Source organism: Saccharopolyspora taberi (assembly GCF_039534165.1).
Classification (GTDB): Bacteria; Actinomycetota; Actinomycetes; order Mycobacteriales; family Pseudonocardiaceae; genus Saccharopolyspora_D; species Saccharopolyspora_D taberi.
On the sequence record NZ_BAAAUX010000027.1, the window covers coordinates 1 to 55,037 of the forward strand.

The 55,037-nt window shown below is 71.4% G+C and carries 50 protein-coding genes; 32 read left to right on the plus strand and 18 right to left on the minus strand.

Annotated features, from left to right (window positions below):
• Together ABD691_RS28375 and ABD691_RS28380 are read left to right on the plus strand one after the other, a co-directional pair.
• A partial coding sequence (locus tag ABD691_RS28375; protein WP_344684911.1) for a transglycosylase domain-containing protein occupies window positions 1–2,485 on the plus strand: 2,485 nt, incomplete at its 5' end.
• Window positions 2,486–2,583: 98 nt separating this feature from the next.
• Complete coding sequence (locus ABD691_RS28380; RefSeq protein WP_344684913.1) at window positions 2,584–4,176, plus strand: glycosyltransferase family 87 protein; 1,593 nt, start codon at window positions 2,584–2,586, stop codon at window positions 4,174–4,176.
• On the opposite strand, the gene ABD691_RS28385 is transcribed toward ABD691_RS28380, so the two are convergent.
• Both ABD691_RS28385 and ABD691_RS28390 read right to left on the minus strand, forming a co-directional pair.
• Entirely contained in the window at window positions 4,142–5,431 is a 1,290-nt protein-coding gene (locus ABD691_RS28385) for a glycosyltransferase family 87 protein (RefSeq protein ID WP_344685005.1), read from the minus strand. The two genes, ABD691_RS28380 and ABD691_RS28385, sit on opposite strands and share 35 nt — an antisense overlap.
• Before the next feature lie 49 nt (window positions 5,432–5,480).
• Window positions 5,481–6,248, minus strand: coding sequence for a deoxyribonuclease IV (locus tag ABD691_RS28390; protein WP_344684914.1), 768 nt, complete (start codon window positions 6,246–6,248; stop codon window positions 5,481–5,483).
• A gap of 238 nt (window positions 6,249–6,486) precedes the next feature.
• Between ABD691_RS28390 and ABD691_RS28395 the strand changes: the two genes are divergently transcribed.
• The 6 genes from ABD691_RS28395 to dnaB all read left to right on the plus strand — a co-directional run bounded on the left by ABD691_RS28395 (window position 6,487) and on the right by dnaB (window position 11,130).
• Entirely contained in the window at window positions 6,487–7,413 is a 927-nt protein-coding gene (locus tag ABD691_RS28395) for a hypothetical protein (protein WP_344684915.1), read from the plus strand.
• A 132-nt stretch (window positions 7,414–7,545) separates the two neighbouring features.
• On the plus strand, window positions 7,546–7,902 hold the full coding sequence (gene rpsF / locus ABD691_RS28400) for a 30S ribosomal protein S6 (protein WP_344684917.1): 357 nt from the start codon (window positions 7,546–7,548) through the stop codon (window positions 7,900–7,902).
• 52 nt (window positions 7,903–7,954) lie between these two features.
• Complete coding sequence (locus ABD691_RS28405) at window positions 7,955–8,437, plus strand: single-stranded DNA-binding protein (protein ID WP_344684919.1); 483 nt, start codon at window positions 7,955–7,957, stop codon at window positions 8,435–8,437.
• A gap of 47 nt (window positions 8,438–8,484) precedes the next feature.
• Complete coding sequence (gene rpsR / locus ABD691_RS28410) at window positions 8,485–8,724, plus strand: 30S ribosomal protein S18 (RefSeq protein WP_009948341.1); 240 nt, start codon at window positions 8,485–8,487, stop codon at window positions 8,722–8,724.
• A gap of 17 nt (window positions 8,725–8,741) precedes the next feature.
• Window positions 8,742–9,197: a 50S ribosomal protein L9 gene (gene rplI / locus ABD691_RS28415; RefSeq protein WP_344684928.1), complete on the plus strand. Its 456-nt coding sequence runs from the start codon at window positions 8,742–8,744 to the stop codon at window positions 9,195–9,197.
• Window positions 9,198–9,735: 538 nt separating this feature from the next.
• Window positions 9,736–11,130, plus strand: a complete 1,395-nt coding sequence (dnaB, locus tag ABD691_RS28420) for a replicative DNA helicase (RefSeq protein WP_344684930.1) — start codon at window positions 9,736–9,738, stop codon at window positions 11,128–11,130.
• Between the two features lie 148 nt (window positions 11,131–11,278).
• Here the strand turns inward: dnaB and ABD691_RS28425 are convergent, their stop codons facing one another.
• Window positions 11,279–12,214, minus strand: coding sequence for a GlxA family transcriptional regulator (locus tag ABD691_RS28425; RefSeq protein WP_344684932.1), 936 nt, complete (start codon window positions 12,212–12,214; stop codon window positions 11,279–11,281).
• A gap of 140 nt (window positions 12,215–12,354) precedes the next feature.
• Here ABD691_RS28425 and ABD691_RS28430 point away from each other — a divergent pair, with 140 nt between their 5' ends.
• On the plus strand, window positions 12,355–13,251 hold the full coding sequence (locus tag ABD691_RS28430; RefSeq protein WP_344684934.1) for a dienelactone hydrolase family protein: 897 nt from the start codon (window positions 12,355–12,357) through the stop codon (window positions 13,249–13,251).
• Between the two features lie 141 nt (window positions 13,252–13,392).
• Window positions 13,393–13,998 carry a dihydrofolate reductase family protein gene (locus tag ABD691_RS28435; RefSeq protein WP_344684936.1) on the plus strand — a complete coding sequence of 202 codons (606 nt, stop codon included), beginning with the start codon at window positions 13,393–13,395 and terminating at the stop codon, window positions 13,996–13,998.
• 102 nt (window positions 13,999–14,100) lie between these two features.
• Here the strand turns inward: ABD691_RS28435 and ABD691_RS28440 are convergent, their stop codons facing one another.
• Entirely contained in the window at window positions 14,101–14,886 is a 786-nt protein-coding gene (locus tag ABD691_RS28440; protein WP_344684938.1) for an alpha/beta hydrolase family protein, read from the minus strand.
• 57 nt (window positions 14,887–14,943) lie between these two features.
• Window positions 14,944–16,179, minus strand: a complete 1,236-nt coding sequence (locus tag ABD691_RS28445; RefSeq protein ID WP_344684940.1) for a GNAT family N-acetyltransferase — start codon at window positions 16,177–16,179, stop codon at window positions 14,944–14,946.
• A 60-nt stretch (window positions 16,180–16,239) separates the two neighbouring features.
• On the opposite strand from ABD691_RS28445, the gene ABD691_RS28450 reads away from it, so the two are divergent.
• The 5 genes from ABD691_RS28450 (at window position 16,240) to ABD691_RS28470 (ending at window position 18,750) form a co-directional block, all read left to right on the plus strand.
• Window positions 16,240–16,830: a class I SAM-dependent methyltransferase gene (locus tag ABD691_RS28450; protein ID WP_344684942.1), complete on the plus strand. Its 591-nt coding sequence runs from the start codon at window positions 16,240–16,242 to the stop codon at window positions 16,828–16,830.
• A gap of 195 nt (window positions 16,831–17,025) precedes the next feature.
• Window positions 17,026–17,538 (plus strand): RNA polymerase sigma factor, encoded by a 513-nt coding sequence (locus tag ABD691_RS28455; protein WP_344684943.1) that lies wholly within the window; start codon window positions 17,026–17,028, stop codon window positions 17,536–17,538.
• Between the two features lie 175 nt (window positions 17,539–17,713).
• Window positions 17,714–18,022 carry a WhiB family transcriptional regulator gene (locus ABD691_RS28460; protein WP_344685006.1) on the plus strand — a complete coding sequence of 103 codons (309 nt, stop codon included), beginning with the start codon at window positions 17,714–17,716 and terminating at the stop codon, window positions 18,020–18,022.
• A 74-nt stretch (window positions 18,023–18,096) separates the two neighbouring features.
• On the plus strand, window positions 18,097–18,225 hold the full coding sequence (locus tag ABD691_RS28465; RefSeq protein WP_344684945.1) for a hypothetical protein: 129 nt from the start codon (window positions 18,097–18,099) through the stop codon (window positions 18,223–18,225).
• Window positions 18,226–18,552: 327 nt separating this feature from the next.
• Entirely contained in the window at window positions 18,553–18,750 is a 198-nt protein-coding gene (locus tag ABD691_RS28470) for a hypothetical protein (protein WP_344684947.1), read from the plus strand.
• Window positions 18,751–18,997: 247 nt separating this feature from the next.
• Here the strand turns inward: ABD691_RS28470 and ABD691_RS28475 are convergent, their stop codons facing one another.
• On the minus strand, window positions 18,998–20,059 hold the full coding sequence (locus ABD691_RS28475) for a TetR/AcrR family transcriptional regulator (protein ID WP_344684949.1): 1,062 nt from the start codon (window positions 20,057–20,059) through the stop codon (window positions 18,998–19,000).
• 85 nt (window positions 20,060–20,144) lie between these two features.
• On the opposite strand from ABD691_RS28475, the gene ABD691_RS28480 reads away from it, so the two are divergent.
• Window positions 20,145–21,305, plus strand: coding sequence for a cytochrome P450 family protein (locus ABD691_RS28480; protein ID WP_344684951.1), 1,161 nt, complete (start codon window positions 20,145–20,147; stop codon window positions 21,303–21,305).
• On the opposite strand, the gene ABD691_RS28485 is transcribed toward ABD691_RS28480, so the two are convergent.
• A complete protein-coding gene (locus ABD691_RS28485) occupies window positions 21,302–22,381 on the minus strand; it encodes an NAD(P)/FAD-dependent oxidoreductase (RefSeq protein WP_344684953.1) in 1,080 nt (359 codons plus the stop codon). The genes ABD691_RS28480 and ABD691_RS28485 overlap by 4 nt on opposite strands.
• 88 nt (window positions 22,382–22,469) lie before the next feature.
• On the opposite strand from ABD691_RS28485, the gene ABD691_RS28490 reads away from it, so the two are divergent.
• On the plus strand, window positions 22,470–22,868 hold the full coding sequence (locus tag ABD691_RS28490) for a MarR family winged helix-turn-helix transcriptional regulator (protein ID WP_344684955.1): 399 nt from the start codon (window positions 22,470–22,472) through the stop codon (window positions 22,866–22,868).
• A gap of 2 nt (window positions 22,869–22,870) precedes the next feature.
• Here ABD691_RS28490 and ABD691_RS28495 read toward each other — a convergent pair whose 3' ends face one another.
• Window positions 22,871–24,001: a winged helix DNA-binding domain-containing protein gene (locus ABD691_RS28495; protein ID WP_344684957.1), complete on the minus strand. Its 1,131-nt coding sequence runs from the start codon at window positions 23,999–24,001 to the stop codon at window positions 22,871–22,873.
• A gap of 113 nt (window positions 24,002–24,114) precedes the next feature.
• On the opposite strand from ABD691_RS28495, the gene ABD691_RS28500 reads away from it, so the two are divergent.
• The 6 genes from ABD691_RS28500 to ABD691_RS28525 all read left to right on the plus strand — a co-directional run bounded on the left by ABD691_RS28500 (window position 24,115) and on the right by ABD691_RS28525 (window position 30,996).
• Window positions 24,115–24,753, plus strand: a complete 639-nt coding sequence (locus ABD691_RS28500) for a Crp/Fnr family transcriptional regulator (protein ID WP_344684959.1) — start codon at window positions 24,115–24,117, stop codon at window positions 24,751–24,753.
• Between the two features lie 79 nt (window positions 24,754–24,832).
• Window positions 24,833–25,567: a hypothetical protein gene (locus ABD691_RS28505; protein WP_344684961.1), complete on the plus strand. Its 735-nt coding sequence runs from the start codon at window positions 24,833–24,835 to the stop codon at window positions 25,565–25,567.
• Window positions 25,564–27,528 (plus strand): hypothetical protein, encoded by a 1,965-nt coding sequence (locus ABD691_RS28510; RefSeq protein ID WP_344684963.1) that lies wholly within the window; start codon window positions 25,564–25,566, stop codon window positions 27,526–27,528. The genes ABD691_RS28505 and ABD691_RS28510 overlap by 4 nt, the downstream gene beginning before the upstream one ends.
• 21 nt (window positions 27,529–27,549) lie before the next feature.
• Window positions 27,550–28,509 carry a helix-turn-helix transcriptional regulator gene (locus ABD691_RS28515; RefSeq protein WP_344684965.1) on the plus strand — a complete coding sequence of 320 codons (960 nt, stop codon included), beginning with the start codon at window positions 27,550–27,552 and terminating at the stop codon, window positions 28,507–28,509.
• 114 nt (window positions 28,510–28,623) lie between these two features.
• Entirely contained in the window at window positions 28,624–29,727 is a 1,104-nt protein-coding gene (locus ABD691_RS28520) for a methyltransferase (protein ID WP_344684967.1), read from the plus strand.
• 174 nt (window positions 29,728–29,901) lie between these two features.
• Window positions 29,902–30,996 carry an NsdA family TPR-like regulatory protein gene (locus ABD691_RS28525; RefSeq protein WP_344684969.1) on the plus strand — a complete coding sequence of 365 codons (1,095 nt, stop codon included), beginning with the start codon at window positions 29,902–29,904 and terminating at the stop codon, window positions 30,994–30,996.
• On the opposite strand, the gene ABD691_RS28530 is transcribed toward ABD691_RS28525, so the two are convergent.
• Window positions 30,993–31,610 carry an HAD family hydrolase gene (locus ABD691_RS28530; protein WP_344684971.1) on the minus strand — a complete coding sequence of 206 codons (618 nt, stop codon included), beginning with the start codon at window positions 31,608–31,610 and terminating at the stop codon, window positions 30,993–30,995. The genes ABD691_RS28525 and ABD691_RS28530 overlap by 4 nt on opposite strands.
• 190 nt (window positions 31,611–31,800) lie before the next feature.
• Here ABD691_RS28530 and ABD691_RS28535 point away from each other — a divergent pair, with 190 nt between their 5' ends.
• On the plus strand, window positions 31,801–34,032 hold the full coding sequence (locus tag ABD691_RS28535) for a LuxR C-terminal-related transcriptional regulator (RefSeq protein WP_344684973.1): 2,232 nt from the start codon (window positions 31,801–31,803) through the stop codon (window positions 34,030–34,032).
• On the opposite strand, the gene ABD691_RS28540 is transcribed toward ABD691_RS28535, so the two are convergent.
• Window positions 34,029–34,415: a hypothetical protein gene (locus tag ABD691_RS28540; RefSeq protein WP_344684975.1), complete on the minus strand. Its 387-nt coding sequence runs from the start codon at window positions 34,413–34,415 to the stop codon at window positions 34,029–34,031. The two genes, ABD691_RS28535 and ABD691_RS28540, sit on opposite strands and share 4 nt — an antisense overlap.
• A 470-nt stretch (window positions 34,416–34,885) precedes the next feature.
• On the opposite strand from ABD691_RS28540, the gene ABD691_RS28545 reads away from it, so the two are divergent.
• From ABD691_RS28545 to ABD691_RS28555, 3 genes are all read left to right on the plus strand, one after another.
• A complete protein-coding gene (locus ABD691_RS28545; RefSeq protein WP_344684977.1) occupies window positions 34,886–36,673 on the plus strand; it encodes a hypothetical protein in 1,788 nt (595 codons plus the stop codon).
• A gap of 210 nt (window positions 36,674–36,883) precedes the next feature.
• A complete protein-coding gene (locus ABD691_RS28550; RefSeq protein WP_344684979.1) occupies window positions 36,884–38,107 on the plus strand; it encodes an MFS transporter in 1,224 nt (407 codons plus the stop codon).
• 196 nt (window positions 38,108–38,303) lie between these two features.
• Window positions 38,304–40,283 (plus strand): PhoX family protein, encoded by a 1,980-nt coding sequence (locus ABD691_RS28555; RefSeq protein ID WP_344684981.1) that lies wholly within the window; start codon window positions 38,304–38,306, stop codon window positions 40,281–40,283.
• A gap of 135 nt (window positions 40,284–40,418) precedes the next feature.
• On the opposite strand, the gene ABD691_RS28560 is transcribed toward ABD691_RS28555, so the two are convergent.
• From ABD691_RS28560 to erm, 4 genes are all read right to left on the minus strand, one after another.
• Window positions 40,419–40,886 (minus strand): GNAT family N-acetyltransferase, encoded by a 468-nt coding sequence (locus tag ABD691_RS28560; RefSeq protein ID WP_344684983.1) that lies wholly within the window; start codon window positions 40,884–40,886, stop codon window positions 40,419–40,421.
• A gap of 65 nt (window positions 40,887–40,951) precedes the next feature.
• Window positions 40,952–41,548 (minus strand): TetR/AcrR family transcriptional regulator, encoded by a 597-nt coding sequence (locus tag ABD691_RS28565; RefSeq protein ID WP_344684985.1) that lies wholly within the window; start codon window positions 41,546–41,548, stop codon window positions 40,952–40,954.
• 74 nt (window positions 41,549–41,622) lie between these two features.
• Complete coding sequence (locus tag ABD691_RS28570; protein ID WP_344684987.1) at window positions 41,623–42,960, minus strand: MDR family MFS transporter; 1,338 nt, start codon at window positions 42,958–42,960, stop codon at window positions 41,623–41,625.
• 73 nt (window positions 42,961–43,033) lie between these two features.
• Window positions 43,034–43,750 (minus strand): 23S ribosomal RNA methyltransferase Erm, encoded by a 717-nt coding sequence (gene erm / locus ABD691_RS28575; RefSeq protein WP_425565182.1) that lies wholly within the window; start codon window positions 43,748–43,750, stop codon window positions 43,034–43,036.
• A gap of 393 nt (window positions 43,751–44,143) precedes the next feature.
• On the opposite strand from erm, the gene ABD691_RS28580 reads away from it, so the two are divergent.
• Window positions 44,144–46,207: a PhoX family protein gene (locus ABD691_RS28580; RefSeq protein ID WP_344684989.1), complete on the plus strand. Its 2,064-nt coding sequence runs from the start codon at window positions 44,144–44,146 to the stop codon at window positions 46,205–46,207.
• A gap of 116 nt (window positions 46,208–46,323) precedes the next feature.
• The gene (locus tag ABD691_RS28585; protein ID WP_344684990.1) at window positions 46,324–46,683 is read left to right on the plus strand and encodes a cupin domain-containing protein; all 360 of its coding nucleotides are present in this window, start codon (window positions 46,324–46,326) and stop codon (window positions 46,681–46,683) included.
• 61 nt (window positions 46,684–46,744) lie between these two features.
• On the opposite strand, the gene ABD691_RS28590 is transcribed toward ABD691_RS28585, so the two are convergent.
• The 3 genes from ABD691_RS28590 to ABD691_RS28600 all read right to left on the minus strand — a co-directional run bounded on the left by ABD691_RS28590 (window position 46,745) and on the right by ABD691_RS28600 (window position 51,216).
• Window positions 46,745–48,823 carry a VanW family protein gene (locus tag ABD691_RS28590; protein ID WP_344684992.1) on the minus strand — a complete coding sequence of 693 codons (2,079 nt, stop codon included), beginning with the start codon at window positions 48,821–48,823 and terminating at the stop codon, window positions 46,745–46,747.
• Window positions 48,824–48,987: 164 nt separating this feature from the next.
• Complete coding sequence (locus tag ABD691_RS28595; RefSeq protein WP_009948370.1) at window positions 48,988–49,308, minus strand: GroES family chaperonin; 321 nt, start codon at window positions 49,306–49,308, stop codon at window positions 48,988–48,990.
• 48 nt (window positions 49,309–49,356) lie between these two features.
• Window positions 49,357–51,216, minus strand: a complete 1,860-nt coding sequence (locus tag ABD691_RS28600) for an NHL domain-containing thioredoxin family protein (protein ID WP_344684995.1) — start codon at window positions 51,214–51,216, stop codon at window positions 49,357–49,359.
• Between the two features lie 202 nt (window positions 51,217–51,418).
• On the opposite strand from ABD691_RS28600, the gene ABD691_RS28605 reads away from it, so the two are divergent.
• Both ABD691_RS28605 and ABD691_RS28610 read left to right on the plus strand, forming a co-directional pair.
• Window positions 51,419–51,772 carry a YciI family protein gene (locus ABD691_RS28605; protein WP_344684997.1) on the plus strand — a complete coding sequence of 118 codons (354 nt, stop codon included), beginning with the start codon at window positions 51,419–51,421 and terminating at the stop codon, window positions 51,770–51,772.
• Window positions 51,769–52,971 (plus strand): RNA polymerase sigma factor, encoded by a 1,203-nt coding sequence (locus ABD691_RS28610; protein ID WP_344684999.1) that lies wholly within the window; start codon window positions 51,769–51,771, stop codon window positions 52,969–52,971. The genes ABD691_RS28605 and ABD691_RS28610 overlap by 4 nt, the downstream gene beginning before the upstream one ends.
• A gap of 201 nt (window positions 52,972–53,172) precedes the next feature.
• Here ABD691_RS28610 and ABD691_RS28615 read toward each other — a convergent pair whose 3' ends face one another.
• Window positions 53,173–54,363 carry an AAA family ATPase gene (locus ABD691_RS28615; RefSeq protein ID WP_344685001.1) on the minus strand — a complete coding sequence of 397 codons (1,191 nt, stop codon included), beginning with the start codon at window positions 54,361–54,363 and terminating at the stop codon, window positions 53,173–53,175.
• A gap of 247 nt (window positions 54,364–54,610) precedes the next feature.
• Here ABD691_RS28615 and ABD691_RS28620 point away from each other — a divergent pair.
• On the plus strand, window positions 54,611–55,037 hold a 427-nt coding region (locus ABD691_RS28620), incomplete at its 3' end, for an SIMPL domain-containing protein (RefSeq protein ID WP_344685003.1).

The window sequence follows — 55,037 nt, forward strand, 5'->3', positions numbered from 1 at the left end:
CCGAGGACCCGCGGGCGCGGGTGCTGCGGGCGCAGCGGGCGCCGGTGCGGCAGGCGCTGCCGGTGCGGCAGGCGCCGCGGGTCGCGCGGCCGGATCCGCCGGAGCGGGCACGCCGGAGCCGAAGCTGCTCACGCACCAGGACTCCAGCGGCTACAACTACTACTCCGACGACTCCTCGGCCAACGACGCCTACGACTTCGACGACGACCCGTACTCCGCCGAAGCCCACGACAGCGGCTACGCCGACGACGACCCCCGGGACGGTGGGTATGCCGACGACGACCTCGCAGACCCGGACGAAGTGTTGAACGCCAAGAAGGCCCGCAAGCGCACGCTCTGGCGCCGGATCCGGCGGACCTGCTACGTCGCCGCGGCGCTGATGATCCTGATCCCGGCGGGCGTCTTCGCCTACGGCTACTTCGCCTGGCAGGTGCCCAACCCCGAGGAGCTGGCGGCCAAGACCCAGCAGACCATCACGCTGAACTACGCCGACGGCAAGCCGATGGCCAAGTACGTGCCCGACGGCGGTGCGCAGCGCACCATGATCCGGCACCTCGACGAGGTCTCGGTCGCGATGCAGAACGCCACGATCTCCGCCGAGGACGCGTCGTTCCGCACCAACCCCGGCTTCGACCTCATGGGCATCGTGCGGTCGATGTACTTCCTGGCCACCGGCAGCGGTGTCGGCGGTGGTTCGACCGTGACCCAGCAGTACATCAAGCTCGAACTGGAGCTGAACAAGAGCGACCCGGACTACGTCCGGAAGATCAAGGAGATCGTGCTCTCGTTCAAGATGACCAAGGAGCAGAGCAAGGACGACATCCTGATGGCGTACCTGAACACGGCCTACTACGGCCGGGGCGCCAACGGGATCCACGCCGCCGCCCAGGCGTACTTCGGCAAGGACCCCAAGGACCTCAACGAGAGCGAGGCCGCGCTGCTGGCAGGCATGGTCCAGCGGCCGACCGAGAACGACCCGCGGGTCAACGAGGAGCAGGGGCAGAAGCGCTGGGACTACGTCGCCGGGCAGATGGAGAAGAACGGGTTCGTCGACTCGTCCACCCGCGCCCGGATGGCCCTGCCGGAGACGCTCGAGCGCAACGAGTGGAAGACCAACTCCGCCATGACGCCGAGCCAGAGCTACGTCCTCAAGCAGGTGCTGGCCGAGCTGGGTGACAAGGGCTACGACGCCGGGGCGCTGTCCCGAGGCGGCTACACGATCACCACCACCATCGACTCGAAGGCGCAGCAGGCCGCGGAGAAGGCCGTCGAGAACGGGATGAAGGGCGAGCGGGACAACCTGCACCCGTCGCTGGTCGCCGTCGACCCCAAGACCGGTGGTGTCCGGGCCTACTACGGCGGCAACGAACTGCAGGGCTTCGACTGGGCGAACGCACCGCAGGAGCCGGGATCGTCGTTCAAGCCGTTCGTCGTCGCGGCCGGTCTGGAGAAGGACCGCGGTATCGGCGAGACCTACGACGGCAGCTCGCCGCGCACCATCTTCGGAGTCGAGTTCGCCAACTCCGGCGGGGTCCGCTGCGACGTTCCGACGCACTGCGGCATCCGCGAAGCGATGACCAAGTCGGTCAACACCGTCTTCGTCGATCTCGCCTCGCAGATCGGTGCGACCAACGTCGCCAAGGCGGCGCAGGAGGCCGGTATCCCGGACCAGTACGGCGGCAAGCCCTCGCTCGCCAACGCCGACGGCTCCGTCGACGGTGGTATCGCGCTCGGCGCGTATCCGGTCCGGACCATCGACATGGCCAGCGCCTACGGCACCTTCGCCAACGACGGGATGCGGATCAAGCCGCGGTTCGTGCAGAACATCTCCAACTCCGACGGGGTCCAGGACGTCCACACCAAGGACACCGCCCAGGTCGCGTTCGGCGATGACGAGGCCAAGAGCAAGAACATCGCCGCCAACGTCACCGAGACGATGCTGAAGGTGGCCGAGGCCGCCGACCTGAAGCTGAAGGGCAACCGCCCGGTCGCGTCGAAGACCGGTACCCACCAGTTCTTCGACACCGACGACAACTCCAAGGCGTGGATGGTCGGCTACACCCCGCAGATCTCGGCCGCCGTCTCCATCGGCGCCACCGACAAGGACGGCAGGCCGGCCCCGGTCAAGAACGCCAACGGAACCCCGATGTACGGCTCCAGCGTTCCGGGTGAGGTCTGGCGGGCGTTCATGGACGAGTACCTGACGGGCCAGCCGCAGCTGCCGTTCACCAAGGCCAAGGAGATCGGCCAGTACGTCGACGAACCGCTGCCGCCGCCTCCGCCGCCGTCGACCCCGCCGACCTCGGAGCCGCCGCCGACCTCGGCCCCGCCGTCGCAGCCCACGTCGGAGACCTCCGAGCCGTCGGAGACCGAGACGAGCCAGCCCGACGACAACTGCCACCCGCTGTGGGGCTGCAACGACAGCGGAGGCAACGACGGGGAAGAGCCGGGCAACGCCGTCCCGCCAACCCGCGAATACGGCTAGCCGAACCGAACCGCCGGTCACGTCGCAGAACGTGGCCGGCGGTTCGGCTTTCCGTCCGCTCCTACCCCGGCACCGCCCACGCCGTAGCATCCGGGGCCGTGCCCACCTCGTCCGAGCCAGCCAGCCCCGAGAAGACCGAGCCCACCGGCGCGGCGGTCGACGCCGACTCGCTCGGCCCGGCCGACCGGGTCGTGCCGACCTGGACCGAGCCGGTCGCGCGGCGGATCAGCCGCCTGGTCGGCGGGCCGCTCGGCAGGCACGCGCAGCTCGGCAGGCAGCCGTTCTGGACCCCGCTGCGGGTGGTCCTGCTGTTCGCGACGCTGATGCTGGCCGCGGGATTCCTGTTCAAGGCCCCGTGCCTGCAGACCTACGACACGACGCAGGGCCAGCAGCTGGACTGGCGCAACAGCCGCCAGTACACGGCCATGTGCTACACCGACATCATCCCGCGCTACGGCATGGGCGATCTCGCGCCGGACGGGGTGTTCCCGTACAAGACCGCGTGGCTGGAGAAGGCCGGAACTCCGCAGGAGAAGGTCCGGTACATGGAGTACCCGGTGCTGACCGGGCTGTTCCAGTGGATCAACGCCAAGATCGCGGACGGCTGGACGACGCTGGCGGGCACCGGCTGGCTCCCGGCCACGATGATCACGGTGCTGTACTTCGACATCAGCGCCTTCTGGCTGGCGGCGGCCTGGCTGACCACGGTGTGGGCGCTGTTCCTGCTGTGCCGCAGACGCGCCTGGGACGCGGCGCTGGCCGCCGTCAGCCCGCTGGTCTTCGTGCACGCCTTCACCAACTTCGACGCCCTGGCCACCGCGTTCGGCACCGCCGGCCTGCTGGCGTGGGCGCGCCGGAGACCGGTGCTGGCGGGCGTGCTGATCGGACTCGGCGGCGCGGCCAAGCTGTACCCGCTGTTCTTCCTCGGCCCGCTCCTGGTGCTGTGCCTGCGATCCGGCAGGTTGCACGACTGGCTGCGCACCGCGCTCGCCGCGGCAGGCGGCTGGCTGGTCGTCAACGTGCCGATCATGCTGCTGTACCCGACCGGCTGGCAGGAGTTCTTCCGGCTCAACGGCGAACGCCCGGCCGACCCGGACTCGCTCTACAACGTGCTGTCGTACTTCACCGGCTGGGCCGGGTTGGACGGCCAGCTGCAGAGCGGGCAGGTCCCGTCGGTGCTGAACACGGTCAGCATGGGCCTGTTCCTGCTGGCGTGCGCGGGAATCGGCTGGCTGGCGCTGGCCGCGCCGACGAGACCGCGGCTGGCCCAGCTGTGCTTCCTGGTGGTCGCGGTCTTCCTGCTGACCAACAAGGTCTGGAGCCCGCAGTACTCGCTCTGGCTGGTCCCGCTGGCGGTGCTGGCGATCCCGCGCTGGCGGCTGCTGCTGGTGTGGATGACCGTCGACGCCCTGGTGTGGGCGCCGCGCATGTACTACTACCTCGGCACGGGCAACAAGGGCCTGCCCGAAGGCTGGTTCCTCGGCGCGGTCGTGGTCCGCGACATCCTGGTCGTCGTGCTTTGCACGCTGGTCGTCCGGGAAATCCTCAACCCCGCCCTGGACCGCGTGCGCACCACGCTCGCGGTGCGCGGCGGTCGTGGCGAGCAGGTAGCCGACGACCCGTGCGGCGGTTTCCTCGACGGGACCCGGGACGTCTTCACGCTGCCCGGACTTCCCGCTCGTCGCGCGTAGCGTCCCCGGCGGACCGCGCGGCGAGGAACGCGAAGAACAACCCGACCAGCAGCGCCGCGCGTCCCCACACGCCGATCATCAGCGCCTGCGCGGTGAACCCGTCGTGGATCCCGCTGGACTCGCCGGTCATGTTCAGGTACAGCCAGCGGAAGATGCTGATGCCCATCGCGGCGTCCGCCACCAGGTACGCGGCGATCCACTCCCACCGCACCGACACGAGCACGAAGAACGGCAGCAGCCACAGCGTGTACTGCGGCGAATGCACCTTGTGCAGCAACAGGAATCCGCACAGCATCGCAGCCGACACCTGGATCCACGGGTAGTCGCCGGTGCGCCGGTACCGGCGCCAGCCCAGCGCGCACGCCACCGCGAACGACACCAGGACCGCCAGCGGCGACACCACGCCCATCGCGGACTGGAAGCCCTCGCCGTCGTCGAGCGACCGCAGTCCCCAGTACCAGACCGAGTTCGTGCTCAGGTCCACCTCTCGGTCCGACTGGAACTGGAACGACGCGAGCCAGCCCCGGTAACCGGCCAGCGCGAACGGCAGGTTCGCCACCACCACCGTCGCGACCGCGACCCCCACGACCTGCAACGCGCCCTTGACGTCGTAGCGCTTCGAACCGCTGGTCAGCACGTGCAGCGCCAGCGGCAGCACGAAGATCCCGGGGTAGATCTTGAAGGCGAACCCCAGCCCCAGCAGCAAGGACGCCAGCATCGCCCGTCGCCGCAGCGAAGCCGTTGTCCAGCACCGCATCACGAACACCGCGGCCACCGAGCAGGCCACCACCGGCAGGTCCCAGTTGTGGAACGCGTAGAGCACCAGCGGCGGGCTCAGCGCCCACAGCAACGCCCGCCACCCGCTCAACCGCCCGAGCCACCACGCGACCGCCAGCCCGAACGGCGCCATCAGCAACGCCGACGCGGCGAGGAAGCCGGCGTCGGTGTCGACGAACAGCGCGCCGAGCCAGATCACCAGCCCGGACAGCACCGGGTACTCGACCACCCCGCCGTAGAGCGACCCGTCCGGTTCGATCCCGCCGTGGACGTACGGGAACGTGTGCCGGTCGATGTCCCGGCCGATCCACAGGTTCTGGATGTCGGAGTAGCAGACGTCGCCGTAGGCCCGCTCCTGGTATGCGGGCTCGGACCGGCCCCACTCGTTGAACTCGGGACCGGTGCAGCGCGCCTTGTTGGCGTAGCCCAGGACCAGCGTCAGCGCCGTCAGCAGGCACAACGTCACCAGCCCTGCCATCGTCATCCGACGTGCGGTGATGGCGTACCTCCCGGGGTCGGTGCGGGGACTAGCCGATCCTCTCCCGCAGGAACGCGATGTCGTCGGCCTGGCCCTCGCCCGGCGTCTCCACGACCACCGGCGCCCCGGCGCTCGCGCAGACCGCGACCAGCAGCTCGGGGTCGATCTCCCCGGCACCGATGTTGGCGTGCCGGTCCCGCGAGGAACCGAAGGCGTCCCGGGAGTCGTTGAGGTGCACCAGGTCGATCCGGCCGGTGATCGCCTTGACCCGGTCGACGATGTCGAGCAGCTCCTCGCCCGCCGCGTGCGCGTGGCAGGTGTCGAGGCAGAACCCGGCGCCGAACTCGCCCACCGCGTCCCACAACCGCGCCAGCACGTCGAACCGGCGGGCCATGGCGTTGGCCCCGCCCGCGGTGTTCTCGATCAGGATCGGGACGTCGAAACCGCCGTCGGCCGCCTGCCGCTCGAACAGCTTGCGCCAGTTCGCGATGCCCTCGGCCGGATCGTCGTCCTTGGTCACGTGTCCACCGTGGACGACCAGCCCGCGCGCGCCCACCTCGGCAGCCGCCTTCGCCTGCTGCACGACCGCCTTGCGGGACGGGATCCGGATCCGGTTGTTCAGCGACGCCACGTTGATCGTGTACGGCGAGTGGATGAAGACCTCCAGCTCGCTGCCGCGCAGCTGCTCGGCCTGCGGGTGCGGCTGCGGAGCCTTCCAGCTCTGCGGGTCGGAGAGGAAGAACTGCACCACCTCGGCGCCGCGCTCGGCGGCGGCGGACAGAGGATCGTCGTCGCGGACGTGAGCACCGATGCGCATGCGGCCCAGCTTAGGACCTGCCCACCGGACCACCGACGGCGCTTCGGAGGAACGCGTCCCGGACTCCGGGACGGCCCGCCCGCGCTGCTCCGGCCGCCGAAACCGCTGGTGGACTGGGCGAAGTGGGTTGTTTCAGGGAAATTTCAGCGCAACCCATCACCTATGAGGGTGTTCACACGTTGTTCCCTCTGAGATGGTGAACAAGATTCACGGACTGGATAACGGGGGAGGGGCAGCCATGGGCGGAGCCGATCGGCGTTCCGGGGTCAACCCGCTGATCAGACGCGGTGCCGCCGCGGGACTCGTCGGCTTGGCGATGACCGCGAGCACCTTCCTCTGCACGGGCACCGCCGCCGCGGACACGCTCGTGGTCGACCGCTCGCTGGCGATCGTCGAAGCCACCCCTGGCCAGTCGATCGCGGTCTCCCCGAAGACCCTCGACTTCAAGGTGCGCGAGGCCGTCCTGCTGGCGATGCCGCTGAACTTCGGCGCCGCCGACAAGGCCAGCGACCGCTTCGCCGCGCTGTCCCCGATCCCGCTCGGCACCGCCGACGAGGGCCGCACGTTCTTCTCCGGCGGCGACATCGCGCGGGCGGCGAAGCCCAAGATCGCCGAGATCGGCCTGCCGGAGGACAAGGTCGATGCCGTGAGCTGGCACTTCGGCAACCTGGTCAGCATCGCCAACGCGCTCACGGTCAACGCCGAGGCCGCCGAGGAACCGCCGCCGCCCCCGAAGCCCTCGCCCCGGCCCGAGCCGCAGCCCGCACCGCAACCGGCTCCGCCCGCCCCGGCCCCGCCGGTGGAGTCCTCGGCCGCACCCCCGCCGCAGGCGGTGCTGCCGCCTCCGGAGTACCCGTCGGCGGGAGGCAGCACCCCGTACCGCGCGGTGCCCGGCGCCTACACCTACGTCCCCGGCTCGCTGCCGCCCTGGGCCCGCTACGGTCAGGTCCCCGGCTTCACCCCGGACGTCGGCACGCTGACCAAGCCGTGGGCCGAGCAGCAGAAGGAGCGCGAGCAGCAGGAGCAGGTCCGGGCCGTGGGCAACGCCGAGGCGCTGCCGACCGCGGGCGGCAAGCGGGTCGCCCTGCCCGTGCTGCTGGCCGCCGTCTCCATCGCGGCCCTGACCGCCGCGCTGGTTCGGAGCTGGGTCCTGCGCAGGCAGTGATCCCAGGTCGCGGGACCCCCAGGTCGCGGGTCTGCCGGGCGGGCTTGCTACCTTGGAACGGATCGTCGACGCGACGACCCTCCTGCCACGGAGAGCCCGTGGCCGTGAGTCCACAGGAGGTGAGTGGTCTTCATGCGTCATTACGAGCTCATGGTCATCCTCGACCCGAGCCTGGACGAGCGCACCGTCGCTCCGTCCCTCGAGAACTTCCTCAACGTCATCCGCAACGACGGTGGCAGCGTCGAGAAGGTCGATGTCTGGGGCCGCCGCCGGCTGGCCTACGAGATCGACAAGAACGCCGAGGGCATCTACGTCGTCCTGGACCTCAACAGCGAGCCGGCCTCCGTCAAGGAGCTCGACCGCCAGCTGAACCTCAACGAGACGGTGCTGCGGACCAAGGTCCTGCGCCGGATCGTGGAGCCGCGCAAGGCGGCCCGGGTGGCCCGCGCCGCGGCCAAGGCCAAGACCCGCGCCGAGGCGTCCGCCTGATCGCCGGCAACGGCAGGCGAACCCGCATCTAGGAGACTGGAGTCCCCAGGCGATGGCTGGTGAAACGGTAATCACGGTGGTCGGCAACCTGACCGCCGATCCGGAACTGCGCTTCACCCCGTCCGGCGCCGCGGTCGCGAACTTCACGGTCGCCTCCACGCCCCGGACCTTCGACCGCCAGAGCGGCGAGTGGAAGGACGGCGAAGCGCTGTTCCTGCGCTGCAACATCTGGCGGCAGGCAGCGGAGAACGTGGCGGAATCGCTCACCCGCGGCATGCGGGTGGTCGTGCAGGGCAGGCTGCGCCAGCGCTCCTTCGAGACGAAGGAGGGCGAGAAGCGCACCGTCGTCGAGCTGGAAGTCGACGAGATCGGGCCCTCGCTGCGGTACGCGACCGCGAAGGTGAACAAGGTCAGCCGCTCCGGCGGCGGCGGGTTCGGCGGCCCCGGTGGTGGCGCCCCGCCCGCGGACGACCCGTGGGGTTCCGCTCCCCCCGCCGGTTCCGGCGGCGGGTTCAGCGACGAGCCGCCGTTCTGACGGCGCGCACCCACTGACACAGAAGTTTTCGCTCAGGAGGAAGACCAATGGCCAAGGCGCCCGTGCGCAAGCCGAAGAAGAAGGTCTGCGTGTTCTGCAAGGACAAGGCCGCGCAGAGCATCGACTACAAGGACACGACGCTGCTGCGGAAGTACATCTCCGACCGCGGCAAGATCCGTGCCCGTCGCGTGACCGGCAACTGCAGCCAGCACCAGCGCGACGTCGCCATCGCGGTGAAGAACGCCCGCGAGATGGCGCTGCTGCCCTACACCTCGACCGCTCGCTGACCGAAGGGAGACACGTCGTGAAGATCATCCTCACCGCTGACGTGACCGGCCTCGGCGAGTCCGGCGACATCGTCGAGGTCAAGGACGGCTACGCCCGCAACCTGCTGCTGCCCCGCGGCCTGGCGATCGTCGCCACCAAGGGCGCGCAGAAGCAGGTCGAGACCATCCGCCGCACCCAGGAGGCGCGCCGGGTCCGCAACCTGGAGCACGCCCACGAGCTCAAGCAGCAGCTGCAGGGCCTCGGCGGGGTCACGCTGACCGCCAAGGTCTCCAAGCAGGGCAAGCTGTTCGGCTCGATCACCTCCGCCGACATCGTCGCGGCGGTGCGCAAGGCCGGTGGCCCGAACCTGGACAAGCGTTCGGTCGACCTGCGGGGCCACATCAAGTCCCTCGGCAGGCACGTCGTCGACGTGCGCCTGCACCCCGACGTGAAGGCGTCGGTCAGCGTTCAGGTCGCCGCTGCCGCGAACTGATCCACCGCGGTTCCGCGCGGAGTCGGCCTCGTCGGCTCCGCGCGGGATCCGGCACTCCCGGGCTCGGCGTCCGGTACGAACCTGCTTTCGCCCGTTCAGGTGTGGTGTGATCACGCCCTCACTCGGATGTCGCAGTCGTGATCACTGCTGCCACGGCGGGGACGGCTGACTCCGACACGCCGAAGAAGCACTTCGGCCGCGACACGCCGAGACATTTCCACGGATTCTTTCCACAGCTTGTACACAGGCGCTGACCTGCGGTTTCCAGTCGATCATGTCTGGTTATCCCCAGGTTATCCCCAGCTGGGTGGGAGAACTTCGTGGAGTTGTCCCCAGGCTTTCCCGACCTGTCCACATGCTGTCCCCGGGTTTGTCCACAGCTCGACTTGCCTGCTCCAAGCGGGCGATCTAGCTTCGCCGCGCGTGTGTCCGCGCAACCGCGCGTGATCTTGCGCGTTGGCGGCATAGGCTGCGACCGACGTCGTTGCGCCGCCCGCCGTGCGCGGTGGCGGGGCCTTCCAGGAGGTGACTGGTACCGGTGGCGTTGGCCGACGAACGGGGAGTCGAGCCCTCCCCCAACGGTGGTGGACCCGCGAACTACGACGGGTCCTTCGAACGGCAGCCCCCGCAGGACATCGCCGCGGAGCAGTCCGTCCTGGGCGGCATGATGCTGAGCAAGGACGCGATCGCCGACGTCGTCGAGGTGCTGCGCCCCAGCGACTTCTACCGGCCCGCGCACCAGGCGATCTACGACTGCGTCCTGGACCTCTACGGCCGCGGCGAACCCGCGGACGCGATCACCGTCTCCGCCGAGCTCGACCGCAGGCAGGAACTCCTGCGCGTCGGCGGCGCGCCGTACATGCACACGCTGATCGCGACCGTGCCCACGGCCGCCAACGCCGGCTACTACGCCGAGATCGTCGCGGAGAAGGCGCTGCTGCGCCGGCTCGTCGAGGCGGGCACCCGCATCGTGCAGCTGGGTTACCACGGCTCCGAGGGATCACCGATCGAAGAGGTCGTCGACCGCGCCCAGGCCGCGATCTACGACGTGACCGAACGCCGCACCAGCGAGGACTACGCGGCGCTCGAAGACCTGCTGCAACCCACGATGGACGAGATCGACGCGATCGCGTCCCGCGGCGGCGAGTCCCAGGGCATCCCGACCGGCTTCACCGACCTCGACGCCGTCACCAACGGCCTGCACGCGGGCCAGATGATCATCGTCGCGGCCCGTCCAGGTGTCGGAAAGTCGACGCTGGGCCTGGACTTCGCCCGGTCCTGCTCGATCAAGCACGGCATGGCCAGCGTCATCTTCTCGCTGGAGATGGGCAAGACCGAGATCGTGATGCGCATGCTGTCCGCCGAAGCGCGCATCCGCCTCGGGGACATGCGCGGTGGCCGGATGACCGATGACGACTGGACCCGGCTCGCGCGGCGGATGAGCGAGATCAGCGAGGCGCCGCTGTTCGTCGACGACTCGCCGAACCTGACGATGATGGAGATCCGCGCGAAGGCCCGCAGGCTCAAGCAGCGCAACGACATCCAGCTCATCGTCGTCGACTACATGCAGCTGATGACCTCGGGCAAGCGCGTCGAGTCCCGGCAGCAGGAGGTCTCGGAGTTCTCCCGGAACCTCAAGCTGCTGGCCAAGGAGCTCGAAGTCCCGGTCGTGGCGATCTCCCAGCTGAACCGAGGACCCGAGCAGCGCACCGACAAGAAGCCGCAGCTGTCCGACCTGCGCGAGTCCGGTTCGCTGGAGCAGGACGCCGACATGGTCATCCTGATCCACCGCCCCGACGCCTTCGAGCGCGACGACCCGCGCATGGGCGAAGCGGACCTGATACTGGCCAAGCACCGTGCGGGCCCGCAGGCCACCGTGACCGTCGCGCACCAGCTGCACTACAGCCGTTTCGTCGACATGGCCCAGGAATAGGGCAGGGTTGTAGGGTCTCCAAGCTGGCTTCATTTCCTCGGCAGCCACTTCATCTCCGCTTCATCTGTGAAGTAAAGATGAGACTGGGGCGTCCGGGTGGTGGTCGTGGGCACCTCGTATCCGAGCTGCTGCTGATCAGGTCGGTTGGTCAGGACGTTGGCTTGACGTTTGGCCTGAACGTGGCGCGGTATGTGCGCGGTCGGTGTCCGGTCAGCCTGGCGAAGACAGTGCTGAACGTTCCAGGGTCGTGGTATCCGACCTCGACGGCGATGCTGGCGACTGTCTTTTCCGTGGTCTCCAGGAGATGTTTCGCCTTGCGCACTCGCCTCGCCTGGAGGTAGTCGAGCGGGGTTTGGCCGGTCTCGCGGCGAAATCGCCGTAGCAGGGTTCGGGTGCTGACGTGGAACGTTGCGGCGAGCAGCCCGAGGTCGTAACGCTCGCGCATGTTCTGGTCGAGCCATCGTTTGACGCTGTGGGAGAACTCGCTGCCCGTCGCCGGCAACAGTGCCGCGTCGACATAGGGCGTCTGGCTCGATCGCGCGTCGTCGACGAGTGCGATGCGAGCGGTGGCGCGGGCAACGCTGTTGCCGTCGTGTTCGCGGATGAGGCCCAGGGCGAAGTCGTACATCGCGCTGAACGCGCCCGTTGTGGTGATCCCGCTGTCGGTGACCACGAGCTTTTCTGGCCGCACGTTCGTGCGTGGGCATCGGTCGGCAAGCCGGTCGGCGAACAGCCACGAGGTTGTTGACTGGCGCCCGTCGAGCAGGCCGGCGTCGGCCAGCAGGAACGCTCCGACGCAGATCGAAACCACAGCGACTCCCGATTGCGCGCCGGATCTGATGGTGTCGATTTCGGGGCCGAGGGAGCGCAGTGTCACGTCGAGGTCGAGTGCGGTGTGCAGCTCGAATCCCGGTACGACGAGGACGTCGAGGACGTCGACGTCACGTGTTGGGGCGACGGTGAGCACCGCGCCGCCGGAGGCGACCACGCGCCGCCGTGGCGAGAGGATGGAGACCTCGTACGAGGAACCACTGGCCGCGCTGCCGGCGGCGACGTGCGAGGCCATGGTGAGCAGATCGGGCACCCCGAACACCTCTGAAGCGAAGCACCCTGGATAGGCAAGCACGCCAACGCGAAGTGGGATCGCCATGGTGGCGAGATTACCCGGATATGTGGCGATCTCGCCTCTTGTCGGAGGCAGGGGCAACGCATGAGAGTGATGCGATGGCGATCACCGAGGGACGGGCGGACGACACACTCGCGGACTTTTCGGCGCGGCTTGTCGACGTTGAGGGTGTCAGCAAGACCGTCTGCGTGGCCGGGTCTGGACCGGGTGTTGTGCTGATGCCGGAAATGCCCGGCATCAGCCCAGATGTCATCCGTTTCGCGCGCTGGATACGGGACGCGGGATTCACGGTCTACCTTCCGTCGTTGTTCGGTGTCGACGGCGCCTTCCCCACCACCGCCGAGGGGGAGAAGGTCGTCCGACGCGCCTGCGTCAGCGCCGAGTTCCGGGCGTTCGCCGGTGGCGGTACGAGCCCCGTCACAGCCTGGCTGCGGGGGCTGGCGAGGACGGCGCTGGCGGAATGTGGCGGGCCGGGTGTAGGTGCGATCGGGCTCTGCTTCACCGGCAACTTCGCGCTCACCATGACACTCGAATCGGCCGTCATCGCGCCGGTGGTCAACCATCCTTCGCTGCCCCTGGACGACCCTGGCGGACTGGAAATCAGCGACGAGGACGCCGTCACGATCCGCGAGCGCATCGAGCGCGATGGGCTGACGGTGCTCGCCTACCGCTTCGACAACGACCGGTGGTGCACAGGGCAGCGGTTCGCCGCCTACCGGGCGCTGCTGGGCGACGCGTTCGACGACCGTGTCCTTCCGGGTGAGGCAGCCAATCCCAATCCGCCGCCGTTCTTCCGCGACATCGTTGGCTGCCCCCACAGCGTCGTCACCGCTCACCTCGTCGACCAGCAGGGACACCCCACGCTGCGCGCCAGAGACGAGATCCTTGCCTTTCTCGCCACGCGACTCGGCCACGACCAGCCGCCGAGGAAACGTCACGGATTTGAGACTGATCTTGATGACATCACGGTGAGACAACCGAAAAACCCCAGGTGACACAAGATCGACATGTCACGCACGGTGAGACCCTACAGCTGCAGGGGCTCGACGACACCATCCCGCGCTGCGCGGTGGCGGTGTCACACAGAGGTGAGAGGCTGCCGCACGAAGCGCGCCCAACCCGGAGGAGCTGACACCGTGAAGCTGACGACGATCACGAACATCTCCGTCGACGGAGTGATGCAGGGACTCGGCGGGCGGGACGAGGACCGCAGGGGCGGATTCGAGCGCGGCGGGTGGGCCTTGCCGCTGTTCGACGACGAGGCCGAGACGTTGCTCGGCGAGGTCTACCAGCGCGCCGACGCGTTCCTGTTCGGTCGGCGGACCTATGAGATCTTCGCCGGTTCCTGGGGTGCGATGGAAGATCCGAGCAGCAGTCCCATCGGAGCGGCGTTGAACGCGCGGCCCAAGTACGTCGCGTCGACCACGCTCACCGACCCGCAGTGGGCGGACACGACCGTCCTCTCCGGTGACGTCGCGGCCGCCGTCCGCGAGCTGAAGGCCAGGCCGGGTGGTGAGCTGCAGGTGCACGGCAGCGGCAGCCTGGTCCGGCGGCTGTTCGACGACCAGCTGGTCGACGAGATCACCCTGCTCATCTATCCCGTGGTCGTCGGCCAGGGCACGCGGCTGTTCCCCGACGCCGGCCCGGATGCGGCGCTTGACCTGGTCGACTCGCGGGTCACCGCGACGGGGATAACGATCCAGGTCTACCGGCCCAGCGGGCGCCCGCAGTACGCGACCTGAGGCACGTCAGTCGGGCACCGCGAGCTGTTCGACCATGCTGCGCTGGACCACGTTGCCGGACAGCTCGCGCGCTTCAACGCTGAGGCACCCTGACGCTGTGCCTCAGCGCAGCTCCAGATGGCGGCGGAACCACGTGGTCAGCCCGGTGTCCACCGCCCGCGCCTGCGGCAGCTGCGGAGCGGGCTCGATGCCGGGCTCGTCCGCGAGCGGGTGCGCCAACCCGGGAACCCGCAGCAGCTCGGCCCGTTCCCCCAGCGCGCCGACGAGGTCGGACGCGTCGGTGCGCAGGGCCGGGTGGTCCTGCTCGCCGCTGACGACCAGCAGCGGTGCGGTGATGGCGTCCGCCTTGGTGACGAAGTCCAGGCTGTCGGCGATCTTCCCGGACTCGGCGTCGTAGGCGTACTCGCCGGGGAACAGGTCGACGACGGAGCGGATCCGGATCGCCGCGTTCACGACGGCGCCTGCGAAGACCGGCGTCCCGGTCTCGGCGAGCACCCGCAGCGCGACAGCCCCGCCCAGCGAGCCCCCGAGCACGCCGATCGGGCCGTCGTCGACCGGCAACTGCGCGCGGATCGACGCCAGCGCGGCCGGGAACTCCTCGGTCGCCTGCCGGACGAACGGGTGCAGGAAGGACATCAACGGGTCGGTGCTGAACAGCTCCACGATGGCGTCCGTGCTGCCGTCGACCATGCGCGCTCCGCACATCGGCATGCCGAGGTGCACCCGCCACGCGGGCAGGTCGTGCATCGGCAGGGCGGCGGCGAACGCGGCGTCCGACCTCGGTGCGTCGAGCATGTGCCAGGTGACGATCAGCGGCGCGCTGCCGCCGTCGGCCGGTGGCAGTGCGGTGAACGGGACGTCGGCGGCAGTGCCCGTGATTGTGCGCATGCGGCCACAGTAGATCCGCCGACGCAGGCCGGGAATCCGTTATCGCTGCTGGTGAAATCAGTACAGCGGGAACGCCCAGCCGCCGGGGTAGAACGGTTCCCGGTCGCCTCGGAAGGCGGCCGAGGTCCGGGCCAGCGCACCCGGTCGCAGCTCCTCGACCAGACCCGCGGCCGCGAGCGACGTCAGCGTCGTGCCGCCCAGGAACGCCGCGCCGAGCTCCGCCACGTCCAGCCGCAGATCGGCGGATTCCTCGGTGCGCTCGCAGCTGACGGCATCGCCGTCCGCCCGCAGGCGGTAGCGGCCGGTGTTCCACGGGCAGAAGCTGTCGTCGACCTCCAGCACCACGTCGAGCGGCGCCGAGTACCGGCGCACTTCCAGCGCGCGGTCGACGTCGACCAGCCGGACCCACAATCTGTCTACTGTGGATGGACGCAGGGAACGCGGGTCCGTCAGCATGTGCTGCAGCGGTTCGTCCACGGCGCCCTCGTACTCGATCCACGGAGCCAGGTCGATTCCGACGAGATACCGCCAAAGCGCGGCGTATGCGGAACGGGTGAGCGCTGCCAGCTCCTCCACCACCACAGTGCCGACGTCGTTCCCGCGCGCTTCGCGATGGCGGTAGCTGACGTAGCCGGTGGTCCGGCCGTCCGGTTCCTGGTGCAGGGCGAACCGCAGCGAGGTCGCGCCGCCGCGCGCGTGCGGCTCGTCGAAGAAGCGGACCTTCCAGTGCTCTTCGCCCCGGTCCGGCCAGCCGACCGACGTCGTTCTGACCGCGTCGTAGACCTTCTCGATCTGCCGGAGCGCCTGGGCGCGGTTGACGAGCCGGATCGAACCGCCGCCGAAATCCGTGCCGGGGCGGAAGAACATCGCGCGCTTCTCGCACCGGAGCCGGCTCCCCCGCGTGGCGGGGCCGTAGCCGTACCTGCCGTAGATCGCCGCTTCCGCGGGGCGCAGCGCGGCGATCGGCTCCAAGCCCTGCTCGTGCAGGTCCGTGAGCTGGCGGCGCATCATCGAGGTGAGGATGCCGCGGCGCCGGTGCGTTGGCGTCACGCCGACCGTGGCGACGCCCGCGACGGGCGTGACCGCACCGGGCACGGTCAGCATCCGGGGGTACAGCGAAGCCCCTCCCACGGGCGTGTCCTGGTCGAACGCGGCGATGGTGCGCCGCAGGTCCGTGGCCGCCCGCTGGTTGGCGATCTCCTGGTGGGAGCGGTCCATTCCGTAGGTGTCGGCGATCATCCGCGCCCACGCCTCGAACTCGTCTTCGGTGATGGGACGAAGCGGATAGGCCATGGCACCTGTGTAGTACGCGGAGAACGCCGTTGCGACCGGTTTTTCCGTATGGTCGTGTGGATGGACCCGCTGCACTGGGACAAGATGTACCGCAGCCGCGACCAGGTTTTCAGCGGCGAACCCAACGGTGTGCTCGTCGCGGAGGTCACCGAACTGCCCGCGGGGCGAGCCCTCGACGTGGGGTGCGGTGAAGGCGCCGACGCGCTCTGGCTCGCCGGACGCGGCTGGCAGGTCACCGCGGTCGACATCTCCCCCGTCGCCCTGCAACGCGCCGCTGCCGCGGACACCACCGGCCGCGTGACGTGGACGAACGCCGACCTGATCAGCACGCCGCCCCCGGCGGGTGCGTTCGACCTGGTGTCCGTCCAGTACTTCCCGCTCGTGCGGCAGCCCGGCCACGCCGCGCTGCGCGGCCTGCTGGACGCCGTCGCACCCGGCGGCACCTTCCTCTTCGCCAGCCACGACCTCGCGGACCTGACCCCGCGTCCGGAAGAGGGCTTCGACCCCCGCGACTACTACCAGCCCAGCGAAGTCGCCGGGATCCTCGGCGACGACTGGACCGTGCTGGTCGACGAAACCCGCCCGCGCGCCACACCCGCCGGGACGCACCACACCCACGACACCGTCCTGCGAGCGCGCCGCTCGCGGTGATCCGGATTCGGGTTGGACACATCCGCCACCGCCAACGGCATAGGTGGTAGCGGATGACCGATTCGAACGAGGAGATGTCGTGCGGCATCAACGTGCGAGGCGCCCATGACCGCCACCAGCGCTTGTCCCCGCGCGGCATGCGCCTGCGCTCTGCGGGATTTGCGGTCGGGTAGCTGCCCGGCCCTGGAACCGGACGTGTCCGAAGGCGAACTGCTGGGCGCGGCCTTCACGGCGTTCCACGACGCGCACCGGGTGAACTTCCTGAAGTACGCGCGTGCTCGCGGACTTTCCTTCCACGACGCCGAAGACGTGGTCAACGACGCCTTCGTGCAGCTGTACCGGAACCGGGAACGCCTTGCGAACAGCGACAATCCGGCCGCGCTCGGCTTCAAGGTCGTCCGGGACGCCGTCGCCGACCACTGCCGCCGCCAGGACCGGCAACCGGTGCCGACAGCCGCCGTCGACGACCGCCCGGGGCCGGACGAGGTCACCGCTGTGGTCACCCGGGTCGACCTGGAACGGGCGATCGACCAGCTGCCGCAGCGCCGGGCGGACTGCATGCGGCTGCACGCGTTCCTGGACCAGGACGCCCGGGCCATCGCCGACTACCTGGAGATCAGCGTGTCGGCGGTCCGGACGCACCTGTACCTCGCGCGCCGGCACCTCGCCAAGAGGTTCACCAAGGAGGGGGGACGTCGTGGACTTTGAGGAAGCGATGGAGGACACCGCGCGGTTCCTGCGGTCCGAGTACTCCGACTACGACGTCGTGGCGGCCCGTCAGGCGCTGGAGGACCGGATCATCGCGCTGGAGATGCCTTCGGCTGTGCCCGTGCGGACCCCGGTCGGACATCCGCACCCGTCGATCGGTGCTGCCGCTCAGGAAATCACGCCGGACAGGCACGACTGGAGGCTCGACGCGGCGTGCCGCGGCGACGAGCCGGATCAGCTCTTCGTCCGCGGGGGGCAACAGCGCATGGCCAGGATGGTCTGCTTCGGGTGCCCGGTGCGCACCGAATGCCTCAGCGAGGCGCTGGACAACCGGATCGAGTTCGGTGTCTGGGGCGGCATGACCGAGCGGGAGCGGCGTGCGCTGCTGCGTCGTCGGCCCGACGTCCGGTCGTGGAAGGAACTGCTGGAGATGGCCAGGACCGATTCGGAGATCCAGCAGATCATCGAAAGCCGAGGGGCCTGATCACGCAGACCCCGGGCGAGGTCTTCGCCCGCGGCCCCTGCGCTCGCAGGGGAAACCAGTTCCAGGAGGTGACGATGGACGAGCAGTGCCCGGTGTGCCGACGCGGGTGCCCGAAGCGTTCCGTGCCCTGGCAGGCGATCGGAGCGCTCGTGACGCTGGTGGTCCAGGTTTGGAACGTCGTGGCGGGCATCCTGTCCAACTGACCACGGGGCCGGGTTCGGCGGCCGTCGAACCCGGCCCCGGCGATGTCCGGATGTGACAGGGAATCGTCTCGGTCGACAGCCGCACGCCCGCCGACGTGCGGACCTCACCGGCGACCGGCCCCGCGAGCCGGACCTCCTAGCGGGCGCGGCCCGTGGTCTCCCGGTTGGCCAGCGCGAAGACCTCCGCCGGGCCGGTCACGTCGAGGAGGTCGACGTCGGGGAAGACCGAGATGACGACGCGGTGCGGAACGGGCATGCACCCATACTCACCACCGCACGTCATGGCCTCAATAAGGACCTCGTGCTGGCCGGGTTCATGACGCACATGTGCGTCAGCTTCACCCCCAGGGCGCCTTCAACCTCGGCTACCGGCCAACCGTGGTCGCCGAGGCCACCGCGACCCGGCCGCTCACCGCGCCGGACGGCGGCGAGGTGCCCGCGACCGCGCTCCAGTCCGCGGCGCTGACGACCATCACCGACCTGTTCGGACTGGTCGTCCCGACCGCCGACGACCTCGGTTGCTGAGCGAGGTGACGATCGGCAGTAGGCGCTTGCCGGTCAAGGCCGTGAACGCGATGGACGCCCGGCCGGGCGCCGCAACCTCGTCACCGCAGGCGCCACCGACGACGTCTGCACCGCCCACCCGACGCTGACCGCCGCTGCGGGAGGGCCGCAATGTCCCGCTCGCAGCGGTCGCAGCGGGCTGACCACCGACGGCGAGGTCCCAGTACGCAGGACGTCGAGCGCGCCTTCCACCGCCACGCCGACGACCTCAGCGCCTGACCTTCTCCTCCACCGCGAGCGCCGCGGCTGCGGCGGGACCCTCGGCGCGAGCGGTGATCCGCCCGGACCGGATGCGGACAGCGGTCTCGGTCGCGTCGCTCACGGCGGGCACGCCCGCCGCGGCGGCCAGCGCGCCCGTCTCGTCGCAGACGACCTGGAGGTCCGGCCAGGCCGGCTCGGGGAACGCCTGCCGGAGGCAGCCGCCGAGCTCGGCGAGGGTGAGCCGCGCCAGCGGCCCGAGCTCGGCCGGATCGCCGGTGACCAGGACCGCCGTAACCGGCGAGCCGGGCGGAGCGAGGCGCGCGGCTTCCTCGGCGGCCGTCAGCCGGTGCAGGCCGAGGACGACGAGCACGCCGTCGCCGTCGAGCCGCGCGGGCCGCTCCCGCACCAGGTCGATCGCGTTCGGTGGTGACCAGGGCTCGTCGGCGGGGTGCGCGGGCGGCACCGCGGCCGGGGGTGCCCAGTAGTCGTTGAGCGCGAGCCCGGCGAGCCGTTCGCACGCGCTGATGACGTCGAAGGGCTCGACGAAACCGGGTGCGGCGTCGGCGAGCCTGCTCGCGCCGTGCAGCGTGATGAGCACCGTCTCGGCCATCCGGACCAGCCGCGCGGGCGGAGCACCGGGCGCGGGTTCGGGTGGGCTGAGCCGTTCCAGCGCCAGCGAGAGCAGCAGCGCGTCGAGCTTCAGCAGCTGGGTGAACGGGGTGCGGATGCGTTCGTCGGCGCGGACTTCCGACATCAGGTCGGCGCCGGGAGCCGGGAGCCGGGCGACCCACGCGCGGGCGAACGCGCCCAGGGCTTCCTCCGCGTTTCGGCCCGTCTGCGGCTGCGGAGCTCGCTCCGCGTTCTCGGCGAGATCGGCCAGGACGGCGAAGTAGAGGGCCCGCTTGCCGGGGAAGTTCGAGTAGACCGCGCCTCGGGTGAGCTCGGCGCGTTCGGCGATGGTGTCGATCCGGGCGTCGCGGAAACCGCGTTCGGCGAACTCGTCCCGCGCGGCGGCCAGCACCCTGGCGCGGTTGCGCTGCTGCGTCTGCGCCCTGCTGAGCCGGGCCATCGTCCTCCTTGCGGTCGCCTCCGCCAGCAAGATACGTTCACCATCCAGATGATGACATCATCTGCATTGAACATCTGGAGGAGCCGTGACCGTTGTCGACCTCGATCTGACCGACCCCGAAGTGCTGCGCGATCCGACCGCCGCCTACGGCCGCGCGCGGGAGCTCTCGCCGCTGGCGCGGATGTCGGTCCCCGGCATGGCCCCGATGTGGGCGGTGACCCGGTACGAGGAGGCCAGGGCGATGCTGGCCGACCCGCGCTTCGAGCTGAGCGAGGAAAGCTTCGCCTTCCGGCCGGAAGTGCCCGAGCACTGCAAGGCGTACCTGCGGACGATGCAGGAGATGAACGGCCGCGAGCACACCCGGCTGCGCAGGCGGGTGGCCCCCGCGTTCACCCCGCGCCGGGCCCACCAGTTCCGGCCGCGGATCGAGCGGGCCGTGCGGCGGCTGCTCGACGCCCTGCCCGGCGAGCCGGTGGAACTGGTCGAGCACTTCGCGCGGCCGTTGCCGATGGACGTGATCTGCGAGCTGGTCGGCATCCCGGAGTCCGACCGCCCGCAGTGGCGGAGCCACGGCGCCGCGGTCGCGGCCGGGCACGGGCAGAAGCTCACCGAGGCCGTGCCCGCCATCATCGCCGGGGCCGAGGCGGCGGTGGCCGCCCGCCGCGCCGAGCCCGCCGACGACCTGGTCACGGACCTGCTGCGCGCGGAGGACCAGCTCGACGACACCGAGATCGTCACCCTGATCTGGAACGTCGTCCTCGCGGGCCAGGTGCCGACCAACCTCATCGCCAACGCCGTCGCCGCCCTGCTCGACCACCCCGACCAGCTCGCGGCGCTGCGCGCCGACCCCGGGCTGATGCCCTCGGCAGTGGAGGAGCTGATGCGCTGGTGCGGCCCGCAGCTGCTGACCGTGCCGCGCTTCGCGCGCGAGGACGTCGAGATCGGCGGGATCCCGGTGCCCGAGGGCGCGATGGTGACGGCGGTGATGGCGTCGGCCAACCGCGACCCGCGCGTGTTCGACGATCCGGAACGGCTCGACCTGCGCCGTGACGCCGCGCGGCACCTCGGCTTCGCCCACGGACCGCACTTCTGCCTCGGCGCGTCGCTGGCCCGGGTCGAGACGGAGGTCGCGTTGGCCGGGCTGCTCCGGCGCTTCCCCGGCCTGGCCGCGGCCGGGGAAGCGCAGCGCTCGCCGGACCCGGGCACCGCGCGGCTGACCGCGCTGTCCGTGACCGGCCTCGGCTAGGCCAGGCCGAAGGTCTCGGCGAACCGGCCGATCGCCAGGTCCTGGCCCTTGATCTGCGAGGTCTGCTCGGCGCCGAGCAGACCGGTCTCGGGCGTGTAGGTCACGCCGCCCGCCGGGCCGAGCGGGAGCGCGATGCCCGGTGCGGCGGGCTCGTAGGTGGCCAGCTCGCCCTCGCCCGCGATCAGCGCCCGGATGTTGCCCGCCACCACCGCGGCGTGGTCCCCGGCCGCCCGCGCGAGCTTGCCCTCGGGCAGCGCGGTCAGGTCGCCGACGGCGAAAACCCGTTCCTGGCCGGGAATCCGCAGCTGCGGGGTCACCTCGACGTGCCCGTCCGGCCTGCGGGCGGCGGCGAGATCGCCGTTCAGGTAGCCGCTGACCGGCGTGACGCCGAAGCAGCGGAACCAGATGTCGGCGGTGATCTCCCTGCCCGCCCGCGTGGTCGCGGTGAACGTCTTGAGCTCGCCCGGCTGCGACGGCGGGGTGTCGCCCAGGGCGTCGCCCAGCACCAGCTCGACGCCCAGCTCGTCGAGCTGGCGCCGCAGCTCGGTGCGGACCTCGGCGGGGAACTCGGCCAGGACCTCGGTCGCCGGGTCGACGATCGTCACCGGCTTGCCCGGCCACACCGCCTTGATCTCCCCGGCGAGTTCGAGGCCGGCGGGACCGGCGCCGAGCAGCAGCACGTCGTTCGCGCCGAGCAGCGCCTCGCGGGCGGTGCGCAGCCTCGCCTTGGCCTCGGCGCTGTCGTCGACCTCGGTCTTGGCCGGGAACGGGTAGCCCGATCCGGTCGCCAGCACCAGGTAGTCGGCGTCGATCCGCTGCCCGGAGCCGACGGTCACGCCGGTCGCGTCGGCGTGCACGACCCGGTCGTGCACCAGCCTGCCGCGCTCCAGCAGCCGGTCGTAGGGGAAGAAGATCCGGTCGGTCCACTCCGGATCGACGAGCCCGCGCAGCGCGGCGACGTTGTGGACGAACAGGTCCCGGGGCTCGACCAGGACGACGTCGGCCACGTCGTCGAGGGCCTTGGCGACGGCGGTGCCGCCGTATCCGCCACCGACGACGACCACGGTCGTGCGCATGAAACCACTCCTAGTTCGTAATACATACAGTTGGGATTACGAACTAGATTAGTTCGTGCTGCGTACCTCCGTCAACTACAATCGAACGATGACCGATCTCCCGACCGCGATGGTGCGGATGGCGCACCTGGTGAACCACGTGTTCGCCGAGGTCAGCCGGGACCACGACCTGACCCCGCAGCAGGCCCAGCTGATGTGCCAGCTGATCGCCGGGCCGGTCGGGATGGGCGAGCTGACCCGGTTGATGCGGCTGGAGAAGTCGAGCATGTCCGGCCTGGTCGACCGGGTTGAGCGCCGAGGTCTGGTCGAGCGCGTGCGCGACACGTGCGACCGGCGCGCGTACCGGATCGAGCTCACCGAGGACGGGGTCCGGCTCGCGAACAAGTCGCACGAGGGCGTGATCGCCGAGCTGGAGCGGCGGGCCGCGAGCCTCACCGACGAGGAGCGGGACGCGCTGACCGCCCTCCTCGGGAAGGTCCTGGACTGATCTCAGGCGTGCGGCCCGGCGGAAACGGCGCCGATCGTCAGCCGCGGGCGGGCTTCCAGGAACGCGCCGATGCGCTCGACCTGCTCGTCCAGCGCCGAGCGGTGCGCGGCGGTCAGCCGTCCCAGCGGTTCCACCGCGATGTCGACCTTCCGGCCTGATCTCCGCTGGTGCCAGACCCCGGCGGCGGTGCCGCCGACCAGCAGCACCGGGAAGTTCCCCGCCTGCCCCCTCGCCAGCGCGCGTTCCGCGGCCCTGCCGGGGAACACGCGCTCCCGAGGATGGCATCCGACCGCGTAGGCGTCGAAGTACGGCAGGAGCCGCACACCGCCTGGCTCGTGGTCGAAGTCCTCGTCCCCGGCCAGCACCCAGGACACCTCGCCCTCGACGTCCACCTCGCGCAGGTCGAGCGCCCCGAACGCCTGCTCCGCCCACCGCTCCGGCGCGGCCAGCCACCGCGCGAAGTGCGCCGGTGTCGCCGGGCCGTAGCCGCGCAGGTAGCGGCGGGCGAGCTCGGCGACCGCGGTTTCCGAGGGCATGGGGCGGAATCCCGGCAGCCAGCGGCGCGGGCTGGTGTAGGTGACCTTTCGCCCCCGGTTCGGGCCGAAGCACAGCGCGCCCCGGTGCGCCGCGGTTCCCACGGCCTGCCGCCACCGCGGCCACCTGCCCTGGAACGCGGGCATCACCAGGTCACCCGCCCAGGAACCGGTCGCGGCGACCACGGCCTCGGTCAGCTCGTCGACCGTCAGCTCGGCGTCGGCCAGCGCGCCGTCGATCGCCGCGACGACCTCGTCGGTCTGCTCCGGAGTCAGCCGCACCCCGTCCGGCATCGGGTTGCGGCCCGGGACCGCCGAGAGCGCGCCTGTCCACATTGGAAGGTCGCGCGCGGGGAGCAGGTGCGCCGTGCCGCGTGGGCCGAAGGTCTTGACCAGGACACGTTCCGTCCACAGCGCTTCCCAGACGTCGGCCCGCGTCGTACTGCTGGTCCGAAGCCCGACGGACAGCTCGGCGGCGGACAGGATCTGGGCGTGCGCGCCGCTGACCGCGGCGACGGCGTCCACGACGTCGTGAGCGGGTTCGAGCAGGCCGTGGCGGTGCAGACGCCGCGCGTGGACGCGGTTCCAGGTCAACTTCATCCGGCGACGGTAGGCGGTATCCAGGTCAGATCATGTCCCAAATCCTGGGCTCAACGGGTGAACGGGAATCGAGCGCTCCAAATCCTGCGCGCATCCGGGCACGATGATCGATCGTGGGCAGCGCGGACAAGGGGCGGGCGGCACTCCGGGCGATCGGCAGACCGGTCTCCTTCCGGCGCAGCGAGCGGTTGATCGCGCTCGGCGACCGGAGCGAGGACGTCGTCCTGCTGCTCGGCGGACTGGTGAAGGCGGTCCTGTCCGACCACCGCGGATCGGTGACGGTGACCGGCCTGTTCGGCGCAGGCGACGTGGTGGGCGAGGTGGGCGTGCTGCGCCGGTGCGCACGCACGGCCGACATCGTCGGCCTGCGCCCGGGCACGGCTGTGCGGGTGCCCGCCGCGGACTTCCTTCGGTTGCAGGAGCAGGACCGTGACGTCCGCGTGCTGCTCGACGAGGCCGCGTGGAAGCGCCAGCGCTACGCCGACGACCGGCAGCTGTCCCAGACCCGCGGCCTGCCCGCGCGGGTGGCGATGTTCCTGCTCGGATGGGCGAAGGAGCACGGCGAGCAGCGGCCGGACGGCCTGCACATGTCCGGCCTGAGCCAGCGCGACATCGCCGAGGGCGTCTGCGCGGCGGCCCAGAGCGTCGAGACCGTCCTCCAGGAGCTGCGGCGGGACTCGCTGCTGGAAACCGGCCGCCTGCGGTACCGCCTGCCCGACCCGGCGGCGATCGAATCGAAAATCTCCGGGTAGTCCCGGATATCTGGGAGAAACCACCGGCGCCGCGCGACCAGACTGTCCGCGCGGACGGGGAAACCATGCGGAGGGGACCGTGGACCTTATTCCTGACCACCGGGCGTTGTTCGGTGTCGACGTCATCGGCTCGGCGAGCAACGCCGGGTACCACCTCGACGACATCCCGCGCGCGGTCGAGGACATGCTCTCGATCGCGTTGCGCAGCAGCGGGATCGACTTCTCCGAGGTGGTGCACTGGGAGCGCACCGGAGACGGCGCGCTGCTGACCCTGCCCAGCCGCGACCTCGGCGCCCTGCTCGACGCCGCGCAGCGCCTGGACCTGATCGCCGCGCAGCGCAACCGCAGGTACAACCCGGTGGTCCGGCTGCGGATCGCCGTGGAGGTGGGCCCGGTGGGGGCGGGGCCCGGCTACTTCCAGCCGAAGATCGCGGTCAACCGGCTGCTGGACTCCGCCGAGTTCAAGCAGCTGGTCGCCCGCTGCCGCGAAGAGGCTCCGGCCGACGCGGTCAACACCGCGCTGATCGTCTCCGACCAGGTCCTGCGCACCGTCTTCGGCGGCGACCACGTGAGCCTGGTGCGCCGCGAGGAGTTCGCGCAGCTGGCGGTCAGCAACAAGGAGCACGCCGACACCGCCTGGACCAGGATTCCGGGCTTCGACGCGCGAACGCTGGGGGTGTTCGCGACGCCGGAGCCCGAGCCGCCGGCCGCACCGGAGCCGCAGGCGGGCCAGGTGACCAACGTGTCCTACGGGCCGATGAACGGCGTGCAGACCCACACGGTCCACGGCGGTATCAACTTCGGCTCGCGATGAGCGAGGAGGAACCGCAGGGCTGGATTCCGCCTCGCAACTGGGGAAGCACGCGCAACAGCACGAGCGGCGACCTGCGCGAGGTGGTGCAGGCCAGGGACATCCACGGCGGGGTCACCTTCAACGCGGCCCGCGAACCGGACGAGCTGCTGGTCCGGCGGGTGTCGGAGAAGGAGCTCGACGACGTCCGGGCCCAGTTCGTCGAGCCGGGCGGGTTCCGCGACGCGTCGCGCGTCCTGCTGGCGAACCGGATCGTCGTGCTGTGGGGCCGCGGCTCCGGCAGGTCGTTCGCCGCGCTGCGGCTGCTGGCCGAGAGCGGCTGCACCGCGATCGACGAGCTGAATCCCCTGCGCCGCCCGGAAACGCTGCGCGCGGAGGAGCTGGAGGCGGGCACCGGGTACGTCTGGGATCTGCGCGACTCCGGCGACCGGCCGTTCAGCGACAGCGCGTTCGACCGCTGCGTCGGGGCGGTGCGGGCGGTCGGCTGCCGGCTGGTGGTCCTGCTCGGCGACCGCTCGCAGTGCGGGGGCGAGGGGCTTCGGCTGGGGGCGGAGCTGTCCGCGCCGGACCCGATGGACGTCGCCGGAGCGGTGCTGCGGGTGCGGTATCCCGGGGCGGGCGAAGGCGTCGGGCTGACGCTCAAGCGGGATCTGGCGGCGGGGCTGGAGGCGGGCGACCCTCCGGGCAAGGCGGTGCGGGCGGTCGAGCTGGCCATCCGGGTGGACGACGGCGAGATCGACACCGGAGTCGCGCTGGCCCGGCTGGGCGAGGTGGTCGACGTCGCGGTGGACCGGTGGTTCGAGGGCAGGGACGTGCTCGACTACGCCATGGCGCTCACGGTCGCGGTGCTGGAGAACTCGCCCTACGACGTGGTCGTGCAGCAGGCGCTCGAACTCGACGAGCAGATCCGGTCGGCCCAGCTGCCGGAGGACAAGCCGCTGCGACCGCGAAAGATCTTCGACAAGTCCAAGGAGCAGCTGCTTCGCGACACCCGGACCACCACGGACGACAGCGAGCACCCCAAGCATCCGGGGCTGCGGGTCGAGACCATCCGGTTCAACCGGCAGGGATGGGCTTCGGCGGTGCTGCGCCACGCGTGGCGCGAGTACCCGTCGGCGCACCCCGTCCTCCTGGAATGGCTGCGCACCCGCGTTCCGCGCACCGAGGCGCGGCGTGCGTTGTGCTCGGTGATCGCGGACGTTCCCGCGCACGATCCGCTGGAGTTCGTCAACGAGCTGGCGGGGAGCAAGAAGCCGAGCGACCGCACCCTCGCGGGACTGACCATGATCGGCCTGGCCGAGCAGCAGCACCTCGCGCCGCTGGTCGACGAGAACCTGCTGCGGTGGGCGCGCGACGGCAACGCCTACCAGAAGGCGACCGCCGCGGAGCTGTACTCGTCGCCCTTCGGACTCCGGGACGTCGAGACCGCGCTGGAACAGCTGGGCCGGATCGGCAGTTCGGACCGGCAGACCCCGCAGGAAGCGGTGATCGAGGGCGCGCTGTGGGTGCTGCGCCACCGCGAGCACCGGGACCGGGTGATCCGGGCGGTGGTCGGCTGGGCGGGGCCGCGCAACCGGCGCAACGGGCTGCGGGTCGTGTCGATGAGCATCGCGCTGTGGCTGGCCGGGGTGATGGTCAGCGAGCACATCGACGTCGACGAGATCGCCGAGTCGCATCCTGGCGAGGTCCGCGCGCTGATGCGGCGGGTGATGTCCGATCCGGAGTTCGGCGCGACGGTGCTGGAGCACCTGGCGCCCCTGTCGCTGAGGGCGAAGTGGGAGGACGACGCGGCGGCGGAGCTGGTCCGGCTCACCGAGCTGATCGTGCCGGACCTGCGGTGGTGGGCGCGGCGCGCCCAGGTCGCCGACCTCTGCCTCAAGCACCCCGACCGGGGCAACGAAATCCGCCACGTGTTCCGGACCGCGTGGAAGTGCCGACGGCGTCTAGGTCAGGTTCCGGCCTAGAAGGATGGCAGGGTTCAGCGCATGACCATCGACACCCCGGCGCGGCTGCTGAGCCTGCTGTCGCTGCTCCAGACGCCGCGCGAGTGGCCTGGGCGCGAGCTCGCCGAACGGCTCGGCGTCAGCGCGCGCACCATCCGCCGCGACATCGACCGGCTGCGCGAGCTCGGCTACCCGGTGGAGGCGACGATGGGCGCCGCGGGCGGGTACCGGCTGGTCGCGGGCGCGGCGATGCCGCCGCTGCTGCTCGACGACGAGGAGGCCGTCGCGATCGCCGTCGGGCTGCGCACCGCGGCGGGGCAGGCGGTCGCGGGGATCGAGGAGGCGTCGGTGCGGGCGCTGACCAAGCTCGAACAGGTGCTGCCGTCGCGGCTGCGGTACCGGGTCGGCGCGCTCAACACCGCGACCCTCCAGGTCACGTGGGCCGGTGATCCGGTCGATCCGAAGCACCTGACGGTGATCGCCGCCGCGATCGCCAACCGCGAGCAGCTGCGGTTCGCCTACCGTGCCGCCGGAGGTGGCGAGAGCCGCCGCCGGGTCGATCCGCACCGGCTCGTCTCCGCGGGTCGCCGCTGGTACCTGGTGGCCTACGACCACGACCGCGACGACTGGCGGATCTTCCGCGTCGACCGCATCGAGGCCCCGTACGGGACCGGGGCGCGGGCGGTGCCGCGCGAGCTGCCTGCCGAGGACGCGGGCGAGTACCTGATCAACAAGCTGCACGGCAAGGTGCCGACGTACCGGGCCGTGGCGACCCTGCACCTGCCCGCCGAGCAGGTCGTCGGCCGCCTCGGCGACTCCCCGGAGGACGTCGTCCCGATCGACGAGAAGTCGTGCCTGCTGCGCGGCCACACCGACACGCTGGAGTACCTGGCGTCCCACCTGGCGATGCTGGGCTGCGAGTTCGAGGTGCACGAACCGCCCGAGCTCATCGACTACCTGCGCGCGCTCGCGGACCGCGTCGCCAACGCCGTCCGCGGGTAGCATCGCCTCCGTGACGGCACCCTGCCACGCGTCCGTGCTGTTCTGAGCACCGATTCCGAGCGCTGAGCACCGCTCGCGCTTCTGCACGCCCTTTTCCGGGATTTCGAGGCAGGGATGGAATCGATGTGCACGGATGTCGTTCGCTGGGCGGAAAACGGTGAGCACCGCCGCGCCCGCTGGCGTTCGGGAAGCGGCGCGCCGGCGCCGCGGAGAGTGGCCGTGGCCGACGACCGGACAAGCGCCGACGCGGCTTTGCGCTTGGCGCGCAAGGGAACCGCGTTGCTGTGGCGCGGGGACTTCCACAACGGCCGCAGGTTGTTGCAGGCGCTGGGACGCCGTCTTCCCCGCGCGAAAGCGGATGGTTTCGAACAGCATCGCCGTCAGCAGGCACGGCGCGCACGTGTCCTGGGGATGCTGCTGGTCCCCTTCGACGCGGGTCACGTGATCCCGCTGCGCCGTGCACCGGACGTGCGCACGGCCTGCGCGGAGGTCTACGGACCGTCGAACGAGCCGTACCTGTTGCCCCTGCGGGAACTCCTGGGGCTGGTCGGTGCGCACGAATGGCGGCGCAAAGGGATCGAAATCACCCGGATAGGCCGAATCCACCCGCATTACGGGGTTTTCGCCCCGACCCGCGGTGAGTACGTCGACCTGATCGCGGAAACCCCGCTGCCGACGACCGGGATCGCCTTCGACATCGGAACCGGAACCGGCGTGCTGGCCGCGATCCTCGCCCGCCGAGGTGTCCGCCGGGTCGTGGCGACCGACCACGATCCCCGCGCGCTGACCTGCGCCCGCGACAACATCGCCCGCCTCGGACTGTCCGCGCGGATCGAGGTGCTCCGGGCGGACCTGTTCCCGCCGGGCCGCGCCGACCTGGTCGTCTGCAACCCGCCGTGGATCCCGGCCCGGCCGACCTCCCGGCTGGAACACGCCGTGTACGACCCGGAAAGCCGGATGCTGCGCGGTTTCCTGAGCGGCCTCGCCGACCACCTGGCACCGGGCGGGGAGGGTTGGCTGATCCTGTCGGACCTCGCCGAACACCTCGGCCTGCGATCCCGCACCGAACTGCTCGGGATGATCGCATCGGCGGGATTGCGCGTCGTGGGCCGAGTCGACGCGCGCCCGACCCACCGCCGCGCGCACGACGCGACCGACCCGCTGCACTCCGCCCGCGCCGCGGAGGTCACGTCGCTGTGGCGGTTGGCCGTGCGGTGAGCGGGCGAGCGGGCCGCGCCAGCGGGGAGGGCGGCGCGGCCCGCTCGGACGACCCGACTGGTCGACGGGGATCTGCCTGCCGCACAACGTGGTTACCTTGGTGCCGTCCAGCAAGAATTGGGCATGACCCTCGTCAGCGACTGTTCACAGGGGTTCACAGCAGGAGTGGTGCCGATGACCAACGACGCGGACTTGCGAGCTGCCCGCGAAGCGGAAGGGCTGAGCCTGGCGCGGATGGCGCGGCGGACCCGCTTCGCCAAGTCGTACCTCAGCATGGTCGAAACCGGGAAGCGCCCGGTCCCCACCGACGTCGTCGCCGCGTACGAGCAGGTCCTCGGCTTCCCGTTGGCGGCCGACCCGGGCGCCCCGGTGCGGCTCGCGCACGAATGGCTCGTCTCGGAATCGCCCGCAGCCCTCCACCTGCGCTCCGGGCGAAGGATCGGCCGCTCGCTGGCGGCGGAACTGGAATCCCGTGTCGTCGAGCTGCGCCACCTCGACGACGTGGTCAGCAGCGCGGACCTCCTACCCGCCGTCTCCGAGGAACTCAGCACCGCTCGGGAGCTCGTCCGAGAGGCGACCTACTCCGACAGCACGGGAAAGCGCCTGTTCACCGCGGTGGGAGAGCTCGCGCAGCTCGCCGGGTGGGTGGCCGGTGACGCCGGGAAGCTCGCCGAAGCGCAGCGCTTCTACCTGTCCGGTGTCGACGCGGCGAACCAGGCGCGGGATCGCGTCTTGGGGGCGCAGCTGCTGTCCAGCCTGAGCTACCAGATCGCCAACACCGGGAACCCGCGCGACGCGGTGCTTCTGGCCAGGACCGCCGTGATGGGCGCCGAAGGCGCGACTCCGCTGGTCCGGGCCCTGCTGCTGGAGCGCCTCGCGTGGGCCTCGGCGAAATCCCGGGACGCCGAAGCGACCTGGCGGGCGTTGGACGAGGTCGATGACGCCTTCGCGGCGCGCGGTGCGGACGAGCCGGAATGGGTTTACTGGCTCAACCGGGCCGAAATCGACGTGATGGCCGGGAGGTGCCTGATCCAGCTGGGCAGGCCGGGCGAGGCGGAACCGCTGCTGTCCGCCGCGATCGAGACCTACCCCGCGGAGCACGCCCGCGAGGTCGCGCTGTACCTGTCCTGGCTGGCCGAGTCGCATGCGAGGTCCGGTGATCTGGACGCCGCCCGGGAAACCCTGGCGCGGGCGCAGCCCTTCGCCGAAGCCATGCCGTCAGCCCGGACCGGTGATCGGCTGCGCGCGGTCCGCCAAGCCTGCGCCTAGCGCCCCGGATCGACGACCTCGTCCGCCCCGGCCAAAGCGGCGGCGGGCTGCGTGGTCGTCAACGCGATGCAGTACGCGCCCGCCGCCTTCGCCGCGGCGATCCCGGCGGGTGCGTCCTCGAACACGACAGCCCGCGCTGGCTCGACCCCGAGCGCGCGGCAGCCAGCGAGGTAGCCCTCCGGCGCGGGCTTGCCCTCGGTCACGTCGTCGGCGGTGATCAGCACGCCCAGCAGCGGAAGCACCCCGATCGCCGCCAGCTCGCCCCGCGCGTAGTCCGCAGTGCCGGAAGTGACCACGCCGACCGGAATTCCTTCGCGGTGCAGCGCGCGGAGCACGTCGACGACTTCGGACACGGGCGCCGCCGGCAGAGTGGCGTAGGAAAGGGCTTCGGCGAACAGCTCCTCGACGGTGCGACCGGGAAAGCTGTGCAGGTGTTCGGCGAGCACCTGCTTGCCGGGGCGCCCTGCGAACGACGCCAGCAGCCGCTCGTCGTGCGGCACGCCGTGCGTGCGGAACAACCGCGCCCAGGCCGCCTGGCTGCGCGGTTCGGTGTCGACGAGGGTGCCGTCCAGGTCGAACAGGGCTGCCGAGAACTGCCGGGCGGTGTTGAGCACGACCGGATCCTCTCCCCGTCAGCGCGTGTCGCGCTGGCGGATTCCGGACGTCTGCTCGCAGAGTGAGCCGGTTGCGGCCGTCGGTGCGTGAAGCGGGCGGAACTGCTCGACCGCGCGTTCGCCCTGCTCAGAGGATTCTGACCTGCGGTTCTCCGGCCTACACTGGGTCCGGCGGAATGCGGTGGTCGCGATGGCGACGAGGCGTGTGGGCAGACTTCCCGACGACCTGACCAGTTTCGTCGGGCGTCGAGGCATGAGCGCGCAGGTGCGGCGGCTGGTGTCGTCGTCCCGGCTGGTGACGCTGACCGGCGTGGCCGGGGTCGGCAAGTCCCGGCTGGCCGCGCACGTCGCGCGCGGTCTGCGGCGCGCCTTCCCCGACGGCGTGTGGCTGGTGGACCTGGCCAGGGTCGCCGAACCCGATCTCCTCGGCCGGGCCGTGACCACCGGGCTCGACCTGCGCGACCAGCCCTGGACCACACCCGAGGCGCTGGCCGACCAGCTCGCGGACAAGCGGATGCTGGTCGTGCTCGACGGCTGCGAGCACCTGCTCGACGCCTGCGGAACGCTGGTCGGCGCGATGCTCGCCAGAGCGCCGGAGGTGCGGGTGCTGGTGACCAGCCGCTCGCCGCTGGGGATCGCCGGCGAGCAGATCTGCCCCGTCCCGCCGATGTCGGTGCCCACCAGGGGCGGCGGCGAAGCGCTGGCGCTGTTCGAGGACCGCGCGGCGGCAGTGCAGCCCGGCTTCGCCGTCGGCCCGCACAACCAGCAGGCCGTGGCCCGGCTCTGCCGCGGGCTCGACGGGCTGCCGCTGGCGATCGAGCTGGCCGCGGTGTGGATGCGGTCGCTGTCGGTCGAGGAGATCCTGGACCGCCTCGGCGACCGGTACCGGCTGCTCACCGGCGGCGACCGCAGCGCCGCTCCGCACCACCGCACGCTGCGCGCGGCGATCGCGTGGAGCTTCGACCTGTGCTCGCCGATCGAGCGGACGCTGTGGGCGCGGCTGTCGGTGTTCGCGGGCGGCTTCGAGCTGGCGGCGGCCGAGGACGTCTGCGCGGGCGACGGCGTCAGCGCGGAGGAGCTGTTCCTCGGCATCGCCGGGCTGGTCGAGCGGTCGGTGCTGACCAGGGAGGACTCCGGAGGATCGCGGACCAGGTACCGGCTGCTGCGCACGCTGGGCGAGTACGGCCGGGAGCGGCTCGGCGCCGAGGAGCTGGTGCTGCGCCGGCGCCACCGCGACCACTACCTGCGGCTCGCCGAGTGCGCGGATGCCGAGTGGCTGGGCCCGTCCCAGCTGGAGTGGCTGCGCCGCCTGCGGCTGGACCGCGAGAACCTGCGCGCGGCGTTGGACTTCTGCGGCACCGAACCCGGCGAGGAAGCGCTGCGGCTGGCCGCCGCGCTGCGGTTCCACTGGATCGCGGGCGGCGCGCTCGCCGACGGCCGCGACTGGCTCGACGACGCGCTGGCCCTCACCTCCGGGCCGAGTTCGCACCGGGCCCGCGTGCTTGCGATCAACGCGCTGGTCAGCGCGATGCAGGGGGACACCGGGGCCGCGCTGGAAATGGTGGCCGAGGCGCGCGAGCTCGGAGATCCGCTGGTGCCGAACGTGTCCGGCGTGATCGATCTCCTGCGCGGCGACTTCGCCGGAGCGGTGGACTGGTTCGAGGAGTCCATGCGGCAACCGGAACTGCTCAACCACGACGGGCTGGCCGTGATGTCGCTGCCGAACCGCGCTCTGCTGGCGATCTTCGACGGCGAACCCGAGCGGGCCGCGCAGCTGTGCGAGCAGGCCGTGGAGATCTGCGAGGAGCACGGTGAGAAGTGGGCGCGGTCGTGGGCGGAGCTGGTGCTCGGGCTGTGCCGCTGGCGGCAGGGCGACCTGCCCGCGGCGACGGCGCACGTGCAGGCGGCGCTGCGGACCAAGGACCTGTTCCACGACCTGCCCGGCATCCTCCTCTGCCTGGAGGCGTTGGCGTGGATCGAGACGAAGCGGCACCATCCCCACCGCGCGGTCCGGTTGTTCGCGGCCGCGGGCGAACTGTGGAAACCGCTCGGGACGCACCTGTTCGGCATCGAGCAGTACGAGCAGTGGCACCGCGAGTCCGCAGCCGCGGCACGGCGTGCGCTGCGGCCGGACGAGTTCCGCGAGGCGGAGCGGAAGGGCGCCTCGTTCACCCTCGCGGAGGCGGTGGCCTACGCGCTCGGCGAGCGCCGGCCGACTCGCGCCGCCCACATCCCCGAGCAGCTCACCAAGCGGGAGCACGAGGTCGCGCAGTTGGTCGCGAGAGGGCTGTCGAACCGGCAGATCGCCGAGCAGCTGGTCATCGCCAAGCGGACCTCGGACAGCCACATCGAGCACATCCTGACCAAGCTCGGCTTCAGCTCGCGCGCCCAGATCGCGGCCTGGGTGGCAGAACAGCCCTAGCGGGCGGCGGCGCGGCGGGTCGCGGAGACCACCGTCTGCCAGGACGGCGGGTCGGTCGGGCCGGTGACCCAGTCGGCGCCGTCGAGCGGCGGCAGCGGGACGCGGTCACCGGGGTGGCTGGTCCGCACCGCGCCGAAGACGCCGTCCTCCGGGAGTTCGCGCACGTCAGGACCGGTGAGCAGGGCCCAGTGGTCCGGGTACGCGATGGCCGGTCCGGCGAGCATGTGCACGGCGAGCACGTGGTGGACGCGGCTGGCCAGCGGCGCCGGCATGAACAGCGCCTCGACGTGGTCGTCCAGCACCAGCACACCACCCTCGACGTGCCAGCCGAGGGCGAGGAAGCGGGGATCTTCTGCGGTCTTGGGGGGAGCTTGCTGAAGCATGATCATCCTGAACTCGCGACGAGGTGGGCGCTGCGGTACCTCCAGGGCCGCCTGCGGAAACGCCCACCTCGCTCTATGGGGAACGGGCAGCGGGTCGTTGGGGCACATGGCCCGCTGTCCGGCTGCTGCGTCCTCCTCACCTGTCGCCCGATCACCCTGGGAACGGCGGATGCCGCTGGTGCGGGGCCGGTGATGAGGCGTGCGGCCACCGCCGTTCCTCCCTGACTTGCGCGCCCCTTCTTCCGGAGCACGTTCGCAATATGGCCCCTCGGAGGCGGTGCGCGGAGCGGGACAACTACCGAGACCCATACCTAAAAACAGCTCCTCGTCGAGCAGGAACTCAGACCGGAAACACCCGTTCGAGTTGCCCGACACACGGTACGAACCCGGGGTTCGCAACGCTGCTTGACAAGATCGACTCCCTACTCTCGTCGCGTTCGGAAAAAACCCGCGAACCCGAGGAGAGAGTCATGCGCACCGTTTTCCTGCACGGCGAGGTCGAGCAGTACGAGCGAGCCAGGTCGGCGCTGGCCGAGCGCTTCGCCGAGTGGTCGGACGGCCGGCCCGCCTGCGGTCTGGTGGAGTTCCTGCTCGACGACAAGCTGTCCGCGGACGGCCTGCTGGCCAGGTGGACCGAGGACGACCTGCGGCGGTTCCTGGTCCGGTCCGCGCCCCGGCGGCTGCTGCTGGCCGAGGGCTGGGCGGCGGTCCCGGAGTTCCTGGCCGCGTGGATCTCGTTCCTGGACGACACCGGCCTGCTCACCTCCGACCGGCCGGTCCGCGCCCTGCTGGCCGCCGTGGAACGCGCCTCCCCCGCGTACCTCGCCGCGATGGCCGACCCGGCCGAGTGGGGCGCGGACAAGTTCTGGTCGGTCGTGCTGCACGAGCACGGCGTGGACGCCGACGACGAGGACGCGGTGGAGACGTTCTTCGAGACTCTGGAGTCCGGCGAGGTCGACGTCGACGAGTCGCTGGCCGAGACCGTTGAGGAGCGCGACACCGCCGAGGCGGCGGGCGAACCCGCGTTCTGGCTGCCGCCGCGGCACGTGGAGGAGGTGCCGCTGGACGTGCCCGCCCGGCTGCGGGAGCTGCACACCCGGCTCGCGTCCGAGCAGCGGCGGTTCGACCTCGACGAGGTCGCCGGGCTGCTGGAGGTCGACCGGTTCGAGGCCGGGCTGCTGGTCGAGTGGGCGCGGCAGGCCGGTCTCGTCCGCGTGGTCGGCGAGCGCCTGACCCCGACGCACATCAGCGCGGCGGTGCTGGCCGAGCCGGAACTGCTGTGGACCCGCCTGTGGCAGACGTTCGTGCTGCTCGACGAGTACTTCGGCGGCGAACCGGGCCTGCTCCCGGAGGGCGGCGAGCTCTTCGGCGAGCTGGTGCAGGCGGCGCTGTGCGGCCTGTACTCCTCGACCGGCGCGGTCGCGCTGGAGCACCTGGTCGGCGCGATCAGCGACGACGTGCTCGACCCGGTCGAGGAGTCGCGGGACCGGTCGGAGGCCCTGCGCAGGACGCTGGTGCGGATGTTCGACCAGTGGGCGGCGCTGGGGGTGGTCCGCACCGGCGTCACCACCGACGCCGAGCAGATCGCGGCCATCGAGTCCGCGGTTCCCGCCGGGGTCACCGCCGAGCGCACGGTGGTCCAACTGACCAAGCCCGGGCTGTTCGCCGCGCGCGGTTCGCTCCAGGCGTTCGGCTTCGTCGCGCCGACGGTCGAGGACATGGCCCAGTACCCGGTGGAGGTGCTGGTCCTGGCGCTGCCGGAGAGCCCGCCCGAGGTCGCCGAGGTGCTGGTGTCCGACTGGCTGGGACGACTCGGGGCGCGCGGCGGCGCCCAGGAGCTGGCGGCGCTGCTGCGGCGGGCCGACGACCCGGCGGTCCGGCTCGCGGCGCTGTGGTTGCTGGAGCAGACCGGGGAGGAAGGCGTCGCGGTCGCGCGTGACCTGGCAGATGACCCTGTCGCCGGTCCGGCGGTGCGGATGTGGTTGCAGGCCCGGCCGTCCTCGGACGAGGTGGTCGCCAGGCCCGGTGACGAGCTGCTGCTGGAGCTGGACGGGATGGCGGTCGCGGTGGCCGGCGACGCGGGCCGGTTCCTGGCCGAGTTCCAGCAGCGGCCCACCGCGGACCAGATCGCGCTGATCGACCGGATTCCGGAGACCGCGCACGTCGGGGTTCCGGCCCTGCTGTCGGTGATCGCCGAGGAGCACCCCGACGAGTCGGTGGCCGGGGCCGCGCGGCGCGGGCTGGAGAAGGTGGGGTGATCACGAGCTGGTGGGCCCGGCTGCCGGGCCCACCAGCACCTTCCCGGGGCCCAGCACCTTCCCGGGGCCCAGCACCTTCCCGGGGCCCAGCACCTTCCCGCGTCCTGGACGCGTTCGGTGACAGTCGTCATGTCCGTCTGGTTCAACCTGGAGGAAACTTGTTAGCATTGCAAACGAACTGATTTCGAGGGGTGCGAGGAGTGGCTGCCGATGAGCGGCGCACATGACGTGCGGTTGCTGGACGTCTTCAAGGGACAACCCAAGGCGGTGTGGATCACCGCCTTCGCCGCGGTGATCGCCTTCATGGGCATCGGCCTGGTGGACCCGATCCTGCTGTCGATCGCCGAAGCGCTCCACGCCGGACCCCAGCAGGTCACCCTGCTGTTCTCGTCGTACCTGGGCGTCCAGGTGGTCGCGATGCTGATCACCGGCGCGTTCAGCGCCCGCTTCGGCCCGAAGCGCACCGTGGTGACCGGGCTGGTGCTGATCGTGCTGGCGACGCTGGCGTGCGCGGTGGCCGGATCGATCGGTCAGCTGGTCGCGCTGCGCGCGGTGTGGGGGCTGGGCAACGCCTTCTTCATCGCGACCGCGCTGTCGGTGATCGTCGGTGCGGCCAGCGGCGGGCAGCAGGCCGCGATCCTGCTCTACGAGGCGGCGCTGGGCATCGGCCTGTCGACCGGTCCGCTGCTGGGCGCGCTGCTCGGCGAGATCTCGTGGCGCGGACCGTTCGCGGGCACCGCCGTCCTGATGGCCATCGCGCTGATCCTCTCGGCGGGATTCCTGCCCAAGGACGGCAACCGCGCGGACCGGCCCCGGGTGCGGCTGCTCGACCCGATCCGGGCGCTGGGCCACGGCGGGCTGCTGCGCACCTCGATCGGATCCGCGCTCTACACGGCGGCGTTCTTCATCGTGCTTGCGTGGTCCCCGTTCGTGCTGGAGTTCGGCGCGATCGCGGTCGGGCTGGTGTTCTTCGGCTGGGGTCTGTGCGTCGCGTTCGCCGGGGTCGCGCTCGCCCCGAGGCTCGCGGCCCGGTTCGGCGAGGCGGGCGGAACAGTGCTGGCGGTGCTGATCTACGCCGTGCTGCTGGTGGTGATGGCCGTGGGCTCCAAGCCGGTCGTCGTCGTGGCCGTCATCCTCAGCGGTCTGGCATCCGGTCTGCTCAACACCCTGTTCACCGGTACTGCGATGAGCATCAGCTCCGCGCCGCGCCCGGTGGCCAGCGCCGGCTACAACTTCTGCCGCTGGTTCGGCGGCGCGGTCGCCGCGACCCTGGTCGGCCACATCGCGGAGTGGACCGGCGCGCCGCAGGCGCCGTTCTTCGTCGGCGCCGTCGCGTGCGTCCTGGCGGCCGGGCTGCTGGTGGTCGACCTGCGGCGCCGGACCGACGAGCACCAGGTCCCGGCCGAGGCGGTGCTGGTCGGCGAGGAGTTCTGAGCCCCGCGCGCAGGGGAGTCCGCTGCACTGCGGGCTCCCCTGCGCGCGTCGAGAATTCGAGGTGCCGCCGCCTGCGGTGTGCCCTCGGTGCGCTTCCCCTGCGCGCGTCGAGAATTCGCCGAATATTCCTCAAACGTTCTGTCCGCTCCGGTTGTGACATACCCTCCACTGCGTTCTTGGACTCTGGAGGTTTGACGTGCCACCACAACCGGGTCGCGGCCGGTTCTCGCTTCCACTGCTCACCGGCGGACGCGCGCGGGTCACCTGCCGGTACCGCTGCGGCGACCAATGTTCCCACCAGCCGCCCAACACCTCCGCCAACCCGTACTTCGGCGACCTCGTCCAGCGCGTGATCGACCGGCGCGGGCTGTTCCGCGCGGGGGCCGTCGTCGCGGTGTCCTCGGCCGTGCTCCCCGGCGTCGCGTCGGCCGCGTCGAAGCAGGGGCTGGACTTCGTGCCGGTGCGGCCCAACAGCGAGGACGCCGTCGTCGTTCCCGAGGGGTTCGAGCAGGGCGTCGTGATCCGGTGGGGCGACCCGATCCTGCCCGGTGCGCCGGAATTCGACTTCGACGCCCAGACGCCGGAGGCGCAGGAGCAGCAGTTCGGCTACAACAACGACTTCTGCGCCCTGCTGCCGCTGCGCGACGACCTCCGGCTCATGGTGAACAACCACGAGTACACGACCGAGGAGTTCCTGTTCCGCGGCTACGACCCGGAGAACCCGACCGAGCAGCAGGTGCGCGTCGCGTGGGCCGCGCACGGGCTTTCGGTCGTGGTGCTGGAAACCGGTGACGCCGCCCCGAAGGTGCGGCTCGATCCGCTCAACCGCCGCATCACGCTGAACACCGAGTTCGAGGTGCGCGGTCCGGCGGCGGGCAGCGAGTACCTCAAGACGCCGGCCGACCCCAGCGGCACCAGGGTCTTCGGCACCATGAACAACTGCTCCGGCGGGGTCACGCCGTGGGGCACGATCCTGTCCGGCGAGGAGAACATCCACTTCTACTTCGCCAACGCCGACAGCGTCACCGATCCGAAGGCCGCCGAACGGCTCGCCCGCTACGGCCTCAAGGGCGGGGCGACCGAGCGCAAGTGGGAGCGCTTCGACTCCCGGTGGGACATCGCGCAGCAGCCCAACGAACCCAACCGGTTCGGCTGGATCATCGAACTGGACCCGTACGACCCGCGGTCGACGCCGGTCAAGCACACCGCGCTGGGCCGGTTCAAGCACGAGGGCGCCAACATCAAGGTGCTCGACGACGGCCGGGTCGCCGCGTACATGGGCGACGACGAGAAGTTCGAGTACCTCTACCGCTTCGTCTCCGACGAGAAGATGAAGTCCGGTGAGAGCAAGCACGCGCGGCGGCACAACATGTCGCTGCTGGACTCCGGCACGCTCTACGTCGCGAAGCTCACCGGGGACAGCCCGGCCACCGAGATCGACGGCAGCGGGAAGCTGCCCTCGGACGGGCAGTTCGACGGTTTCGGCGAGTGGATCCCGCTGGCGCACAACGGCGAAAGCTTCGTTCCCGGCTTCACCGCCGAGGAGGTCTACGTCTTCGCCCGGCAGGCCGCCGACGTGGTCGGCGCGACCAGGATGGACCGCCCCGAGGACGTCCAGCCGCACCCGACCACCGGTCGGGTCTACGCCGCGCTGACCAACAACTCCGACCGCGGCACCGACGGCAAGGCCGGCGCCGACGAGCCGAACCCGCGCGTCACCAACAAGCACGGCCAGGTCCTCGAACTGACCGAGACGTCACCGACGACGTTCACCTGGAACCTGCTTCTGGTGTGCGGGGATCCGAACGATCCGGCCACCTACTTCGGCGGCTTCGACAAGACGCAGGTCAGCCCGATCACCTGCCCGGACAACCTGGCCTTCGACTCCGCGGGCGACCTGTGGATCACCACCGACTCCACCGAGGCGCTGGGCGCCAACGACGGCCTGTACCGGGTTCCGCTGGAGGGCGCCGAACGCGGGCACGTCATGCAGTTCCTCAGCGTTCCGCGCGGGGCCGAGGCGTGCGGCCCGGTGATCGAGGACGATCTCGTGCTCGTTTCCGCCCAGCACCCTGGCGAGCTCGACGGGGCGAGCGCCGACAACCCGGTCTCGCACTGGCCGGACGGCGGCGACTCCCAGCCCCGGCCCTCCGTGGTGGCCGTTTGGAAGGGGTGACGTCGGCCTGGAAGCGGTGACGTCGGCGTGAGTCCTCCGGGCTGCACCGCAGAGGGCTGGTGCCGCAGAGATCCGGTGCCACGGAGATCTGGTGCCGCGGAGATTTGCGGCCCGGAGATTTGCGGCCCGGAGGACTCACGACCCCAGCACGTCCGGCAGGTCGCGGCCCAGGTAGACGGTGAGCGGGTTGTCCGCGTAGTAGCCGAAGGGCTCGACCTCGGTGTACCCGGCGGACCGGAACAGCGCGAGCGCCACCGGGTGGCGCTGGTTCGTCTCCAGCACCATCTTGCGCTCGCCGCACGCCGACGCCGTGTTCTCCAGCCAGGCCAGCATGGTTCGCGAGTAGCCGTTGCCGCGGTGCTCGTCCGGCACGTACATCCGGCGGAGCTCGGCGCACTTCCCGATCCGGTGGCGCCAGCCGCCCATCACGACCGGGGTGCCTTCCACGTAACCCACGCCGAACCGGCCCTTGGGCGGGGTGAACTGGGCTGCTTCGCCGCGGCAGACATCGGGGTAGCCGTAGATCCGCGCGTATTCCGCCTGGAGGCGTCTGGCCAGGGCGACGACGTCCGGATGGTCGTAAGAACGTCGGATTATCTCCATGGCGCACACCATAAGCATTCCGTCCGATCCGGACGTCCACACCAGACGGTTCAGCAGGGGACGGTTCAGCTCTGGGGGCCCCGCAGCAGCGGGACCACCACCTCGTCGACGATCTCCACCAGCGCGTCGTCCGGGATCGGCACACCCTGGAACAGGAACTGCTCGCGCACCATCGCCAGCCCGACCTCCAGCCTGCGCGGGGTGACCGCGTCCGCGTCGATCTCCCCGCGCTCCACCGCTCGCCGGGTGATCTCCTGCATCGCCCTGAGCCCCGAATGGTGCGAGTGCTCGCGCAGCTCGGCGGTGCGCGACCGGTCGCTGAGCGCGTCGCCGAGCAGCCCGCGCAGCGCCTCGCCCGCGGGGCCCGCCAGGATCTCGGCGTTGGCGCGCAGCATCGCGAGCAGGTCTCCGCGCAGGCTGCCGGTCTCCGGCGGCGAGTCCGGGTCGGGCAGCGCGTGGTACACGGCTTCGAGCACCAGCTCCATCCGGCTGGCCCACCTGCGGTACAGCGACGCCTTGCCGGTCCGGGACCGCTCCGCCACCCGCTCCATGGTCAGCTTCGCGTAGCCGACCTCGGTCAGCTCGTCCAGGACGGCCTGGAAGATCGCGGCGTTGAGGGCCTCGCCCCGGCGCCTGGGGAGTTTGCGGTGGTCGGTGACCATGTCCTCGATCCTACGAATCCGCCGAGGTCACCCGGCCGGCGTCGGCCCCGAGTGTGACGAGGTCGGCGGGCTGCTCATGTGGTCCGCACCACGTGCGCCGTTGTCCGAAGTGGACGATCGGGCAGGGTCAGCGCCAGTGCGAGGGCGACGACGAGCAGCGGCGCCAGCATGCCGAACACCGGCGGCACCTCGGCGAGCGCGGCCGGACCGGCGAGCCGGTCGCCGACCAGCGCTCCCACCGCCGCGACCCCGCCGGACGCGCCGATCTGGCGGAAGAACGTCACCGCCGAGGTCGCGGTGCCCAGGTCGCCGTGGCCGACCGCGTTCTGCGCCACCAGCACCATGACCTGCATGACCAGGCCGACACCGAGCCCGGTCAGCAGCATCGCCGCACCGATCGCGACCGGATCGCGCGCGAACGCCAGCAGCCCCAGGCCGATCGCGGCCACCGCCGTCCCGGCGACCGGATACGCCTTGTACCTGCCGGTGCGGGTGATCAGCCGACCGGACACGACGGTCGTCAGCAGCACGCCGATCATCAGCGCGGTCACCACGAGCCCGGCCCTCGTCGCGTCGACCCCGAGCGCGACCTGGAGGAACGCGGGCATGTAGGTCACGGTCCCGAACAGCGCGAACCCGATGAGCACGCTGATGCCGACCGGGACGGCGAACGCGCGCTCGCGGAACAGGCGCGGCGGCAGGACCGGATCGGCCGCGCGGCGGACCGTCGCGGCCCAGGCGACCGCCCCGGCGAGGGCGACGAGCAGCCACCACGGGGTGCGGGTCTGGCCGAGCAGCACGATGCCGACGACCGCCACCGCGAGCGAGAGCGCTCCGGCGTAGTCGATCGGTGGCCGGGCCGACGGCCGCGGCAGCCGCAGCGTCGCGGTGAGGACGGCGAAGGCGACCAGGCCCAGCGGCGGGTAGAGCGCGAAGATCCAGCGCCAGCCGAGGTGGTCGGCGAACAGGCCGCCGACCAGCGGCCCGCCCACCACGGCCACCACGTAGGCCGCGCCGATCAGGCCCAGGTACCGGCCGCGCTCGCGGGGGCTGACCAGCTCGCCGATGATCGCCTGCGCACCGATCATCAGCCCGCCGCCGCCGACGCCCTGCACCGCGCGGAAGACGATGAGCTGCGGCATCGAGGCGGCCAGCCCGCAGAGCACGGCCCCGGTCACGAACACGGCGATGGCCACCTGGATCAGCGGTTTGCGGCCGAACCGGTCGCCAAGCTTGCCGTAGCCGGGCATGACCACCGTCGCCGCGACGAGGTACGCCGTCACCACGGCGGGCATCCGGTCGAGCCCGCCGAGATCGGCGGCGATCGCGGGCAGCGCGGGCGTCATGATCGTCTGGTCGAGGGCGCCGAGCAGCATCGCCAGCAGCAGTCCGGGAAGGGCGAGTCCGATCACCGCGGTCCTCCTCGGCGAGGACGTTTTCCGTTCCCCGAAGGTACGACCGCCAGTGTTGTGAACGCAACGTTCACTAACGATGCAGTCGAGCCCAGTCCTCCGGGGTCAGGTCCTTCGGCAGCGCATCGGCGGGAACACCGCTGGGAAGCGGCCTCCGCAGGTTCCGCAGCACGGCGCGCAGACCGCGCCCGCGGCCGGTGAACACGGCCTCGACCATCGCCTGGTACGCACCGAGCTCGGACCACGGCACCAGCGGACGCGCGCGGCGGCGGACCGCCAGCAGCCCGCCGTCCACCGACGGCACCGGCCGGAACGCCTGCGCGCGCACCCGGCCGCAGAGCCGGAACTCGTACCAGGGCGCCCACTGCGCGTTGAGCATCGAGCCGCCGTCCGCGCGCTTGCGCGCGACGTCGAACTGCACCAGCAGCGCAGCCCTGGTCCAGGACGGCTCGGCGAGCAGCCGCCGGACGATCGCGGTCGTCTGCGAGTACGGCAGGTTGCCGACGACCACGTGCTCGGTGCGGGGGAAGGCGAACCGCAGCACGTCCCCGCGCACCACGCGCGCCCAGGGGCAGCGGACGCGCAGCACGTCCGCCCAGTGCGGATCGATCTCGACGGCGGTCACCGGATGACCGGCGAGTTCCCTGGTCACGGCGCCCGCACCGGCGCCGAGCTCGACCACCGGCGTGGGTCCGGTCAGGTCGAGGAGGCGGACGAGCCGACGCGCGGCAGCGCGGTCGACGAGGAAGTTCTGGCCGAGTTCGCGGCGCGCGCGGTCGCGCGCCGACAGGCGGCGGGAAGGCATGGCGGAGCTCCTGCGTCACGGGCCGGTGGGGAACCGGGTCCGTTCGCGGAGCGGGCGCGCCGGGGCGGCCGCAGGCTCGACGCGACGAACCCGGGCGGCGGCAGCGCTCCAGTGCGCTGCCTATGCGTGGCGCAGGCGGCCCGTGACGGCCGCGGCGGCGGATGCCATGTCCCGCAGGCTAGGCGGCGGAACCGCTTGGGGGCGAACGGTTTTTCCGATCACATTCGGTGATCGATGCGACTCGGCAAGTGACCATACGGGCGGAACAGCCGCAACTCTGCGTCATGAATTTGACCCTTGTTCACCTTTTGGTACGGGAGTACTCGCCTGCCCTGCATAGCGTGCTGGCTGTTCCCGACTGAGTCCTTGGAGGTCCGCTTGTCTCCCCGATCGGACAGCGGGCGGGTCGTCCCGCTCCCACTTCTGTCCAACCACTCCGCCGCCCGTTCGTCGGTGACCTGCCGGTTCCGCTGCGGCAACGCGTGCGCGCACGAGGCGCCGAACACCTCGGACAACCCGTACTTCGGTGACATCGTCGAGAGCGTGCTGAGCCGCCGCGGCGTGCTCAAGGCCGGAAGCGTGCTCGCGCTGTCCGTCGGTGGTGCCGCCGCCGTCAGCGGTGCCGCCGCCGCGCAGCCCGCCGCTCCCGCGCAGCGCCCCGCCGGGGGCGGCGTGCCGGGTACGAACTTCGCGCCGGTCGCCCCGAACACCCAGGACGCCGTCGTCATCCCCGAGGGCTACCAGCAGGAGATCGTGATCCGCTGGGGAGACGCGGTCGTCGAGGGCGCCCCGGAGTTCGACTTCAACAACCAGACCGCCGCCGCGCAGGAGAAGCAGTTCGGCTACAACAACGACTTCGCCGGGCTGATCCCGCTCGACAGCAGCGGCCGGGAGCACCTCCTGGTGTGCAACCACGAGTACACCACCGAGACCCACATGTTCCTGAACTACGACGAGAACAACCCGACCGAGGAGCAGGTGCGCATCGCGTGGGCGGCGCACGGCCTGTCGGTGGTGGCGGTCGGCCGCGACGGTGACAAGGGCTTCAAGCCCAAGCCCAGCAAGTACAACCGCCGCATCACGCTGAACACCGAGTTCGAGCTGCGCGGCCCGGCCGCGGGCAGCGACCACCTCAAGACCTCGGCGGACCCGACCGGCACCAAGGTCTTCGGCACCCAGAACAACTGCTCCGGCAGCGTCACGCCGTGGGGCACGGTGCTGTCCGGCGAGGAGAACTTCAACCAGTACTTCGCCAACGCCGACAGCGTCACCGACCCGAAGGCCAAGGAGCGGCTCGCCCGCTACGGCCTCAAGGGCACCGAGAGCGACCGCAAGTGGGAGCGCTTCGACAAGCGCTGGGACATCGCGCAGGAGCCCAACGAGGCCAACCGGTTCGGCTGGATCGTCGAGATCGACCCGCACGACCCGGGCTCGACGCCGGTCAAGCACACCGCGCTGGGCCGGTTCAAGCACGAGACCGCCTCCATCAAGATCGCCGAGGACGGCCGGGTCGTCGCGTACTCCGGTGACGACGAGCGCTTCGACTACATCTACAAGTACGTGTCCAACGGCCGGGTCAAGCCGGGCACCAGCGCGCTCGCCCGCCGCCACAACATGTCGCTGCTCGACGACGGCACCCTCTACGTCGCGAAGTTCACCGGCAACAGCCCGGCAGGCGAGATCGACGGCACCGGCAAGCTGCCCGCCGACGGCCACTTCGACGGCACCGGCGAGTGGCTGCCGCTGGCCAGCGGCAAGCGCTCCTTCGTCCCCGGCTTCACCGCCGAGGAGGTCTACGTCTTCACCCGGCTCGCCGCCGACGCCGTCGGCGCGACCAAGATGGACCGCCCGGAGGACATCGAGCCGAACCCGGTCAACGGCTACATCTACTGCGCCCTGACCAACAACTCCAACCGCGGCTCGGCGGGCAACGCCGGTCCGGACGAGGCCAACCCGCGGGTCGGCAACAAGCACGGTCACGTGCTGGAGATGGACGACGACACCACCGGCACGAAGTTCCGCTGGAACCTGCTGCTGGTCTGCGGCGACCCGAACGACCCGGGCACCTACTTCGGCGGGTTCGACAAGACCCAGGTCAGCCCGATCTCCTGCCCGGACAACGTCGCGTTCGACCGGCACGGCAACCTGTGGATCTCCACCGACGGCAACGCGCTGGAGGCCAACGACGGTCTGTTCGCGGTGCCGGTCGCGGGCCCGGAGCGCGGCAGGGTCAAGCAGTTCCTGACCGTGCCGGTCGGCGCCGAGACCTGCGGGCCGGTCGTCACCGACCACGTCATCACCGTCTGCGTCCAGCACCCCGGTGAGATCGACGGCGCGGGCGCGGGCAACCCGGCCTCGCACTGGCCCGACGGCGGCAGCTCGCAGCCCCGTCCGTCGGTGGTCGCCGTCTGGCGCGCCGACGGGGCCGAGATCGGCAGCTGAGAGAAGGAACCCCGGGGCGGTGCGGATTCCCGCGCCGCCCCGGGCGGTATTTGGACCCTGTTCGGCCGACTCGGGTCGTCGCAGCCTTGGGCGCAGGGCGACCCGAGGAGGACGACATGACGCTCGAAGCCAAGGACCTCGCGAGGCCGGACGAGAAGCGCGAGTTCGGGCACGGCGAGATGGAACTCGTCGAGCTGCCCGGCGTGACCGTCGGCCGCGCGCACATGCACCCCGGCTGGCGCTGGTCCAACGACGTGAAACCGATCGTGGGCACGGAGAGCTGCCAGCAGCCGCACACCATGTACGTGCTGTCCGGCAAGATCCACATCGTCATGGACGACGGCCAGGAGGCCGATGTCGAGGCCGGGCAGAGCGCGGTGGTCAGCCCCGGCCACGACGCCTGGGTGGTCGGCGACGAGGACTTCGTCGCGATCGACTGGACCGCCGCCGCGACCTACGCGACCGCACCCGAGTAGGGCGCGACCGCGGCCCGGAAACACCGCTGCCCCCCGAGAGTCTCGAGGGGCAGCGAGTCGGTCAGCGCGGCGCCGGCGCAGCCGCGCCGGGCGGCGCGGGCGGTCCGCAGTGGACGATCGGCTGCGGTTCGTAGACCGTCTTCTTGGGGTTCTCGACCTTCACCTCGCCGGTCTGCACGTTGCGCAGGGTCCGGGTGTCGGTGACGGTGAACCCGCCGTTGCCCTTGCTGGGGCTGCACGGCTGGCCCGGCGGCACGACGACCTCGTGCGGCGCGGTCAGGTTGGTGCGCTCGCCGGTCTGCGAGGTCACGTCGTACTGCTTGGTGCTCCAGAACTTCACCGTGATCGACGACGGCGTCCACTGCGTGGTGATCAGGACGCCGCTCTTGGTGGTGTTCTTGAACTTGACGTCGATGACGCTGCTGCCGTCGGCGCCCTGGAACACCGTCGCCTCGCGGCCTGCCGGGTAGCGGCTGATGTAGTAGCTGTGCGCCTTGTGCTCGACGTCCTGCATGCCCGCGAAGTACGAGGCGTTGTAGATCGTCGTGGCGAACTGCGAGATCCCGCCGCCGACCGCCTTGCCCGGCCTGCCGTCCTGGATGATGCCGGACTCGATGTAGCCCTGGGCCGCACCGCGCGGACCGGTGTGCCCGTTGAGGCTGAAGGTCTCGCCCGGCTTGACCACCGCGCCGTTGACCTGCTCGGCGGTCCGCCGGATGTTCACCCCGGACGCGGGCTCGAACCCGCCGGTGGTGAACTCGCTGACCACCTCGCGGATGCCGAGCTGGTTGGCCTGGTCGGTGGTGAACTTCGCGGGCTGGTGCACGTAGATCGCCTGCACCGAGCGGTTCCGCGGCTGCTTGAGCACGTCGGTCAGCCGCTCGAAGCTCTTGTTCCAGTCGATGCCGACCCCGTCGGTCGACGGCTTGACCACCGGTGCCCCGCCCTCGACCACGATCTGGGCGTCCTTGCCGGGCACGATCGTGCTCGCCAGCTGCGGCTCCACGCCTCCGATCGCGGCGGGCACGTCCACGATCGGCCGCAGCCCGCCGTTGCCGTCGGGCTCGAACCGCAGGGCCGAGGCGATCGCCTCGGGCGTGAACGTCGCGTCCTTGCCCTGCCCGCGCACGGTCACCGGACCGGACACCGCGGGCTCGGCGACCTCCTTCAGAGCCTTGCGCACGCCTTCGGCGGTGGTGCTGACCGGCTGCTGGGTGAACGGCACCCGCACCGGGTCCGGATCCGCCCAGTCGCCGAGCACCGCGTCCGCCGCGCCCTGCACGTCGATCTGGCGGCCGATCACCGGATCGACCGCGACCGGCTTCGCGCCCTCGAAGGTGATCGAGCCCTCGGCGGGCGCCCGGTCCAGCTCCGGCCGGACCTGCTCCAGCGCCGCGGTGAGCTGCCCGCGGTCGCCGTTGCTGACCGGCTGCACCTCGCGGGTGGTGAACAGCGAGGTCAACCGGGTGATCGGGTTCCACGGCTGGGCACCGGCCTGCTCGACGGTCGCGGCCCAGTCCATCTCCAGCCCGGCCGCCGACGGGTCGATGCTGGCGGTCCGGTCACCGGCGACCAGCTGCACGGGCTTGTCCAGGCCCGGTCCGAGCGAGGCGCGCAGCCGGCTCTCGGCGGCGGCCTTGTCGAGCCCGCCGATCGGCACGTCGGCCACGACCGTGCCGCGCGGCACGGTGCCGCTGGAGAACACGAGGTCACCGATGTAGAGCAGCGCGAGCGCGCCGACGGCCGCACCGGCGATGATGCCCGCGCGGATCAGGCCGCGCTTGCGCTCGCCGGGCTCGCCCGCCTGCGGCGGCGCGGGTGTCGCGGGCTGGGGTGCGGCGGGCGGCGGCTGGACGCCGTTCCAGACCGGGATCGACTGGGTCTGCTCGACCGAGAAGTCCGGGAAGTCGGACGGCACCGCCGAGAGGTTCGCGGTGCGCTCGGCGTCGGACTCCGGCTGGACCGGGCGCTCGACGGCCCGGGTCGCGTCGTCGTGGGTCGGGCGTTCGACAGCCGGCCGGGTCGCGTCGTCCTGGACCGGCGGGATCGACTGCGTCCGCTCGGCGTCGGTTTCCGGTCCCGCGACCGAGATGCGCTCGGTCGCGTCCGCGGTCTCGGGGCGTTCGTGGTTTTCCGGCACCGCTTCCCCTTCTCGTCTGGTGTGCGGTGGGGCGAGACAGGCGTAGAAATTGCGGCAGCCCCGCGCGGGGGCACTGCGTCCGGGATCCGAGTATGGGGCAGGCGCCCGGACGCTACAGGTACGGGGACGTCACAGGTTGCCCGGCCTTCGCGGGTACCGGGACGTCACAGGTAGAGGCCGGTGCCCTGTTCGGTCTGCTCGGTGGCGACGGCGTGCAGATCCCGCTCGCGCATCACCAGGTAGGGCTGGCCCTGGACCTCCACCTCGAACTGCTCCTCGGGGTTGAACAGCACCTGGTCGCCGACCTTGACGGTACGCACGTGGCTGCCGACTCCGAACACCTCGCCCCAGAGCAGCCGCTTGGCCACCTGGGCGGTCGCCGGAATCACGATGCCGCCACTGCTGCGGCGCTCTCCGGACTCCTGTGAGATCCGCACCATGACCCGGTCATGCAGCATCTGGATCTCAAGCTTGGCATCGGTCACCCGAAAAGTTTACTTGCCCGCCCGGCAACGCTCGCAGCAGGCGGGGTCTCAGGCGCCGTCGTCCAGACCGCCCATCACCAGCGGTAGCCGGCGTGGACCGGACGTGGTCACCCGCACCGGTACGCCCCAGTCCTGCCTGGTCAGGCGGCACGCCGGGTGCTCCACGGCCGGATCGTCGTCGCAGCTGGCCGCCTGCGCGACCACGTGCAGGACACCGTGCTCGACGCCCTCGGCCAGCACCAGCCGCCGGGTCAGGTCGGTGCCGACCCCGCTGCCCTCGACCAGCAGCCCCTCCGGCGAGGAGGTGACCTCCAGCCGGGTGGACGGGCCGTAGCGCTCGTCGAGCTTGGTCCCCGGCGGCGGCGTGAACACCACGGCCAGCTCCAGCTCGCCCGCGCCCACCTCGGTCGCGGGCCGCTTGACCTGCTGCGACGCGCCGCTGACGAGCTTGGCCGACACGCCCGGCGGCACCGGGCGCTCCAGCCGGTGCGCGGCCGAGGCCACCACGACCAGCTCGCCGTCCACGACAGCCGCGCCGGACGGTTCGGAGACGCCCGAGGCCAGCGTCGAGACCTGGTCGGTGGCCGGGTCGTACCGGCGGATCGCGCCGTTGTAGGTGTCGCAGACCGCGATCGAGCCGTCCGGCAGCACCGCGACCCCGAGCGGGTGCTGGAGCAGCGCCTCGCCGGCGTCGCCGTCGGCGTGCCCGAAGTCGAACAGCCCGGCGCCGACGGCGGTGCGCACGGCGAAGCCGTCGGCGGTGGCCTCGACCCAGCGCAGCGCGGAGGTTTCGGAGTCGGCGAGCCACAGCCGGTCGCCGCCGTCGGCCAGGCCGGAGGTCTGGGCGAAGAAGGCGTCCTCGGCGGCGCCGTCCCGCAGTCCCTCCACGGTGGTCCCGGCGAACCGCCGGACCTGCCCGGTGCGGGGGTCGAACAGGCCGAGCGTGTGGTTGCCCGCCATCGCGATCACGACCCCGCCCGCGGGCTCCCACCAGGCGACGTCCCACGGGCTGGTCAGCGGCGTCTCCGTGCCCGGCCCGCTGTCCGCGCCGTCGCGCCACTGCTCACCGGTTCCCGCCAGCGTGATCACCTCGCCGTCGCCGAGGCGGACCCCGCGCAGCAGGTGGTTGACGGTGTCGGCGACGACGACGTCGTAGCCGACCTCCGCGGCCACCTCCGCGGGCAGCAGCGCCAGCCCGGCGGGCTCGGCGAAGGACGCCTCCTCGGCGCCGCCGTCCGCACGCCCGCGCACACCGGACCCGATGCGGCGCACGACGGTCTCGCCGTCGGCGGCGAACTCGACGAGGCTGTGGTGCGCCGAGTCGGACACCAGCGCGGTCCCGCTGTCCAGCGGAAGGATCTTGGCCGGGAACGACAGCGTGCTCTCCTCGACCTCCGGCGGCACGTACGGGCCGTCCCCGCGGTGCAGGGTGCCCTTCGCGTCGTGCTCGGCGACCAGCTCGGTGATCACGCTGCGCAGCGCCTCGACATGCCCCTCACCAGCGGCGACGTGCACGACGTAGCCCTCGGGGTCGACCACGACGAGCGTCGGCCACGCCTTCACGGCGTAGTGCTGCCAGGTGGTCAGCTCCGGGTCGTCGAGCACCGGGTGGTGCACCGCGTAGCGCTGCACCGCGGCGGCCAGCGCGTCCGGATCGGCCTCGTGCTCGAACTTCGGCGAGTGCACGCCGATGGTGACGACCTCGTCGGCGAACTCCTGCTCCAGCGGCCGGAGCTCGTCGAGCACGTGCAGGCAGTTGATGCAGCAGAAGGTCCAGAAGTCCAGGACGAGGATCTTGCCCCGGAAGTCGGAGAGCCGGAGTTGGCGGCCCCCGGTGTTCAGCCACTGGCGGCCGACGAGCTCGGGGGCGCGGACACGGGCACGGCGCTTCTGCTGCTCAGCACTCACGCCCGGAGTCAACAACACCGGTCCGGGGGCTGTTCCGGAGGGTGGGGGCGCCCGAGCCGCGTCTCACCATTCGGGGCGTGCCGGTCCGGTCGGGCGCGCAGCATTGGCCGTGGGCTGCGATCGGGAGATCTTCGGGGCGAAGGTGTCGATTCCCGGGGAGGCCGTTCGTACAGGAGGTGCAAGCACCGAGAGGAGCGCACTGATGAAGGAATACCTGCTCAGCATCTACCAGCCCGACGGAGAGCCGCCCGCGCCCGAGGTCCTGGACCCGATCATGCGCGAGGTCGAGGCGGTGAACGCCGAGCTGCGCGCCGCCGGGGCGTGGGTCTTCGCGGGCGGTCTGCACCCGCCGAGCACGGCGACCGTGGTCCGGTCCGCCGGCGAGGACGCGCTCATGACCGACGGCCCGTACGTCGAGGGCAAGGAGCACATCGGCGGGTTCACCGTCATCCGGGCCGAGGACCTCGACGCCGCGCTGGAGTGGGGCCGCAAGCTGGCCCGCGCGACCACGCTGCCGATCGAGGTCCGCCCGTTGCAGGAGGGGAGCTGCGGATGATCGACGTCGACCGCGTGTTCCGGGAGGAGCGCGGTCGGGCGGTCGCGGTGCTGGTCCGCGTCCTCGGCGACATCGACCTCGCCGAGGACGCGGTCCAGGACGCCTTCGCCGAGGCGGTGCGGCGGTGGCCCCAGGAGGGGCTGCCGCCCAGCCCGGCGGGCTGGCTGATCACCACGGCCCGGAACCGGGCGATCGACCGCCTCCGCCGCGAGTCCTCGCGCGACCGGCGGCACGCCCAGGCGGCCCTGCTGCGCGCATCGGACGAACCGACAGAGGAGGGGCCCGTGCACGACGACCGGCTCCGGCTGATCTTCACCTGCTGCCACCCGGCGCTGGCCCCGCACGCGCGGGTCGCGTTGACGCTGCGGCTGCTCGGCGGGCTGACCACCGCTGAGATCGCGCGGGCGTTCCTGGTTCCGGACAGGACCATGGCCCAGCGCCTGGTCCGGGCGAAGGGCAAGATCCGCGACGCACGCATCCCTTACCGGGTCCCGGCCGAAGCCGATCTGCCCGACCGGCTCCGCGCGGTGCTCGCGGTGATCTACCTGATCTTCAACGAGGGCTACGCGGCCAACGCGGGCGCGGACCTGGTGCGCGACGAGCTGTGCGCCGAGGCGATCCGGCTGGGTCGGCTGCTCGCCGAGCTGATGCCGGACGAACCGGAGGCCCTGGGCCTGCTCGCGCTGATGCTGCTGGCCGACTCCCGCCGCGCGGCCCGCACCGGCCCGCACGGCGAGCTGGTCCGGCTCGCCGACCAGGACCGCGCCCGCTGGGACCGGGAGCTGGTCGCCGAGGGCCAGGACCTGGTCCGCCGCTGCCTGCGCCGCGACCGGCCCGGCCCGTACCAGATCCAGGCCGCGATCAACGCCGTCCACAGCGACGCGGCGACCGCGGCCGACACCGACTGGCGGCAGATCCGCCTGCTCTACGACCAGCTGGTCGCGCTGACCCCGAGTCCGGTCGCGGCCCTCAACCGCGCGGTGGCCGTCGCCGAAACCGACGGCCCGCAGGCGGCGCTCGACCTCGTCGACGGCCTCGACCTCCCCGGCTACCACCTGTTCCACGCGATCCGCGCCGATCTGCTCAGCCGTCTCGGCCGCGATGAAGAGGCGGGGCTCGCCTACGAGGAGGCGATCAGCCGCACCGGGAACGAGGCCGAACGGGCCTTCCTGCGGAACCGGCGGGATGGCGGGGAATAGTTCGCGGGCGCCGGGGTTGTCGGTGGCAGAAGCCCGGGGCCGGCAGGGAAACAGGCCCGGAAATTGGAAGGCCCCGCGGTGCTGCCAGGTCGGGGGTCCGACAGCATCGCGGGGTCATCCCGTGTATCGGCACGTGACGGCGTCTCGTTACAGCCATGACGGGATGTGACTCGCATCACCGCGAAGTCCACGCTATCGGGCTTAATCCTGGGTCAGCAGGTAGCGGCCGAAGTGCGGGACGGTGAACGCGATCCGGCCGCGTTCTGCCGAATACACCAGCCCCTTCTTGATCAGGCTGTCCCGCGCGGGGGACAGCGAGGAGGGCTTGCGCTCCAGGTACTCGGCCACCGACGAGGTGCCCGCGGGTTCGTCCCGGCCCTGCACGATCTCGGCCATCGCCCGCAGGTACTCGCGTTCGGCCGGGGTCGCGCGCTCGTAGCGCGATCCGAAGAACCCGACGGCCAGTTCGCCCTCCGCCTCCGGCGCGGCCAGCCGCACGTCGTCGCTGCCGATCGGCGCCTGCGGCGCGGCGTCCCACGCGGCCTTCCCGTACGCCTGGACGAAGTACGGGTAGCCGCCGGAGATCGAGAACAGCGCGTCCAGCGCGTCCGAGGTGATCTCGGCTTCCTCCCGCTCGATCGGCGCGACCACGGCGCGGTCGGCGTCCGACCGGACCAGCCGGTCGATGCGCACGTAGCGGAACAGCCGCTCGGAGTAGGACTTGCTCGCCGACAGCACGGCGGGCACGTGCGGCAGCCCGGCGCCGACGACCACCAGCGGCGCGCCCGACTGGGACAGCTCGTGGCACGCCGCGCACAGCGCGGAGACGTCCTCGGCCTGAACGTCCTGCATCTCGTCGATCAGCAGCGCGACCCCGGTGCCGACGTCGGCGGCCAGCTCGGCGACCTCGGTGAACAGCTCGACCAGGTCGATCTCGATGTCGCCGGAGTCGGCCCGGCCCTGCGCGGCGGGCACGTCGATGCCCGGCTGCCAGCGCTCCCGCAGCTTGGCGCCGTCCGGGTTCGCCTTGAGCGCGAACGCCTTAAGCACCGCAAGCACCTCCTCGACCCGGTCCGGCGCCCGGTGCCGGACGGCCAGATCGCGGATCGCCCGGTGCAGCGCCGCCGACAGCGGCCTGCGCAGCCCGGCCTCGGGCCGGGCCTCCACCTTCCCGGCGCCCCAGCCGCGCCGGATGGCCATCGAGCGCAGCTCGCCGAGCAGCACGGTCTTGCCGACGCCGCGCAGCCCGGTGAGCACGAGGCTGCGCTCCGGCCGACCGCGGGAAACCCGCTCCAGGACGATGTCGAAGGCGTCGACCTCCCGGTCCCGGCCGGCCAGTTCCGGTGGGCGCTGACCGGCGCCGGGGGCGAACGGATTGCGGACCGGATCCATGCTCGGACTGTATCCAGTCGTATAGGGCTGATTCGATACTGCGCGAGATACCGGAATCGGCGTGTCGGGTCAGCCGTAGTGCTCGGGCGCCAGGCGCAGCGACTCGTGCCGCATCGCCCCGGAGGTCCGCGCCGCCTCGTACTCGTCGCGCTGGACGACGATCCGCGAGCCGGGGACGCGGCTGTACCGCCCTCTAGCGGAATCTAGACAAGATCCAATAATCCCCGATACGCCCCGATCGAAGCCGATGGATGCTTGGCTGGCGGGCATGGCCGAAGTCGTCACCAACGGAAATGCGCAGGTGCGGCGCACCGCCGACCGCGCGGTCCTGCACGTCTCGTTCAGCGCCACCGCCGACGATCGGCAGCGGGCCGTCGACGAGCTGGCGCGCCGCGTCAGCGGCGTCGAAGCCGCGCTGGCGGAGGTCGAGGTGCGCAGCCGGAACCTGTCGGTCCACCCGCGCTACCAGGACGGGCAGCAGGTCGGGCACCACGCGCGGCAGCACTTCGCGCTGCGGGTCGGCGGGCGCGAAGCGCTCGAACGGCTCGCGGCAGCGCTGCTGGAGGCCGAGCCGGAACGGCTCGACGGGCCGCGCTGGGAGCTCAGCGACCCCGCCGACGCGACAGCGGAGGCGCAGCGGCTCGCGGTCGCCGACGCGCGGCGCCGGGCGGAGG

Excerpts from the sequence above, each read along its gene's own strand:
- rpsR (WP_009948341.1), top strand. The coding sequence starts at position 8,485 with ATGGCCAAGGCGCCCGTGCGCAAGCCGAAGAAGAAGGTCTGCGTGTTC.
- ABD691_RS28585 (WP_344684990.1), top strand. The coding sequence starts at position 46,324 with ATGACGCTCGAAGCCAAGGACCTCGCGAGGCCGGACGAGAAGCGCGAG.
- ABD691_RS28560 (WP_344684983.1), bottom strand. The coding sequence starts at position 40,886 with ATGGAGATAATCCGACGTTCTTACGACCATCCGGACGTCGTCGCCCTG.
- ABD691_RS28485 (WP_344684953.1), bottom strand. The coding sequence starts at position 22,381 with ATGCGCACGACCGTGGTCGTCGTCGGTGGCGGATACGGCGGCACCGCC.
- ABD691_RS28535 (WP_344684973.1), top strand. The coding sequence starts at position 31,801 with ATGGCGACGAGGCGTGTGGGCAGACTTCCCGACGACCTGACCAGTTTC.
- ABD691_RS28450 (WP_344684942.1), top strand. The coding sequence starts at position 16,240 with ATGGACCCGCTGCACTGGGACAAGATGTACCGCAGCCGCGACCAGGTT.
- ABD691_RS28550 (WP_344684979.1), top strand. The coding sequence starts at position 36,884 with ATGAGCGGCGCACATGACGTGCGGTTGCTGGACGTCTTCAAGGGACAA.
- ABD691_RS28605 (WP_344684997.1), top strand. The coding sequence starts at position 51,419 with ATGAAGGAATACCTGCTCAGCATCTACCAGCCCGACGGAGAGCCGCCC.
- ABD691_RS28490 (WP_344684955.1), top strand. The coding sequence starts at position 22,470 with ATGACCGATCTCCCGACCGCGATGGTGCGGATGGCGCACCTGGTGAAC.
- ABD691_RS28385 (WP_344685005.1), bottom strand. The coding sequence starts at position 5,431 with ATGGCAGGGCTGGTGACGTTGTGCCTGCTGACGGCGCTGACGCTGGTC.
- ABD691_RS28445 (WP_344684940.1), bottom strand. The coding sequence starts at position 16,179 with ATGGCCTATCCGCTTCGTCCCATCACCGAAGACGAGTTCGAGGCGTGG.
- ABD691_RS28495 (WP_344684957.1), bottom strand. The coding sequence starts at position 24,001 with ATGAAGTTGACCTGGAACCGCGTCCACGCGCGGCGTCTGCACCGCCAC.
- ABD691_RS28615 (WP_344685001.1), bottom strand. The coding sequence starts at position 54,363 with ATGGATCCGGTCCGCAATCCGTTCGCCCCCGGCGCCGGTCAGCGCCCA.
- ABD691_RS28475 (WP_344684949.1), bottom strand. The coding sequence starts at position 20,059 with ATGGCCCGGCTCAGCAGGGCGCAGACGCAGCAGCGCAACCGCGCCAGG.
- ABD691_RS28540 (WP_344684975.1), bottom strand. The coding sequence starts at position 34,415 with ATGCTTCAGCAAGCTCCCCCCAAGACCGCAGAAGATCCCCGCTTCCTC.
- ABD691_RS28395 (WP_344684915.1), top strand. The coding sequence starts at position 6,487 with ATGGGCGGAGCCGATCGGCGTTCCGGGGTCAACCCGCTGATCAGACGC.
- ABD691_RS28430 (WP_344684934.1), top strand. The coding sequence starts at position 12,355 with ATGGCGATCACCGAGGGACGGGCGGACGACACACTCGCGGACTTTTCG.
- ABD691_RS28390 (WP_344684914.1), bottom strand. The coding sequence starts at position 6,248 with ATGCGCATCGGTGCTCACGTCCGCGACGACGATCCTCTGTCCGCCGCC.
- ABD691_RS28565 (WP_344684985.1), bottom strand. The coding sequence starts at position 41,548 with ATGGTCACCGACCACCGCAAACTCCCCAGGCGCCGGGGCGAGGCCCTC.
- ABD691_RS28610 (WP_344684999.1), top strand. The coding sequence starts at position 51,769 with ATGATCGACGTCGACCGCGTGTTCCGGGAGGAGCGCGGTCGGGCGGTC.
- ABD691_RS28525 (WP_344684969.1), top strand. The coding sequence starts at position 29,902 with ATGACCAACGACGCGGACTTGCGAGCTGCCCGCGAAGCGGAAGGGCTG.
- ABD691_RS28520 (WP_344684967.1), top strand. The coding sequence starts at position 28,624 with ATGGAATCGATGTGCACGGATGTCGTTCGCTGGGCGGAAAACGGTGAG.
- ABD691_RS28405 (WP_344684919.1), top strand. The coding sequence starts at position 7,955 with ATGGCTGGTGAAACGGTAATCACGGTGGTCGGCAACCTGACCGCCGAT.
- ABD691_RS28545 (WP_344684977.1), top strand. The coding sequence starts at position 34,886 with ATGCGCACCGTTTTCCTGCACGGCGAGGTCGAGCAGTACGAGCGAGCC.
- ABD691_RS28440 (WP_344684938.1), bottom strand. The coding sequence starts at position 14,886 with ATGCGCACAATCACGGGCACTGCCGCCGACGTCCCGTTCACCGCACTG.
- ABD691_RS28510 (WP_344684963.1), top strand. The coding sequence starts at position 25,564 with ATGAGCGAGGAGGAACCGCAGGGCTGGATTCCGCCTCGCAACTGGGGA.
- ABD691_RS28515 (WP_344684965.1), top strand. The coding sequence starts at position 27,550 with ATGACCATCGACACCCCGGCGCGGCTGCTGAGCCTGCTGTCGCTGCTC.
- rpsF (WP_344684917.1), top strand. The coding sequence starts at position 7,546 with ATGCGTCATTACGAGCTCATGGTCATCCTCGACCCGAGCCTGGACGAG.
- ABD691_RS28465 (WP_344684945.1), top strand. The coding sequence starts at position 18,097 with ATGGACGAGCAGTGCCCGGTGTGCCGACGCGGGTGCCCGAAGCGTTCC.